The sequence below is a fragment of the Aeromonas sp. ASNIH4 genome (assembly GCF_002934425.1).
In the GTDB taxonomy this organism is placed as follows: domain Bacteria; phylum Pseudomonadota; class Gammaproteobacteria; order Enterobacterales; family Aeromonadaceae; genus Aeromonas; species Aeromonas hydrophila.
Genome location: NZ_CP026217.1, coordinates 4727501 through 4784390 on the forward strand (window position 1 = coordinate 4727501; position 56890 = coordinate 4784390).

Sequence of the window (56890 nt, forward strand, 5' to 3'; positions counted from 1 at the left end):
TGGCGATAGAACAGAAACGCCTTGGGCAGGTTGTCCAGCCCGGTGAGCACGGTCGCCCCCGTGGTGGTCAGGCCGGAAAACGACTCGAAGAAGGCCTCCGATACCGTCATGCCGGGCACCTCTCCCAGCAGGAACGGCAAGGCCCCCACGCTGCCCAGCACCACCCAGAACAGCACGACGATGAGGAAGCCTTCCTTGGATCTGAGATCTTTCTTCTGATGGCGGTTGGGAAACCAGAGCGCGGCACCGAGCAGCAGGGCGATGAAGAAGGAGTTGACGAACTCGGCACCACCGCCATCACGATAGCCAAAGGCGACCAGCGCGGGCAGCAACATGGTCGAACTGAACAGCGCGACCAGCAGGCCAACGATACGAATGATGCTCAGAATCTGCATTCCGGCTCCCTCTTCAGACTAAAAGAGCGATGGATTCTAGCCATCTAAGGGACGAAGGGATACCCGACCCTGGGTTCGGTCGGTCAATTCCTGTGCGATTCTGCTCCAAACAGCGGCTTCCCACGCCACCTGCAGGGTGACGCAGGCGCCGTAGTCGGCCGCCAGCAACTGACCCTGATGCGCCTGGATCAGCGCTTCCACCGCTCCCATGTCGGTATAGTCACACTGGATAAGGGAGGCTGTCTGCTGGCGCTTGATGCGGGTTTCGAGCTGCTTGAGGGCCGCGCCCACGCCACCGCCATAGGCCTTGACCAGGCCGCCGGTGCCCAGCAGTACCCCACCGTAATAGCGCACCACCACGGCGGCGATCTCCCCGAAACCGGCCCCCATCAGCTGGGCCAGCATGGGCTTGCCGGCGGTACCCGAGGGCTCGCCGTCATCGCTGAAACCGTACACCTGACTGTCCTGCGGGGCACCGGCAACAAAGGCCCAGCAGTGATGCCGGGCCCCGGGATGTTGCTGTTTTATCTCGCCGATCCAGGCTTTGGCGGCCTCTACGGTCGGCGTGTGGGCGATATAAGTGATGAAGCGGCTCTTCTTGATCTCCTCACTCACCTCCAGCGGTGCGGCCGGTATGGAATAGTCTTCCGCCATCAGAGCCCTGCTTGTCTGGTCAGGTTTTCCACCCCGTTGGCGTGCAGCACCACGTTGTCTTCGATGCGGATGCCGCCATAGGGACGCAGCGCCTCGACCTTGTTCCAGTTGACCCGCTTGCCCTGTTCACCGAGGCGCAGCGGCTCCAGCAGGCTGTCGATGAAGTAGAGACCCGGCTCGATGGTGAACACCTGGCCCACCTCCATCACCCGGGTGCAGCGCAGATATGGGAACTGTTCGGGGGCCGACAAGTGGGTGCCGCGCTCGTCCTGCATGAAGCCGCCGGCGTCGTGCACCTGCAGGCCGAGGAAGTGGCCGAGACCATGGGGGAAGAAGACGTTGGTCACCCCGGTATGGATCATCTCGTCCACCGACATATCCACCAGCTCGGTGGCTTGCAGCAGGCGCGCCAGTCGGTGGTGCATCTGCAGATGCAGCTCGCTGTAACGGCGGCCCGGCTTGATCTCCTCGATGATCTCCTGCTGCTGGGCATCCAGCGCCGCAATCAGATCGGCAAACTCACCGCGACGCCAGGCCCAGGTCCGGGTGATGTCGGAGGCATAACCGTGCACATCCACACCGGCATCGATGAGGAAGGAGTACCGCTCCGCATCGGGCACCCGCTGGGCGGAGAGGTGGGTGTAGTGCAGGATGGCCGCATTGCGGTTGATGGCGACGATATTGCCGTAGGGCGCCTCATTGGCCCCCTGCCCGACCGCCTTCATGTAGGCCAGGTTGATCTCGAACTCGCTCGCCCCCGCCATGAAGGAGTCCTTGGCCGCAATGTGGCCGCGCACCCCGATGCGGTTGGCATCGCGCAGGCATTCCAGCTCGTAGGCCGTCTTGTAGGCGCGATGATAATGCAGATAGTTGAGCACCGCCTCCGGATTGGGCTGGCCCAGCCCCAGCAGCTCGGCCACCTCCAGGTGGCCGCCCAGATAGGCCCACTCCTGCTTGTTGGCCGGCAGGTGATCGGCAATCTGCTCCGGACGGGTCAGGAAACGGATATCGAAGAAGTCGACCCAGAAGGCGTTGGGCAGCTCCGCCACCTTGTGCCAGAAATCCACCGGCCGGTAGAACAGCAGCACCGGCTTGTTCACGCCGTCCACCAGCAACCAGCAGTGGGGATTGTCCAGCACCGGCAACCAGGCCTTGAACTGGGGGTTCACCTTGAAGGGGTAATCCTGATCATCGAGGAAGATGCGGTGGGTCTGGCCGGAGTGGATGGCCAGACCGCTCAGTCCCTGCTGTTGCAGTATGTCGCGGGTGCGCTGCTGCAAGGTGTCGAGGTGCTGGGCAAAAAGTTGGCTGTAGCTGCTCATGGCGTCCTGCTCCGGGAGAAATGTGGTTTCAGCATAACATCAAGCGAATCAAGGCTCGAACCGTCAAGCAATCGCTTCGTGAGGTAACGCATACGTTACAAGGCTTTTGTTATGAAACAAAAACCAACCATTAACAAATAAAAAACAATTCAATACACTGCCGGTAGATACATGCAGTCAGGGACTACTCATGCACAACCTTTGCCTGTGGCAACCGGATCAGGAGCGGATTCAGCAATCCAACCTCCAGCACTTCATGGCCGAGGTCAACCGCTTCCACGGCATGCAGCTGCACAGCTACGCCCAGCTCTACCAGTGGTCGGTGGAGAAGACAACCCGTTTCTGGCCGCTGGTGTGGCAGCACTGCGGCGTCAAGGGCGAGCTCGGCAACATAGTGGCGGAGAACCGCCAGGAGATGCAGCGCACCCGCTGGTTCCCCGACAGCCGGCTCAACTTCGCCGAAAACCTGCTGCGCCGCCAGGATGACACGCCGGCCATCATCTCCCGCATCGAGGGTAGCCCCAGCCAGACCTTGAGCTGGCGCGAGCTGGCGGATCAGGTCGCCAGGCTGGCCCAGTGGCTGCGTGGCCAGGGCATCGGCCGGGGCGATGTGGTGGCGGCCTACCTGCCCAATATCCCGCAAACCGTGGTGGCCATGCTGGCGACCACCAGCCTGGGGGCGATCTGGACCTCCACCAGCCCCGATTTCGGCGAAGCCAGCGTGGTGGAGCGCTTCGGCCAGACCCGGCCGCGGGTGCTGTTTGCGGTGGATGGCTATCGCTACAACGGCAAGGCCATCGACATCCAGGACAAAGTGGCGGGGGTCGTCGGCCAGATCGACAGCATAGAGCAGACGGTCATGATCCCCTTGCTGGGCCATCCCCTGCAGCTGGGCCACGACTGGCGCCAGATCCTGGCCAGCCAGCCGGATGCCAGCCTGCAGTTCGAGCCAATGGCCTTCAATGACCCGCTCTACATCCTCTATTCGTCCGGCACCACAGGCAAACCCAAGTGCATCGTGCACGGCATAGGCGGCACCCTGCTGCAACATCTGAAAGAACACCAGCTGCACTGCGACATCAAGCCGGGGGAGCGCATCTTCTACTTCACCACCTGCGGCTGGATGATGTGGAACTGGCTGGTGAGCGCCCTCGCCTCCGGCGCCACCCTGGTGCTCTACGACGGCTCCCCCTTCTACCCGGACGGCAACGTGCTGTGGGATCTCGCCCGCGACGAAGAGGTCGCCCTGTTCGGCACCTCGGCCAAGTATCTCGATGCGCTGCACAAGCAGGGCTATGCCCCGATCAAGACCCACCAGCTGCCGCAGTTGCGGCTGATCTGCAGCACCGGCTCCGTGCTGTCGCCGGAGGGATTCGACTACGTCTATCAGCAGATCAAGCGGGATGTGCAGCTCAGCTCCATCTCGGGCGGCACCGACATCTGCTCCTGCTTCGTCATCGGCAACCCCATCAGCCCCGTCTACCGCGGCGAGAGCCAGGGACGCGGCCTCGGCCTCGCGGTACAGGTGTTCAACGAAGCGGGTCAGCCGGTGCAGGGGGAAAAGGGCGAGCTGGTCTGCACCAAACCCTTCCCGGCCCAACCCATCGGTTTCTGGGGGGACGACAGCGGCGACAAGTACCACGCCGCCTATTTCGAACGGTTCGACAACATCTGGTGCCATGGCGACTGGATCGAGCTGACCCCGACCGGCGGCATCCTGTTCTACGGTCGCTCCGACGCCACTCTCAACCCGGGCGGCGTGCGCATCGGCACCAGCGAGATTTACCGCTACGTCGAGCAGCTGGAGGAAGTAGAAGAGAGCATCGTCATCGGCCAGCAGTGGCAACAGGACGAGCGGGTGGTGCTGTTCGTCAAGCTCAAGCCAGGCCTCATGCTGGACGAAGCGCTGCGCGAGCGCATCCGCCAGCAGGTACGCCTGCACTGCACCGCCCGTCACGTGCCAGCTCGCATCCTGCAGGTGGACGCCATTCCGCGTACCAAGTCCGGCAAGATAGTGGAGCTGGCGGTGCGGGAAGTGGTGCACAACCGGCCCGTCAACAACACCCACGCCCTCGCCGATCCCGAGGTGCTGAGCCAGTATCGCGACCGGCCCGAGTTGGCCAGCTGAGGCCACACAAGGTTAATAAAGGCGTCATCAGACGCCTTTATTTTGGTTGTTAATCTGAGGCGAGCTTTTACTCGAGATCTGTTAAACGAATGTTTTAAATAGGTGTTGAAATTGTCTTATTTTGGATCAATAGTGAGCCTCGCCCCCTGCTGGGGATAAAGGAGCACCACCCCCCACCATGTGGGAACAAGGAGACACTCTCATGATCTACCAAGGCGAAACCCTGACGGTCAGCTACCTCGAAGACGGCATTGCCGAGCTGAGGTTCGATGCTCCGGGTTCAGTCAACAAGCTGGATCGCGCTACCCTGCTCTCCCTGAGCGAAGCGATCGCCGCATTACAACAAGAACGTGAACTAAAAGGTCTGATCCTCACCTCCGGCAAAGACGCCTTCATCGTCGGCGCCGACATTACCGAATTCCTGGAACTGTTCGATCTGCCGCAGGCTGATCTGCTCGGCTGGCTGAAAAAGGCCAACGACATCTTCAGCGCCATCGAAGATCTGCCGGTGCCCACCCTCTGTGCCATCAAGGGCCACGCCCTGGGCGGCGGCTGCGAGACCATTCTCTCCACCGACTTCCGGCTGGCTGACACCAGCGCCAAAATCGGCCTGCCCGAGACCAAACTCGGTATCATGCCCGGCTTTGGCGGCACCGTCCGTCTGCCGCGGGTGATCGGCGCCGACAACGCGCTGGAGTGGATCACCACCGGCAAGGATTACCGTGCCGATGACGCCCTCAAGGTGGGCGCCATCGACGCCGTGGTCGCGCCAGAGGCACTGCAGGGCGCTGCGCTGCAGATGATCAAGGACGCGATCAAAGGCAAGCTGGACTGGCAGGGCTGCCGCGCCGCCAAGAAGGCCCCGCTGCGCCTCTCCAAACTGGAAGCCATGATGAGTTTCACCACCGCCGCCGGCATGGTTGCCGCCGTGGCGGGCAAACATTACCCGGCGCCGATGACGGCGGTGAAAACCGTCGAAGCCGCTGCCGGTATGGGTCGTGACGAGGCGCTGGCCGTCGAGGCACAGGGTTTCATCAAGCTGGCCAAGACCGATGTCGCCAAGGCGCTGGTCGGTATCTTCCTCAACGATCAGCACATCAAGGCGCTGGCCAAGAAAGCGGCCAAGCAGGCAGCCAAGGCCACTAGCCACGCCGCCGTACTGGGTGCCGGCATCATGGGGGGCGGCATCGCCTATCAGTCTGCCAGCAAGGGCATTCCGGCGGTGATGAAAGACATCAACGAGAAGGCGCTGGCGCTTGGCATGAATGAGGCCACCAAGCTGCTCAACGGCCAGCTCGAAAAGGGCCGCATCGACGGCATCAAGATGGGCCAGGTGCTCTCTGCCATCACCCCGACCCTCAGCTATGACAACGTCAAAGGCGTGGACGTTGTGGTCGAAGCCGTGGTCGAAAACCCGAAAGTGAAAGCCGCCGTACTGGGCGAAGTGGAAGGGATCATCGGCGAAGACGCCGTGCTCGCCAGCAACACCTCCACCATTCCTATCTCCCTGTTGGCCAAGGGACTGAAGCGCCCGCAGAACTTCTGCGGCATGCACTTCTTCAACCCGGTGCACCGCATGCCACTGGTAGAGATTATCCGCGGCGAGCAGACCTCCGATGAAACCATCAACCGCGTGGTGGCCTACGCCGCCGCCATGGGCAAGTCCCCGGTGGTGGTCAACGACTGCCCTGGCTTCTTCGTCAACCGCGTGCTCTTCCCCTACTTCTTCGGCTTCAACAAGCTGGTCGCCGATGGCGCCGACTTCGCTGCCGTCGACAAGGTGATGGAGAAGGAATTTGGCTGGCCGATGGGCCCCGCCTACCTGCTGGACGTGGTCGGCATCGACACCGGCCACCACGCCGGTGACGTCATGGCGCAGGGCTTCCCGGCACGCATGAGCAAGGAAGGCCGTACCGCCATCGATGTGATGTACGAAGTGAATCGCTTCGGTCAGAAGAACGGCAAGGGCTTCTACGCCTACGAGCAGGACAAGAAGGGCAAGCCGAAAAAGGTGGCCGACGCCGCTGCTTACGAGCTGCTGGCCCCCATCGCCAAGCCGAAACAGGATTTCGACAAGGACGCCATCATCGCCCGCATGATGATCCCGATGATCAACGAGGTGGTGCTCTGTCTGGAAGAGGGCATAGTCGCCACGCCAGCCGAAGCCGACATCGCGCTGGTCTACGGTCTGGGCTTCCCTCCCTTCCGCGGCGGCGTGTTCCGCTATCTGGACACTATCGGTCTGGATCGCTACGTGGCCATGGCCGACCAGTATGCCGACTTGGGCCCGCTCTACCGCGTCAGCGACAAGCTGCGCGAGATGGCTGCCCAAGGCAAAACCTTCTACTGATTGCGGAAAGGAGATCCATTCATGAAAGACGTAGTCATTGTCGACTGTATCCGGACCCCGATGGGCCGGTCCAAGGGCGGCGCCTTCCGCAACGTGCGTGCAGAAGACTTGTCCGCGCACCTGATGAAATCCATCCTGCTGCGCAACCCCAACCTCGACCCGAACGAGATCGAGGATATCTACTGGGGCTGCGTGCAGCAGACCCTGGAGCAGGGCTTCAACATCGCCCGCAACGCCGCGCTGCTGGCCGGCATTCCCAAGCAGGTGGGGGCGGTCACCGTCAACCGCCTGTGCGGCTCCAGCATGCAGGCGCTGCACGACGCCTCCCGCGCCATCCAGGTGGGTGATGGGGATATCTTCATCATCGGCGGTGTCGAGCACATGGGCCACGTACCGATGAGCCACGGGGTGGACTTCCACCCCGGCATGGCCAAGTCGGTGGCGAAAGCCTCCGGCATGATGGGGTTGACCGCCGAGATGCTCGGCAAGCTGCACGGCATCAGTCGTCAGCAGCAGGACGAGTTTGCCGCCCGCTCCCACCGCCGCGCTCACGCCGCCACCGTGGAAGGCCGTTTCGCCAAGGAGATCGTCGGGCTGGAAGGCCATGACGCCAGCGGCGCCCGCTTCTTCTACGACTATGACGAGGTGATCCGCCCGGAGACCACGGTAGAAACCCTGAGCCAGCTGCGCCCGGTGTTCGACCCGGTCAACGGTACCGTCACCGCCGGCACCTCGTCGGCCCTGTCCGATGGCGCCGCCGCCATGCTGGTGATGAGTGCGGATCGCGCCAAGGCGCTCGGCCTCACCCCGCGCGCCCGGGTGCGCGCCATGGCCGTCGCCGGCTGCGATGCCGCCATCATGGGTTACGGCCCGGTGCCGGCCACCCAGAAGGCGCTCAAGCGGGCCGGCCTGACCATCGGCGACATCGACCTGTTCGAGCTGAACGAGGCGTTTGCCGCCCAGTCCCTGCCCTGTGTGAAGGATCTGGGTCTGCAAGACGTGGTGGATGAGAAGGTGAACCTGAACGGTGGTGCCATCGCCCTGGGTCACCCGCTCGGCTGCTCCGGCGCCCGCATCTCTACCACCCTGCTCAACCTGATGGAAGAGAAGGACGCCACCCTGGGGGTTGCCACCATGTGCATCGGCCTGGGTCAGGGCATCGCCACCGTGTTCGAACGAGTGTAAGTATCCCCCTGACCGGCTCGCCGGTCGGGGCTGTATTGATAGAGAGGAACCCGTTCCTGCTTCCCGGCGAAGCGGGCTCCTGTCACCTGTTTTGGGGTCGGTCTGCTCGGCCCGTCATCGAGTCTGTGGAGTGCGCCACACGGGGTGCACTTCTGCCGTCGGAATCTGCGTATTGGCCGGCCCGTTTGGGTCGGCCTTTTTTATTTGCACGGCAGGATATGGGAGGATATTGCCCATAACCTCACATTAGATGGGGGGCTTGCTTGCTTTTTGCGCCCCTGACAGGTTCAATCTGCACAAAAAAATGGGTGGATGCACATACATATGTCAACGAGCAAACAACTGCTGATCGTCGACGACGACCAAGAGATCCGCGAGCTGCTCAACGAATACCTGACCAGGGCCGGCTTCGAGGTATTGACCGCAGCGGAGGGCAACGAGATGCGCAAGCAGCTCGCCCAGCACAACCCGGACCTCATCATTCTCGATATCATGATGCCGGGCGACGACGGTTTTACCCTCTGCCAGCAGATCCGTCGCGACTCCCAGGTGCCCATCATCATGCTGACCGCCGCCTCCGACGAAGCGGACCGGGTGATCGGCCTCGAGCTCGGTGCCGATGACTACATCGCCAAGCCCTTCAGCCCGCGCGAGCTGCAGGCCCGCATCAAGGCGCTGCTGCGCCGCGCCGAATTCCGCCAGCCGGAAAAAGAGAAAGAACCGAGCCGCCGGCTGCGCTTCGCCGAGTGGACTCTGGATACCCTGAGCCACCAGCTGACCCACGAGGATGGCAGTCTGCTGGATCTCTCCGGCAGCGATGCCCTGCTGCTCGGCATGTTCCTGCAACAGCCCGGTGTGGTACTGGACCGGGATACCATCTCGGACGCCACCCGCGGTCGCGAGAGCCTGCCGATGGAGCGCGGCATCGACGTGCAGATCAGCCGCTTGCGCCAGAAGCTGGGTGACAACGGCAAGAGCCCGCGCATCATCAAGACCATTCGCGGCAGTGGCTACATGCTGATCGCCGAGGTGCACGAGATCCCATGAGAGCCAGCAAGGTAGCGACGGCATGCTGATCGACACAAGGCGAGAGATCCCATGAGTACCAGGTGGTTCTGGCGGGCGCTGGTGCCCCGTTCCCTGCTGTCGCGGATGCTGCTGCTGTTGCTGCTGGCGATCCTGCTCTCCCAGACCATCCTCACCGGCATCTGGATGCAGCAGATCCAGAAGCGGGAGCTGGAAGGCATGCTCAGCACCACCCGCAACCTGGCGCTGTCGGCCGCCTCCACCGTCAACTTCTTCAAATCCCTGCCGTTGCAGTACCGCCACATCGCGCTGGACCAGCTGCGCAACATGGGCGGCAGCCGCTTCTTCGTGTCACTGAACGAAGAGGAGATCCACATCAGCGCCATCCCCGACAGCGAGCGCAAGACGCTGGTGCTCAAAGAGGTGCAGGGGGTGCTGACCCGCAAACTCTCCGACGCCATGGCGATCAAGGTGGACTTCTCGCGCCCCGAAGAGCTGCACGTCTTCAACAACGACACCCTGCTGGCGGATCTGCCCTCCTCCTGGGCCCGCTACACCCTGTCGCTGGAGCCAATCAATCCACCTGTGCTGGTGACCCAGATCGAAATAGAGCCGGGTGAGTGGCTCTATCTGGCAGCCCTGCTGCCGGCCCCCTACATGACGCTCGACGATACCGTCATGCCCAGCAACCAGGTGCGCTTCATCGCCCTGATGACGGTGTTCCTCTGCTTCTTCACCTTCCTGCTGGTGCGCTGGCAGACCCGGCCGCTGCGCCGGCTGGCCAAGGCGGCGGTCAACCTCGGCAAGGACATCGACCAGCCCTCCCTGAAAGAGGAGGGGGCCTCCGAGATCGTGGCGGCGACCCGCGCCTTCAACATCATGCAGCACCGCATTCGCCGCTATATCGACGATAGAGAGCGGTTGTTCAGCTCGATTTCCCACGACCTCAAGACCCCCATCACCCGGCTGCGGCTGCGGGTCGAACTGCTCGACGACGAGCAGCAGATCGCCAAGTTCAACAAGGACCTGGACGAGCTGGAGCTGATGGTGAAGGGGGCGCTGCAGACGGTGAAAGACACCGACATCCACGAAAACATCGAGCAGCTCGACATCGACGCCATGCTGGAGCAGATGGCGGAAGCCATGAACCTGCACGACGAGCGGCTGACCATCGAAGGCCACTGCAAGCAGCCCTACCGTGGCAAGCCGCTGGCCCTCAAGCGTTGCATCGGCAACCTGGTGGACAACGGCATCAAGTACGGCCAACGGGTGCGCATCATCATCATGGACGACGAGGAGATGCTGATCCTGTTCATCATGGACGAGGGTCCCGGCCTGCCGGAGGATCAGTTCGAACGCATCTTCGAGCCCTACTACCGGCTCAGCACGGATCTGGCCGGCACCGGTCTGGGTCTGGGCATTGCCCGCAACATAGCACACGCCCACGGCGGCGATCTGGTGCTGGAAAATCGTCCGCAGGGCGGCCTGCAGGCCACCCTCTCCCTACCAAGGCAGTAACCTTATGAAGTGGTTGTCTTTTTCTGTCATCGCCCTGCTCTCCCTGCCTGTAAGCGCCTCCCAGGTGGAGGTACTGCACTGGTGGACCTCCGGCGGCGAGGCCAGGGCGGTGGAAGTGCTCAAGTCCGAGTGGACCGAGCAGGGCAACCAGTGGAACGACTTCGCGGTGCAGGGGGGCGGCGGCAAGAACGCCATGACGGTGCTGAAAAGCCGGGCACTGGCGGCCAATCCGCCGGAGGCGGCCCACCTCAAGGGGTTCGAGTTGCGGGAGTGGGCCGGACTCGGCTTCCTGCGCGATCTCACCCCCATGGCCGAACACCTCGGCTGGTATCTCCAGCTGCCGCCCATGGTGCGGGAGACCCTCAGCCAGAACGGTGCCCTGATGGCGGTGCCGACCGGCATCCATCGGGTCAACTGGCTGTGGCTCAACCGCAAGATCTTCGAGCGCAACAAGCTGACGCCGCCCACCAGCTGGGCCCAGTTCGTGACCGTGGCCGATCGGCTCAAGCAGCAAGGGATCACCCCGCTCGCCATCGGCAACGAGCCCTGGCAGCTGGCGGTGCTGTTCGAAACGGTGGCACTCGGCGAAGGGGGCAAGGCGTTCTACCGCAAAGCCTTCGTGGAACAGGACAGCGCCACCCTGACCGGCCCCGACATGGTGCGGGTGCTGACCCGCTTTCAGCAGCTGCGCGGCTATGTGCCGGAGAAATACGCCGGCCTGAAGTGGCACCAGGCCACCAACCTGCTGGAGAGCGGCGGCGCCGCCATGCAGATCATGGGGGACTGGGTGAAGGGGGAGCTGAGCGCCGGCAACTACCGGCCCGGCGAGGATATCGAGTGCCTGCCGAGCCCCGGCAGTGCCAACCTGTTCAGCTACAACCTCGACTCTATCGCCATGTTCAAGCAGAGGGATCCTGCCCAGCTGCAGGCCCAGGGCGAGCTGGCCCAGCTGCTGATGACGCCGCGCTTCCAGCAAGAGTTCAACCGGGTGAAAGGTTCGATACCGGCGCTGACCAAGCCGGACATGAGCAAGTTCGACCGCTGCGCCATCCGCTCCTATCAGGATTTTCTGCTGGCAGAGCGGGAGGGCAACCTGCTGCCCAGCATGGCGGAAGGGATGGCGACGCCGACTAACATGCGCCAGGCGATCATGGATGTGCTGAGCAACTTCTTCAACGACCCCAGAGCCAACCCGCAGCAGACGGCACTGCATCTGGAGCGGGCCATGCGCTCGACCCGCTGACGCTTTTCGCGGCGGCCAGAAACGACAAAGGCGGATGAGATATCCGCCTTTGTCGTTATGAAAGTATTGGGGTCAGGATTGATCGTTTTCGTCCTCATCCTCGTCGTAGTAATCGCTGAGCTCGATCCAGAGCCCCAGTCCGATCATCACCATGGAACCGAACCAGGTGCCGGTGTTACCGATCGGGCTGCCCATCACTATCATGGCGAAAGACAAGAACCCCATGCCTGCGTAGGCTTGTAATCTGCCGTAGGAGACCTGCATATTCACACCTCCTTGTTGAATATGGTTCAATTTTTATATTACTCATACGGCGGTGAGTGGGTAGGCCCAGATAACACTTTGGTTACATATGCTGCCAGTTGCCGGAGTGGTTTGATTATTTTTTCGCCGTGAGTATCATTGGCAGCTGATTTGGTTGAAGGTTGATTATTGATGAGTGCTTTATTCTGCGACGCAACTCACGAGTTGGACGCAATCGGGCTTCGTTGTCCCGAGCCAGTGATGATGGTTCGTAAAAAAGTGCGGTTGATGGCTGACGGGGAGACCCTGCTGGTCAGTGCCGACGACCCCTCAACCACCCGCGACATCCCCAGTTTCTGCCGCTTCATGGATCACACCCTGGTCGCCAGCGAGACAGAGCAGGCCCCTTACCGCTATCTGATCCGCAAGGGTCAGTGAGCCCCAACACCGGAGCAATCCATGCCAGCCATTACCCGAATCGGCACCACCCAGCGTTGGTCTGACGTGGTCATTCACAACGGCACCCTCTACGTGGTGGAAGTACCCGCCACCGAGACCGCCGATATTCACCAGCAGACCCGTGAAGTGCTGGAGAGCCTGCAGCGCCTGCTGGAAGCCAACGGTTCCGGCGTCGACAAGATCCTGATGGCCAACATCTATCTCAAGGACATTGCGGACATCGCGGCCTTCAACGAGCAGTGGGATGCCTGGATCCCGGCTGGCACAGCGCCGGTCCGCGCCTGCGTACAGGCCCGTCTGGCCCACGAAGGCTACAAGGTCGAAGTGCAGCTGACTGCCGCCGTCTAAAGCCCGCAACGCCGGATAACAAAAGGCCCCGCCATCGCTGGCGGGGCCTTTTTCATGGCTGCGAACCGGACCGCTTAGGCGGTCGGGGTCAGGGTGATGGTCACCCGACGGTTCTGAGCCTTGCCTTCGGCGGTGCTGTTGGTGGCAACCGGCTGATCCGGGCCCACGCCGCTGGTGGAGATACGGCTGCCGGTCACACCCTGGCCGATCAACTGGGCGGCGACGGCATCAGCGCGCTGGGCGGAGAGCTTCATGTTCAGCTCGCGGGAACCAGTGCTGTCGGTGTGACCGACCACGTTCAGGCGAGTCTTGTCGAACTCGGCCACCACCATGGCCACACCAGACAGAGTGTTGGCACCGGCCGCTTTCAGCTGGGCGCTGGAGCTGTCGAAGGTGACGTTGTTCGGCATGTTGAGGATCAGCTGATCACCGTTGCGGGTCACGCTGACACCGGTGCCCTGCAGCTTCTCGCGCAGCTTGGCTTCCTGCACGTCCATGTAGTAGCCGATACCACCACCCAGCGCGGCGCCGGCGGCCACGCCGGTCAGGATCCCCTTCTTGCGGTCACCCTTGCTGGAGGAGAGCGCGCCCACGGCGGCGCCAGTGGCCGCGCCAGCCAGCGCGCCCCAGGCGCCCTTGGAGGTCTGGGATTCCCCAGTGTAGGGGTTGGTGGTACAGCCGGTCAGGGCTACGAGCAGAGCAACGGCGGGAACAAGTGTCTTGAAATGCATGAAAAACCTCTAAAAAAACCGACTCAAATCCAAAGAGGGCGCATTCTACCCCAGAGGTGTGCCAAGATGTGACGTTATCAACATCACGCTCCTCTCCGCCCCCCCCCCCCAGTATCCGCAGGCCGGCTGGATGCCGCCTGAACCGGTAGCCGGATCAAGCTCACAACTGTGACCTATCTCCTTGTGCAACGGGCCAAAATGCGCCCCCTTTGGCTACTATTGAATGCACTATCAACAGGAGTTCGAGGTCTCTCATGTCCGCACTGCTTCGCAACGTCTCGATCCGGCACCTGCTGCTGAGTGCCAGCCTCATCATTCTGATCACCATGGCGCTGGGCGGGCTCTGGCGCAGCAGCCTGACCGCCCGCCTCGGTGAGCTGCCCAACCAGCTCATCGTCAGCGCCAACGAGCAGATCGCCCTGCAGGAGCTGCGTTATCACACCACCCAGGTCCAGCAGTTCCTGACCGATGCCGCCGTCTCCGGCGAGATGGACTCCATCGGCGAGGCCGAACAGCATGCCCAGGCGGCCCGCCAGTTGCTGGAGCGGCTGCCGCAGCTGAAAGCGCCACTCACCCCGCTGCTGGCCCGCCAGCTGGAGATCGGCAAGCGGATGGTGGACATCTATCTGAAGGAGGGGCGCGAGGCCGGCAACCAGCTGATGAAGCAGCCGACCGAAGGGTTTGACGCCCTTACCGACAACATCGCCAGCCAGGTCGAAGCGATGCTGGAACAGCAGCAACACCAGTTCCAGCAGCGGGAGCAGGATATCCGCGGCCAGAGCGAGGCCCTGCAGCATCAGGACATGCTGCAGTTGGCCGTCAGCCTGGCCATCATCCTGTTGATGCTGCTGCTCATCTACTTCAAGACCGTCGGCCCGCTGCAGCACCTGATGGGCCAGCTGGTCGAGCTGGCGAATCACAGCCACAACCTCACCTTCCGGCTGCACAGCCAGGGCAAGGACGAGTTCGCCTATCTGGCGGAGGTGTTCAACCGCTTCCTCGGCAATATCGACAGCCTGATCGGTACGGTGCAGCAGGTTTCGCGCAAGACCCATGACAAGATGGCCCTGCTGATGTCGCACTCCGGCAGCACCCTCAGCAGCATGCAACAGGCCCAGCAGAATACCGACATGCTGGCGACCGCCATCAACGAGATGACCGCCACCGTTCACAACATCGAGCACAACACCGAGCAGGCCAGCCAGGATACCCTGCTCACCCAGCAGCAGGCTCACGACGGCCAGCGGCAGGTGAGCCAGACCATCTCCCTGATCCGGCAGGTGGCCGATCACATCGAGCAATCCGCCGGGGAAGTGACCCAGCTGGATCAGGAGAGCACCCAGATCGGCAACATCCTGCAGGTGATCCGCACCATCTCGGAACAGACCAACCTGCTGGCGCTCAACGCCGCCATCGAGGCGGCCCGGGCCGGTGAGCAGGGCCGCGGCTTCGCGGTGGTGGCCGACGAGGTGCGCCAGCTGGCGACCCGCACTCAGGCCGCCACCATCGACATCCAGCAGCGTATCGAGGCGCTGCAGCACAACACCCGCCATGCGGTGACCACTATGCACACCACCCGCAACGTGAGCGAACAGGCGGTCAGTCAGGCGGCGGGCACCGGCGAGACCCTGACCGCCATCGTCGAAGCCATCACCCGGGTCAACGACATGAACGGCCACATCGCCACCGCCGCCGGCCAGCAGGCCCAGGTCACCGAAGAGACCAACCGCAATGTGATGGAGGTCGCCAGCATCGCCCGCGAATGTCTGGAGCTGGCGCGCCAGAGCCGCAGCCACACCCGGGACATGAACCAGGCCAACGAGGAGATCGGCCTCATCAGCGATCAGTTCGACGTCAGCAAGGCAGGCTCAGCCAGCCAGGATCAGGAGCTGCTGCACTGGAACGAGGCCTTCATGGTGCAGGTGCCCAGCATGGACAGCCAGCATCTGGGCTTGTTCGAGGCGATGAACCGGCTCTACCAGGCGGTGCTCGACAAGAGCCCGGCCCAGCTGCGCAAACAGCGGCTCGACGAGCTGCTCAAGCTCGCCACCCAGCACTTTGCCGACGAGGAGCGCGTGATGGAGCAGGCGGGCTACCCCGAGCTGCGCCGCCACAAGCAGGAACATGCCCGGCTGCTGGCGGAGCTCGACACCCTGATGCAGCGCAACGGCACGGACGACGAGGAGTTCAACATGGAGCTGCTGGTGTTTCTCAAGAACTGGCTGCTCAACCACATCTCCAAGGTCGACAAACAGTACTCAGGCACGCTGCGTCAGGCCGGGATCGCCTGACGGACACCATGGCTGACGCCATGCCGATATGCAAAAGGGAGGCATCAGCCTCCCTTCTCTTTTGCCTTGCGCCCGGTTTATTGGCACGCAGGCCCCTGTTGGCACTCGGCGTGGCAGGGGCAGGTCACCAGATGATCGTTCACCATCCCCACCGCCTGCATGAAGGCGTAGCAGATGGTGCTGCCGACGAAGGTGAAGCCACGCTTCTTGAGCGCCTTCGACATGGCATCCGACTCCGGCGAAGTCGCCGGAATGTCGCCATTGCCCTGGCGCTGGTTGACGATGGGGGCGCCACCCACGAAGCCCCACAGATAATCGACAAAGTCGATGCCTTCCGCCTCCAGCGCCAGATAGGCGCGGGCATTTTTGATGATCGACTGCACCTTGAGCCGGTTGCGGATGATGCCGGTGTCTTGCATCAGCCGCTCCACATCCTGCTCGTCGAACTGCACGATGCGCACCGGATCGAAGTCGGCATAGGCGCGATGGTAGCTCTCGGTGCGCTTCAAGATAGTGATCCACGACAGCCCCGCCTGCTGGCCGTCGAGGCAAAGCTTGGCAAACAGCTCGCGGGCGTCATGGACCGGCCTGCCCCACTGTTTGTCATGGTATTCGATGTATTCCGGGTCTTTGGTCACCCAGGCGCAACGCAACTCCATTCCCTCTCTCCTGTCATTTCATCCAATCCCCGGGGTCGATGCCAACCCGGGCGTGGGAGTGCCGACAACCCCTCCCGCCCAGGCCCGACGCAGCGCCATCACATTAATCCACTGTAATTTCGCCTATTATCCGACCATGCCAGACGGTATACTCCTTCGGTTCACATTCAGCAAATCTTGCTCTGATTTCATTTCGCGCGAAAAAAATTATGCAAAAATTCGATGTCAAAACCTTTCAGGGCCTGATCCTGCAGCTGCAGGACTATTGGTCCCGCCAGGGCTGTACCATCATTCAGCCGCTGGATATGGAAGTGGGTGCCGGTACTTCTCACCCCATGACCTGCCTGCGCGCCCTGGGCCCCGAGCCCATCGCCTGCGCCTACGTGCAACCGTCCCGCCGTCCGACTGACGGCCGCTACGGTGAAAACCCGAACCGCCTGCAGCACTACTACCAGTTCCAGGTGATCATCAAGCCTTCCCCCGACAACATTCAGGAACTCTATCTGGGCTCCCTGAAAGAGCTGGGCATGGATCCTGAAATCCACGACATCCGCTTCGTGGAAGACAACTGGGAAAACCCGACCCTGGGTGCCTGGGGTCTGGGTTGGGAAGTGTGGCTGAACGGCATGGAAGTGACCCAGTTCACCTACTTCCAGCAGGTTGGCGGCCTCGAGTGCAAGCCGGTCACCGGCGAGATCACCTACGGTCTCGAGCGTCTGGCCATGTACATTCAGGGCGTCGACAGCGTCTACGATCTGGTCTGGTCTGACGGCCCGCTGGGCAAGACCACCTACGGCGACGTGTTCCACCAGAACGAAGTGGAGCAATCCACCTACAACTTCGAACACGCCGATGTGGAGTTCCTGTTCCACTGCTTCGAGCAGTACGAGAAGGAAGCCCAGAATCTGCTGGCACTGGAAAAACCGCTGCCGCTGCCTGCCTACGAGCGCATCCTGAAAGCCGCTCACTCCTTCAACCTGCTGGATGCCCGCAAGGCCATCTCGGTCACCGAGCGTCAGCGCTACATCCTGCGCATTCGCACCCTGACCAAGGCCGTGGCAGAGGCATACTACGCCTCCCGCGAAGCGCTGGGCTTCCCGATGTGCCAACGCGGCAGCAACGAGAACAAGCAAGGTTAAGGAACGGACATGGCACAACATACATTTCTGGTAGAGATCGGTACTGCTGAGCTGCCGCCCAAAGCCCTGCGCTCCCTGGCCGAAGCCTTTGCCGACAACTTCAAAGCCGAACTGACCAAGGCCGATCTGGCCTTCGGCGACGTCGAGTGGTTTGCCTCCCCGCGCCGCCTGGCGCTGAAGGTAAGCGAGCTGGCCGGCGAACAGCCGAGCAAGAGCGTCGAGAAGCGCGGCCCGGCCGTGGCTCAGGCATTCGATGCCGAAGGCAAGCCGACCAAGGCTGCCGAAGGCTGGGCCCGTGGCAACGGCATCACCGTTGAGCAGGCCGAGCGTCTGGTCACCGACAAGGGTGAGTGGCTGGTTCACACCGCCAAGGTCGAAGGCCGTCCGGCCAAAGATCTGCTGGGCGAGCTGGTTAGCCAAGCACTGGCCAAACTGCCGATCCCGAAGATGATGCGCTGGGGCGACAAGACCATCCAGTTCGTGCGTCCGGTGTTCACCGTGACCCTGCTGCTGGATGGGGAGCTGGTGCCCGCTCACATTTTGGGTATCGACTCTGCCCGCACCATCCGCGGTCACCGCTTTATGGGCGAGAGCGAGTTCACCATCGACAACGCCAGCCAGTACCCGCAGATCCTGCAGGAACGCGGCATGGTGATTGCCGACTTCATGGCGCGCAAGGCCAAGATCAAGGCTGACGCCGAAGCGGCCGCTGCCGCCTTCGGTGGCGTGGCCGATCTGGACGACGCCCTGCTGGAAGAGGTCACCGCACTGGTCGAATGGCCGGTGGTGCTGACCGCCAACTTTGAAGAGAAGTTCTTGGCCGTGCCGGCTGAAGCGCTGGTGCACACCATGAAGGGTGACCAGAAGTACTTCCCGGTCTACGACAAGAACGGCAAGCTGCTGCCGAAGTTCATCTTCGTCACCAACATCGAGTCCAAAGACCCGAGCCAGATCATCAGCGGCAACGAGAAGGTGGTTCGCCCCCGTCTCTCTGACGCCGAGTTCTTCTTCAAGACCGACCTCAAGCAGACCCTGGCCTCCCGCCTGCCGCGCCTTGAAACCGTGCTGTTCCAGCAACAGCTGGGCACCGTCAAGGCCAAGGTCGAGCGCATCGAGACCGTCGCCGGCTTTATCGCCGAGCGTATCGGCGCCGATGTGGCTCAGGCCAAACGTGCCGGTCTGCTCTCCAAGTGTGATCTGATGACCAACATGGTCGGCGAGTTCACCGACACCCAGGGTGTCATGGGGATGCACTACGCCCGTCACGATGGCGAAGACGAAGCAGTGGCCGTGGCCCTCAACGAGCAGTACATGCCGCGCTTTGCCGGTGATGCCCTGCCGTCTGGTCTGGTTGCCTGCGCCGTCGCACTGGCCGACAAGTTCGACACCCTGGCCGGTATCTTCGGCATCGGCATGCTGCCGAAAGGTGACAAGGACCCGTTCGCCCTGCGTCGCGCCGCCATCGGTGCCCTGCGCATCATGACCGAGAAGCAGCTGGATCTGGATCTGGTTGAACTGGTTGAAGAAACAGTACGCGTCTACGGCGACAAGCTGACCAACAAAACCGTCGTTACCGACGTGGTCGACTTTATGCTGGGCCGCTTCCGTGCCGCCTATCAGGACGAAGGCATCGGTGCCGACGTGGTGCTGGCCGTGCTGGCCCGCCGCCCGACCCGCCCGCTCGACTTCGATCGTCGCGTCAAGGCCGTCAGCCACTTCCGCACCCTGGATGCCGCACTGGCACTGGCTGCCGCCAACAAGCGCGTGAGCAACATTCTGGCCAAGGTCGAAGGCGAACTGCCGACTGCCGTCAAACCGGAACTGCTGGTCGATGCCGCCGAGAAGGCGCTGGCCACCCAGGTTGCCGAACTGCAAGCCGAACTGGCCCCGCTGTTCGCTGCCGGTGACTATCAGGCCGCCCTCACCCGTCTGGCCGCCCTGCGCGAGCCGGTCGATACCTTCTTCAACGAAGTCATGGTGATGGCCGACGACGAAGCCCTCAAGGCCAACCGTCTGGCACTGCTGAACAACCTGCGCAACCTGTTCCTGCAAGTCGCGGATATCTCCCTGCTACAGTGATCTTGGTCGAGTAAGTGACATAAAAACGGCGCCGAAAGGCGCCGTTTTTTATTGGAAAACAGAATCAAGAGCACATATCACTCAGATAATAACTTAGTTATAGATATATACTAACGAGACCTAAATCACACATTAAATACCACCAAATCATATAATGGTTATCATTTCCCAATAATTTTTCTGTATGAAAAACATACTAATATTTCTTACCTGTATCTTTATGAGTGGATGTGCATCAATCATTTCATCTGTCGGAGATGATTTCTTTCCAGAAAAAACTGAAGGAAAAAGTGAGCAGAATGTTGTCACCATATATACCGAGGATGAAATCCAAGAGTACGATGTAAAACTGTACACTAAGAATAGTGCAATAATTGAAAAACTTAGGTCTGATTCTATTTTCTTTGTAGAAAGAACCTTTGTTGATGAACCAATAAAAATCTTCTCAGCTATAACCAGTGCAATCCCAGCCAATAAAAAAGAACAACAAAAAAACCTGAAATTAAGACATCCAAGAGTAATTCTCCCTGCTGGCGAATTTACTTTGTATGTGGGCTGTCAATACCAAAACTCCGGATACATGTACAGAAGCTATAAGTATATTGATATAAATGCTAGCAAGGGGAGCAAGTACATCGTTTCATGTTATAAACCTTCAGGCTCAATCTCTCCTATAGGGAAACTAACTGAGTTAAAAAGCATCTGATTCTTAATACGCCAAGTATTAATATATAAGGAAGGTGCGAACAAGTTGCTCGCGCCTTCATCATAAGCAATCTCCTCACGTTTGAAATTTTCATAAAGTCTGGAATACTAGGAAATTCTCATGTACAGCTCGTAGGTTCGATTAACCATCAGGCGTAATCAGACGTTCGCGTAAATGGGCTCTACCGCCATATCAGCCACCCGAATTTCTCCTCCGGCTGGCCGCAGCAGACTCGCGGCAATAACCGCAACCAGAGCCTCTCGTTCGTCCGATAACGCTGCGCGAATCGAACCTACGATTCCTGTGCCAACGCGGCGATGATCTGCTCCACGCTCTGGGTGACCGACAGGGTGGCACTATCCAATATCAGACGCTCACTGTCCCAGGGGGGATAGTCGCGTGTGATCACCGCCTGCCAATCCGGCAATGCCAGCCCCTCGATATCCACCGTCCGGTGCTCGACCCGCTCGCGGTGCAGCTTCGGATTGGAGCAGATCACCTCGATATCGAGACAGGGCACTCCGACCGAGAGGGCGATGTCGTGGTAAGCATCCCGGGTGAGCTGGATGGGGTTAACGGAATCTGTGATGACGGTCGAGCCAAGTGCCAGGTTCTCTCTGGCCAGCTCGTAGGTTCGATTAGCCGTCAGGCGTAATCGGACGTTCGCGTAAATAGACTCTCCCGCCATAACCGCCAGCCGAACTTCCCCTCCCGGCTGGCACGCTTTCTCAACGGAACACTGTAAATTAATTCTCAGCCCATCAAAGCATCACTAATCAAGATTTTTATTTTTAGAGCCGGTATATTTAATCAAGCGTACAGTATACTAAAAACAATTAAAGAAAACCCAATGGCAGACTGTATGATAATAATAGTCCAGAATAATTTAGGCTCAGCAGACCTGTAAACATTAATGCGCATCTTAAAGAGAAGCCTTGCTTGGGTTTCTCCATTGTAATACTCCCAAAACGTAAACCATAAATATATCACACCAACAGCCGTCAAAAAATTCATAAAAGCCAACCTTTATGTTACAACAGCAGCTATGCAGATTAGGCAACCTACATTTCATCTTTTATTCTTAAATGAACACCACTGTTTTCATTACTTTGCAAAACAGGCCGCAACATTTTCCAATGAGTAAGAAAAACATTCCCCTTCCGCTCTAATATAAATAACTTATCACCAGGATGGAAATCTCTGGATAAATTAACGCCGTTATATCTCAGAAAGAGAAAAGTGGCTTGATTCCCATCGATCGCAACCTTTCCATCCAAGGAAATCACCGTCATATGACCATTGACCTCCAGATGGGAGATTAAGTTATCACCACCACCTCTATTTACTGTCAGACTGTAATCCCATGCTTGGATATGTTCTGGATCTGCACTTTCATAAAATGAATAATTACCAATCCAATCTTGAGTGGCATGAACAGAGAACACAACCAAACTACTTAACAGCCATATGAAAAATTTCATACATCCCTCCAAAGAGCGGTCAAGTTACTATCTACCGCCCGCCATAACAAGAGCCATATGAACATTGGCGCAGCCTTGCAATAGCAATCTCGATTGATGCAACTTGTCGCCAGGCATAATCGGACATTCGCGTAAATGGGCTCTCCCGCCATAACCGCCAGCCGAATTTCTCCCTCCGGCTGGCCGCAGCAGACTCGCGGCAACAACAGCCTCTCGTCCGTCCGATTAGGCTTCGCTAATCTAACCTACGATTCCTGTGCCAACGCGGCGACAATCTTTTCCACGCTCTGGGTGACCGACAGGGTGGCGCTATTCAGTACCAGACGCTCACTGCCCCAAGGTTGATAGTCGCGATTGATCACCGCCTGCCAATCCGGCAATGCCAGCCCCTCGATATCCACCGTCCGATTTTCGACCCGCTCGCGGTGCAGCTTCGGATTGGATCAGACCACCTCGATATCGAGACAGGGCACCCCGACCGAGCGGGCGATGTCATGGTAAGCATCCCAGGTGAGTGGGATGGGGTTAACGGAATCCGTGATGACGATCGAGTCAAGTGCCAGGTTCTCTCTGGCCAGCCCATAGGCGACGAAATAACCGGCCGGCCCCATCTCGTTATCCACCTGTTCCGCAGCACGAATGGCCTGCTCTATGGCATCAATGCGCAGGTAGACGGCACCCAGCCGCTGGGCCAGGACTCGTGCGATGGTGCTTTTTCCGCTGCCCGGCAAACCACTGAAGATGATCAGCATGTTCCATTCCCGTGATAAAAGAAGACCCAAGCCATAGGGTATCGGATTGCCATCGCGCCCACAGCGTCTGATTCAAAGCTGCACGGGATATGCCCGCCAGCAGGTTCTCCTAATCGACAGCCATAATCGAATACGCGCGAATATTAGCCTGCCTCTCTACCGATCATCCAAATTTATATGCAGGCTGGCTGCTGCTGATGGATAGAAATAACAACAAAAGATATTTTTTACGCTCCGTTTCTTCTTGTTGCGACTCATCAATTAAGCTGTGATTTATGCCAAAACATACCTAAAAATAAATAATGCAGTATTAAGAAAGCATTGTTTTATATACCCAACCATCTTTCTTGCCACCGCAACGATGAAAAATAGTGATATCCAAGCTCCAAAACAAACCATTTAAAATCAACGCCTTATAACTTGATGAAAATTAAAAACCCAAATAATTCACTTGCAAAATAATATATAAAATCAATGTCGGATTTATCAGAATTAAATAGGCATGGTCTTTTTCACCTCTTCATTTTAATTTCCGTCATTCCCCCAAAACACACAAATGGAGATGTGTAGAATGATAATGAAACAGAAGTTCGTTATGTTGGCCGCCTTGTCCACCCTGATGTTATCTACCAGTGCCTTGGCCACTTACCGGGTCGACGTGCAGTGTCTTGATCGGGTCATGTTGACCGATGTGCATGCCGGCTATATCAAATCGGCCAGTGGCGGCCCCGACGCGGGCAATGCGGTGGTGATTTCATGGGAAAAGAATTATGAGCAGGGCAGCACGAGCTTCCATGTCTTCAAAAACCTGAATGATTACCCCGGCAGGGGCATGTTCGAGATGGCCCTGCTGGCGCTGGAGCGCGACCTGCCGGTCAGTGCCTGGGGCAATGACTCCCAATGCTCCGGTGGGATTCATCAGTTGAAGATTACCCGCAGCTTCAACCCCTAATCCTGCCCGCGCACTGATTCGTGCGATAAAGGGAGCGAACACCAAGCCGGGCCAGGCAGCTGTGCCCGGCTTTAACAACCCACGCGACCATCGCTTGCCTTGCGCTGCAACATGCGAGGCTGCGTCGCCACGTATCTCACCTGTTCATACCAACTCGGCCGGGACGATATCTCTGAGCCGGATAGGCAGCCCGCCGATTTGGGCATATCTTGTCGGGGCGGCTCTGCCAGGGTGACAGGGCCCCTTCACGAGGTGCAACGATGAAACGAGCAATCCAGGCCGCCCTGCTGGCCGTCACCATGGCCGCCGGTGCGCAGGCCGCCGACAAGGTCACCACGGTTCCGGTGCAGTTTGCCAAGGGGGCCCACAGCGCCCAGCTCAAGGGTAGCTTCACCGGCTATGACACCATCCATTACACCCTGGTGGCCAAGGCGGGCCAGACCATGACGGTCAAGATCGGCAGCAGCAGCAACGCCAACTTCAATGTCTTCGCCCCCGGCGCCCAACCCGGCCAGGCCGAGGCGATCGGTCGCAACAATGGCGATGGTCAGTGGCAAGGCGCCCTGCCCGCCTCCGGCAAATACCTGATCCAGGTCTATCAGATGCGTGCCTCCGCCCGTCGCGGCGAGCAGGTGCCCCACACCCTGGCAGTCAGCATCCAGTAACCCCCGCCCACGCGATGCCCGTGCCACCACCGTCATGCCCCATCCCGGGGTGGGCATGACGGCAGCCTGCTGGTAGGGTGGTGCCATCAATTAATCAACGACCGAGACAGCCATGCAACGCAACACCCTGGCCCTGCTGCTGGCCAGCCATCTGCTGGTGGGCGCCGCCGGCTTTGCGGCCGGCATCTATGCCCTGCCGATCCTGATCGCCCCACCCGCCCCTGCCAACGAACAGGTTGCCGCCCGGCAGGCTCAGGCCAGCTTTCACGGCACCTTTCGCCGGGATCTGCAAGACAGTGACCGGCTGCACTGGGGCGAAGGGCAGGTCAGCATCGGGCCCGATGCCATCAGCCTGATGGGCAAGCTGGCACCGGGCCCCGACTACCAGCTCTATCTGTCGCCCACCTTCGTCGAGACCGAGGCCGATTTTGCCCGCCTGAAGGAGAAGATGGTGAAAATCGGGCCGGTGAAGACCTTCGACAACTTTATCATCCCCCTCCCTGCCGATGTGAACCCGGCCGACTACGACAGCGTGATTATCTGGTGCGAGACCTTCGGCCAGTTCATCACCGCCGCCCGCTACCGGCAGTAACTCCACAACCGGGCTACTCACCATGTAATAACGGACACCCAGAGGTGTCCGTTATTACATGCAGTTTCCTTGTAGGGAGCCAATTACTCGAGATAACCGGCCTCGACGCCGATATGGGCCAGGGCTGCCAGCTCCAGCGGGGTCAGCTGGCTGACGGAGTCGATCATGGTCGACTCACCGCGTGCTGACTCTGGCAACTGGAGGCGCACCTTCAGCTCGTCGGTCAGGCTGCCCACCAGATTACCCATGCGGGTCAGGCGGGAGACCAGTACGGCTTCCGGGCTGCTCTCGCTGTCGGCAAAGGTCGAGACCTGCGCTACCGCGAAGTCGCAGACGGCCTTGGCTCGATCACCAAAATCCCCCTCCAGCTGTTGCAGCACCTGTCGCGCCGCACTGTCGTCAAGACGAGCCAGCTCCGCCTTCATGTGGCCGGTATCAAAGCGCAGCCTTGCCCCCGCATCGAGTCGATCCTCCGGCTTGCCAGCGGTCTGGTCTGCCCATGCCTGGTCGGTCTGACCGGCAAACTGCATCAGACCGCCCAGCACCAACCGCTGGTTGGGACGCGCCGAGGCGAGACTGTCGAGTGCATTGCCCAGGGAAGCACCATTGGCATCGCTGCCGCCCGCAAGAGAGAGCGCCAATGTACGCAGGATCTGCAGATCACCCCGGGTTTGCAGCTTGGCCATATGGGAGCCATTGATGGAGCCATCGGCAATGTGCTGGTGCAAGGCATTGAGGTCATCACTGCTCAGGGTAACCTCGGTCGAAGCCTGATCCCGCAGCAGGTAGCTGGCCTGGTAGCTGATGAGCTCCAGCGCCTGCTTGTAACCGGTGACCTCGGTCTGGCGTGCCATGGCGACGGTGTCACGGGCGGCAGGCTTGGCCTCCCCATGTGGAGCCGCCACAACCTCGGCATTGGTGGTGGCCGGCAGCAGTTCGCCGGCGACCTCGGCTTTGACCGCGCGCTGCAAGTCGGCCACTTCCGCCATCACGGCGTGTAGCTGGCTTATCGCCTCCTGCAACAGTTCAGGAGTGGCGCTGGCGAGCAACTCCGTTACCTTGCCGCCCACCGTGCCCCACTGCTGGAGCGGGATACCGGCGATGGGACGTTCAAGCAACCCGGCCGCCAAGGTTTGGTTCTCCTGCCGCATGGAGCCATCCTTGATCCCGTTCAGTGAGGTTGCCAGCGAGCGCAGGGCGCCATTGCCGGTCGCCAGCCGGGCATGTTCCTGCCCCAACTGCTGTGCATCTATGTTATTGAGCTCGCTCGCCTTATCGAGGCCACCCAGGGTAAAGGGCAGCGCCTTTTGCAGCTGCAGACGCTTTTGGTCGGCCAGGGAGAGATTGTCTACCGGCGGTGCGGAGCGGGCGGGCACTGCGGGGCGAGCCCCCAGCAGATTGCCGATCCACTCTTTCAGTGCCACAAACGGACGGGCCAACTGGGCTCCCAAACGGGACAGCAGCCCCTCTCCTTTTTGCGGTTCACTGCGGCTGCCCAGCTGAAGGGCATCCTGACTGGTGGCAACCTGACGAGCATCCAGCTGGCCGAACTTGCCAATCCCGGCCGCAGCATCACTGTGCTGGGCGACGGCCTGCAGGCCGCCAGTATGTGTTTGAATCTGCATAGTGTTTATCTTCTCGTGATGTTTCGCGCTCAGTCTAGGAGAGGCAATGGAGGCGGACTATCGCGATTGGTCGGGATTTTTGCACTGAATGCGACACACCATCCAACTGGCCGGAAAGCTAAAAAAACAGAGCCACCATTAACAGTGCCGTCAGCGGTGAGCTGCTCTAATTGCACCATCACCAATTTGGAGCCCTCGATGAACTCTCTTTATCACGCCGCCCTCCACCAGCTGTTTCTTTCCCTCTCTCTCCCCATACCAGCACAGGAAGAGAGCGTCACCAGCCTGCAGATCGGCGAGCAAACCTACCACCTGACCGAACACCCGGCCAACTACCTGCTGATGTTTACCCGCCTGGAAGCTGCCACCAGCGCACAAGCCGCAGCGCAGAACCTGTTCAGCCAGGACCCCTGCAAACCGGTTCTGGCATTCGATCCGGATAGCCTGACTCCAGTACTCTGGAGCCGTCAGCCACTGCAACAGCTCGATCGCGGCCAGATCCATCATCAGCTGGAACAGCTGGTACACGCCGCCAGCGAGATTGGCGCGATCTGACTCGCCCGCAGCAGAGCCGTATGACCGACTGCTGACCACGCCACCCGCAGCCCGCTCGGGATGCGGTTGCTAGCCAATAAAAAAGGCGCCATCAGGCTAATGCCGATCAGTTAAGGATCCATTGACCGATCCTCAGGCTGTGTAAGAATCCGAAACTCCTTGTTGGGTTTCGGATTTTTTTATGCGTATCGACCAAGCTCTCGACTTCATTCACGCCTGTCCTCCCGGAAAGTTTGAGTCCCTGTCTGACCTGCTGTCACCTGAACTGGTGCAGGCTTGCTTGGCCGAGACGGGCTCCGTCTCCTTGCGCCGACGGCGCATGCCCATGGAGCGGGTGCTATGGGCCATTATCGGGATGTCCTTGTTTCGTCATGTCCCTATGGCCCAGCTGGCCAACCAGCTCGATATCCTGTTACCCGGCGACCGGCCGTTTGTCGTCCCCAGCGCCTTCATCCAGGCGCGCCAAAAACTGGCTGACCAAGCCGTTCGACAGGTGTTCCAGCAGACCGCCACACTCTGGCATCAGCAGTGTCAGCACCCCACCTGGGCCGGCTTGCAGCTGCTGGCCGTGGACGGGGTGGTCTGGCGCACGCCCGATACTCCGGACAATGCCGGCGCCTTTGCCAAGTCGAAAACCGTCCAGGGGGAGACGCAATATCCCCAGGTCCGCATGTTGTGTCAGATGGAGCTGACCAGTCATCTGCTGACCCAGACAGTGATGGACTCCTGTGCGGTAAACGAGATGGTGTTGGCAGAGCAACTGATTGAAAAAACACCCGATAATAGCCTGACCCTGTTCGATAAGGGCTTCTACTCACTGGGGTTACTCCATGCCTGGCAACGCCAGGGCGTAGCGCGTCACTGGCTTATTCCGCTGAAAAAGGGGGCTCAATACGAGGTCATCCGCAAGCTGGGGCGGCAGGATGTGCTGGTACGCCTCAGAGCCAGTCCGCAGGCCAAGAAGAAGTGGAGCGAGTTGCCGGAGCAGTTCGAAGCCCGGCTGCTGACCCGGACGGTAAACGGCAAGGAGCGGCAGGTGCTGACCTCGCTCACCGACCCGCTGCGCTTCCCGGCCAGCGAGTTGATGGAGCTATACCAGAATCGCTGGGAAATCGAGCTGGGCTATCGGGAGATGAAACATAGCCTGCAACAGCACCGGCTGACGCTGCGCAGCAAGAAACCCGATGGAGTAAGGCAGGAGCTATGGGGCTTGGTATTGGCCTATAACCTACTGAGATATCAGATGGTTAGGATGGCGGCGAGCTTAAAGGGCTATACGGCCAGCCAGTTGAGCTTTCACATGGCATCGGTGTATCTGCTGCATGAACTCAGTTGCCTGCCGTTTGTGTCACCGGGCATGGTTCCAGGGCGTGTCGCTGAGTTGGACAAACAGGCAGAGCAGTTCAAGTTACCCGCCCGCCGAGAACGAAGTTACCCAAGGTGCATCAAAGCCAAACCACAGAAGTATGCGACGAGAAAACCTAGTAAAAACAATGCCAGTCAGGCTTAACTGACTGGCATTACGCCATCAGGCGCCTTTTTGTACTCAACCAGACCACTCAGCTCGGTGGGAAGTGGCCACCTATGCTGATCACCTTGACCTGCTGCAGGGTGCTGTTGATGGTAAAAGCGACCCTGTGCTCCTGGCTGAGGCGGATCGTGTAGATCCCTTTATTCTTGCCGCTCAACTGCTCGTAGTGCATGTCGCCTACTTTGTCGGCGGCGTTCTTGGGATCGGTACCGCGCACTATCTCCCGGCGCCACTCATGGTACTTGCTCATGGCCGACGCCGTCACGGCCACGTGCTTGTCCTTGTTGTAGAGGATGCGGGGTTGCGAATCATCGATAGTCCATGCCATAGCTAGCTCCTATTTTGGCTCCAAAGAGAACCAAACTATAGTGCACACCATCCCACTGGCGAGTCCGAACGGCACCAACCTGTCTGCCTGCGTCACAATTTTGAACGCAAAACGGCGCCATCAGGCGCCGTTTTTTGTCGCAGTCTGCCGGGGCAGGCCGGGGTTATCAGCCGGTGTAGACAGGCAGTAGACCAGCCATGTTGAGCAGGTGGAATGCCGCAGTCAGTACCCCGAACAGGAAGACGCCGGCGATCATCGGCATGCCGCCCGGTGCCCGGAAGCCCTCCTGTTTGTCACCTTGCTTGCCCTTGCCGGCGCGCACCTTCCAGGCCAGCAGGGCCGGGATGATGCAGGTCCACAGGGTGGCCACGGCGCCGGCGTAGCCGATGGCCATCAGGAAGCCGAACGGGAACAGCAGGGAGAGCAGCAGCGGCGGCAGGAAGGTGGCCGCCCACGACTTGGCGCGGCCGCCTCGGCCGTTGTCGAACTTGAACAGATCCGCCAGATAGTCGAACACCCCCAGCCCCACCCCGATGAAGGAGGAGAGGATGGCAGCCATGGAGAAGAGGTTGAGGGCGCTGGCGACCGCCTCGGATTCGATCACCGAGGCCAGCGCCTTGAGCAGCACGTCGACGTTGCCGCCCTGGGCCACCACGGGGCCGAACTCGCTGCGCGGCAGGTTGCCGAACACGCTCACCAGCCAGATGAGGTAGAACAGCAGCGCGATGGCGGTGCCGCCGAGGATGGCGTAACGGGCGCGGCGCTCCTCACCGTAGTAGGCGCGCATGGACGACACCGAGTGGTGATAACCAAACGAGGTGAGCGCCACCGGCAGCATGGCCAGCGCATAGGGGGCATAGCTGGCGTGCTCGCTCAGGGTATCGAACAGCAGGGTCGGCTTGATGTTGAGCGACAGGCCCGAGATGCCGAACACGAAGCTCAGCCCCATGGCGATGACCAGCACTACTGAGATGCGATCCACCGCTCGAGTGGAATGCCACACCAGGCCGGAGAAGCCCAGGGTAAACAGGACTGAGCCCAACTGGCTGCCGATGCCGGTCATGCCGTCGATGATGAGGCCGGCCGAGGTGATGTAGGCGTAGAGCAGGATGCCGCCGACGAAATAGACGGTGAGGTTGTTGAGGGCGTTGAGCTTCTCCCCCAGCAGTTCGCGGGTAACGGTATCGAACGACACGCGCAGCGGATAGCCCTGATAGGACTCCAGCAGCATCCAGCCGGAGACCGTCATCACGATCATGGTCAGGGTGATGGCCAGCACCGACCAGATGGTCCAGGCGCCCGCCCCCGCACTCGGCAAGCCCAGCATGCCGGCCCCTACACAGACGCCGGCAATGATGCATGCCCCGCCCACCAACGATGGTTTCTGTCCCATTTACTTCTCCAAAGACGATTGTGGATCTGATCGCGACCGCGGACCGTTGCATGTGCTACGCCGGTTGTCATGGTAGATCGCGCTCATCTAGGTGCCGGCGCCCGGCGCTGGCTGCTTCGCAAGGGAAGCAAGGTGCGCTCAAGGCGGGCTGCCGGCCCGACACGGCAGCAGGGCCGCCTGTCGGGGAAGGGACTTTACCCTGCTACCCCTCAGGTATCAAATGCGGGTGCATGTTCAGGAAGCCCAACGAGCCCTTCGCAGACAGCCTGCAACTGGCTCCTTGTGACTCAATGAGTGAGTTGCGGCAGCAGTTGCAGCAGGTGGGCGCGATCTGCCAGCGGCGTCTGGCTGACCCAGATACCCAGCAGGCCGTAAGCGAGCAGCGGCAGCACCAACAGCAACAGGCAGAGCAGCCCCAGCAGCTGGCGAGGCGCGAGCCGGTGCCCCTGCGTGCCCAAGTGCAGGGCATCGGCCCGCTTGGGGCAGGCGGCCACGCAGCTCAGGCAGCTGGTGCACTCGAGACTGCGCACCGCGATGAGCTGGTGCACCTGGATGCGCGACGGGCAGGCCCGGCTGCACTTGTCGCAGTCGTGGCCCGCGCTGCGCAGGCAACGGGCCGGGTCACGGCGAATGCGCAGTGGGGTCAGCAGGCCGAGCAGGGCCAGCCAAGCGCCATAGGGGCAGAGATAGCGGCAGAACCCTTGCCGGAAGGTGGCGGTGAGCAGCAGCACCCAGCCAAGGCACAGACCCGAGATCAGGGTCAGGTTGAAGAAAAAGGCCCCCATCTTCATGTCCGCCGCCTGATGGTAGGGGCTGGTGAAGTAGCCGGGCAGGGCGGCGCTTGGCACCGCGATCAGCACGATAAACAGCAGGAACGCGAGCACCAGAAACTTCTGGCCACGCAACACGACATCGAGCCAGCGCGGCGGCGTCCACTCCCCCGCCAGCCATCGGCTGCGCAGGCCGTGCAGCCACTCACCCACCAGCCCGAGCGGGCAGAACCAGGCGCAGAACGCCCGCCCCAGCAGCAGGGCCGACAGCGAGAGCACCAGCACCGTGATGGTGGCCGCCGGATGGTGCGGATCCACCAGCCCCTGTCCGAGCCAGGCCCGCAGCCCGAGCCCGCCGGCGATGGGCAGGAAGCCGTCCACCACGTCAGGGCGTACCAGCCAGGGGCTCATCCCCTGCCCCAGCTGCCAGACATGCAGGCCGTACTGCAGCGTCACCAACCCCCAGCAGAGCAACAGCAGCTGGCGTGTGCGTGCCCGCAGCCACTGGCTGTCGAGCGCCTCGAGGGCGGGCAGCGGCCGCCGCTGGTGCCAGAGGGCAAGCACGCCGGCCACCAGCCCGACGCCGAGCCAGAGCAGGCTGTCCGCCGCCAGCAGCCAGAGCATGAGCAGCAGGCCGAAGGCAAGACGCCACTGCCAGCCCGATCGCGCCTGCCACGCCAGCAGCACCAGATAGGCCAGGCCGGCGGCCATGGTCACGGCTTCGATCACGCTCATGTTTCCCTCACTGCCTCATCCACAACTAGCGGCAAGGATAACGGACATCTGAATTGATTATTTTGATCTGCATGGGCAGAGGGGGACATTTGCGCCCAATGTCCCTCCCCATGGTTGAACCTTATGCCTTGCGGCTGTTGAACAGCGGCTGGTCGGATTCGGCCTGCTCGGCCCAGAAGTGGATGTTGAAGCGGGCATCCTCCGACAGCTCGACTCTGTGCCAGTACTGGGGCGGGCTGGTGGCAAACTCCCCGGCCCGGATCACCAGGCTCACCTCCGGTTCCTCGGCCTGCTCGTCGGCAAAGCCGTGATAGGTGACGGTGCCCTCCATCACGCAGAGCTGGCCGAACACCCCGGCCGCGGTGTTGTGGTGGGTGAGCAGGGCCTGGGGCACATTCTGGCGGGTGAAGAAGGGGGTGGAGCGGCGCACCACCCAGTGAGACGGTATCAGTTGCATGGCCATATCAGTTCTCCTCGAGTGGCCGGGTCGACCCGGCCGGTGCAATGAAAGGGGTTAACGGGGCAGCTGACGCAGCAGCGGGAAGGCGGCGCTCATCTGGTCGCCCCCCACCACGAAGCCACACAGCTCGCCGGCTTGGTCGCGCGCCTCGGCCACCATGCCGTGGCTGTTCCAGCGGCACTGCCAGGCGAGATCCTCGCCCTGGGTGCGGCCGGCCAATTGCAGCGGGTAGCGCGGCGTCTTCACCTTCACCAGCATGGGCGGCAGGGCCAGCGGGGTCGGCGTGCCGAGCAGGGTACGCGCCAGCGCATTGGCCCCCAGCACTATGGGTTGCAGGAAGGGGAGCAACTGGCCCTGCCACTGCACGCAATCCCCCAGCGCGAAGATGTGGGGATCGCTGGTCTGCAGCCGATGGTCGACCAGGATGCCGCGCTCCACTGCCAGCCCGGCCCCGCTGGCCAGGGCCAGATTCGGCCGCAGGCCGATCGCGGCGATCACCAGATCCTGCTCGCTGACGCGCCCGTCACTCAGGGTGACGCGCCAGCCATCGCCCGGCTGGGCATCTATCCTGGCAAGACCTGTCCCGAACTGCAGGCTGACCCCCTGGCTGCGCAGCGCCTGTTGCAGCGGCTGGGTCAGGGTGGCGGGCAGCAGGGCGCTGAGCGGGCTGTCGGCCAGATCCAGCAGGGTGACCTCACGGCCATCGCTCGCCATGTCCATCGCCAGCTCGCAGCCGATGAGGCCGGCCCCCAGCACCAGGATGCGGCGAGCCTGCTGGATTGCCCCCTCGGCGGCGGCATACTCCTGCTGGCTGTTGAGGGTGACCAGGTGTTCGCTGCCCGGCAGCTCGGGGCGTACCGCACTGGCGCCGGTGGCCAGCACCAGCTGGCCATAGGGGAATTCCCCCTGCTCGGTCAGCACCAACCGCCGGGCTGGGTCGATGCCGAGCACCGGGCAGTGGGGCAACAGCGCAATGCGCTGCTGCTCGGCAAAGTCGCTGCCACTCTGGCGGGTCATGGCTGCGGCGGCGCAGCCCCGGCTCACCACGTGGCTCAAGTCGGGCTTGTTGTACTCGTTGCCGTTGTCGGCGGTGATGAGGCGGATGGGCTGCTCGGCGTCCAGCTTGCGCAGGCTCTTGACCAGCTGCTGGGCGGCGAAGCCGCTGCCGATCACCACTATCTCCCGGCTGATGCCGGCGTCACTCTGCGTTGTTGTGCTCATACACAGGCCTCCACGGCGCAGGGTTCGAATACCTCCTTGCCGATGCCGCAGCCGGGGCAGAGGAAGCTGTCAGGTATCTGGGCCCAGGGGGTACCCGGCGCCACCAGCTGATCCGGCTCGCCTTGGGCCGGGTCGTAGACCCACTGGCAGACGGTGCAGAGCATGGCCTGGTCGTCATCCCATTCGGCGGCAGCCGGAGTGGCTTGCCGAGCCTTGGCTGGCACAGATACTGGCGTCACGGTTGCCTGGGTTGTGGTGATCGGGCGGGGCGCCTCCAGCGGGTGCAGCGCCCATTGGCGGGCGAGTTGGCGACCGTGCTCGCGGCACTCGGCCAGCGCCAAGCCATCCGGCCGCCACTTGGCCTTGAGGGAGATGCTGATGTCAAAACCCGCATCCATCAGGCGAGTCTGGATCCGGTCCACCGCGCCGCCGGTCCAGCCGTAGCTGCCAAAGGCCGAGGCACGCTTGTTGCGAAAACGCAGGCCGGTGATCTCTTCGAGCATGCCCGCCACCTTGGGCATCATGACGTTGTTCATGGTGGAGGAGCCCACCAGTATCCCCTTGGAACGGAACACCTGGGTCAGGATCTCGTTCTTGTCGTGGCGGGCCACGTTGTAAATCTTCACCGCCACGCCGGGGTCCACCTCGTGGATGCCCTGGGCGATGGCGTCGGCCATCATGCGGGTGTTGTTAGACATGGAGTCGTAGAACAAGGTAATGCGGTCTTCCTGATAGTGGTCGGCCCACTCCAGGTATTTCAGGATGATCTGGGTGGGGTCCTCGCGCCAGACGATGCCGTGGGAGGTGGCCACCATGCTCACCGGCAGGTTGAAGCCGAGCACTTCCTTGATCTTGGCGGTCACCAGCGGGCTGAAGGGGGTGAGGATGTTGGCGTAGTAACGCTGGCACTGCTCCATCAGCTCGGTCTGATCCACCTCGTCGTTGAACAGGTGCTCGTCGCAGTAGTGCTGGCCGAAGGCGTCGTTGGAGAACAGCACCGCGTCCTCGGTCATATAGGTCATCATGCTGTCGGGCCAGTGCAGCATGGGGGTCTCGATGAACACCAGCTGCTTGCCGTTGCCGATGTCCAGGCTGTCACCGGTCTTGACCGGGTGGAAGTTCCACTCCGGGTGGTGATGATGGCCGGTGATGGAGTCGATGGCGTTGTGGGTGCAGTAGATGGGGATGCCGGGGATACGGGCCATCAACTCGGTCAGGGCGCCGGCGTGATCCTCTTCGGCGTGGTTGATCACCACAAAGTCGATGAGGCTGAGATCGATCTCGGCCGCCAGGTTCTGCACGAACTCGCGGCTGAACTTGTGATCGACGGTGTCGATCAGCACGTTCTTCCCTTCGCGGATGAGATAGCTGTTGTAGCTGGTGCCCTTGTGGGTTTTGTACTCGGTACCGTGGAAGTCGCGTACCTCCCAGTCCCGTTGGCCGACCCAGTGGATGTTGTTCTTGACGTGAATGCTCATCAGGCAGTTCCTCGGATGCAATAGTGTATGTTCGACTGAACCAGCTATTGCAGCAGACGTGCCAATATGTAACTTGTTGTTTTTAATAGGTACACATATCTATCATTGTCATTTAGACAGCCTCTCTTTATAGTCAAAATCACAAACACACTGTCATTTGGACAATCATCGTGATCTCGACCGACAGCCTGGCGCGCATCGCCCTCGACCTGCAACTCGGCATCTCCCATCAGGACCGCTTCCACCGCCTGATCCAGAGCGTACGCAGCCTGCTTAACTCGGATGCCTCTGCCCTGCTGCGCTACGAGGGGGGCCAGTTCATCCCGCTCGCCATCGACGGCCTGATGCAGGACGTGCTGGGGCGCCGCTTCGCCCTCAAGGATCACCCGCGCATGGAGGCCATCGCCCGCGCCGGCGACGTGGTGCGCTTCCCCGCCGACAGCAGCCTGCCCGACCCCTATGACGGCCTGCTGCCGGATCACGACGACTTCAAGGTACACGCCTGTGTCGGCCTGCCGCTGTTCTCGGATCAGGCGCTGATCGGCGCGCTGACCATAGACGGCATGAACCCGACCCAGTTCGACGCCATCAGCGACGAGGAGCTGCGGCTGGTGGGCGCCCTGGCCGCCGCCGCCCTCAACAACGCACTGCTGCTGGAGCGGCTTGCCCGCCAGAGTAGCGAGCCGCTGGTCCCCGGCACCCGGCCCGGCCCTGAGCAACCGGAGATGATCGGCCAGTCCCCCGCCATGGCCCGGCTGCGCCACGAGATCGAGGTGGTGGCCAGCTCGGAGCTGAACGTGCTGATCCTGGGGGAGACCGGAGTCGGCAAGGAGCTGATCGCCAAGGCGGTGCATCGCGGTTCCCAGCGTGCCAAGGCCCCGCTGGTCTACCTCAACTGCGCCGCCCTGCCCGAATCGGTGGCCGAAAGCGAGCTGTTCGGCCACGTGAAGGGGGCCTTCACCGGCGCCATCCACAACCGGGCGGGCAAGTTCGAGCTGGCGGATCAGGGCACCCTGTTCCTCGACGAGATCGGCGAGCTCTCCCTGCCGCTGCAGGCCAAGCTGCTGCGGGTGTTGCAATACGGCGATCTGCAGCGGATCGGTGACGACACCCCGCTCAAGGTGAACGTGCGCATCCTGGCGGCCACCAACCGGGATCTGAAACAGGCAGTGGTCGAGGGGCAGTTCCGGGCCGACCTCTACCACCGGCTGAGCGTATTCCCGATCCACGCCCCGGCGCTGCGCGAGCGCCCCGGCGACATTCCCCTACTGGCCGGTTATTTTTGCGAACGCTGCCGGCTCAGCCTGGGGCTGGAGCGGCTGCGCATCCAGCCACAGGCGCTGCAACTGCTCGAGCGTCACGACTGGCCCGGCAACGTGCGGGAACTCGAGCACGCCATCCACCGCGCCGCCGTGCTGGCGCGGGCCGAACAGGGCAGCCAGGCCCCCACCCTCGCCAGCCATCACTTCAACCTGGCGGCCGGCCCCCTGCCCCCCTCCAGCAGCCCCGCCATAACGCCGGTTGCCCCCTTGCCCGGCGGCCTTGGCCTGCGGGCCGCCACCGATGCCTTCCAGCTTGCGCTGATCGAGCAGACCCTGGCCGCCCATGACGGCAACTGGGCCGCCACCGCCCGCGCACTGGAGCTGGACGGCGGCAACCTGCACCGCCTCGCCAAGCGGCTCGGCCTCAAGGCCTGAGGCGTCCATCCAGGGCCCATCAAACAAAAACCCCCTCGCTGGCGAGGGGGTTGGCATACGCAACAAGATGGGGGGCAGGCTAGCCGCGGGCACGGCGCAGGTGGTAGTCGACGTGATAGTCGTTGGCATTGCGGAACATAATGGAGTAGTTGAGAAACTCGCCGTTCTCACCGTATGAGAGCGAGGTAAGCCGCAAGATGGGCGCCCCCTGCTCGATATGCAACAGCTCGGCCATGCGCCGGCCGGCCAGCACGGCGCTGAAACTCTCGTAGTTGCCGGCGATGGGGAGCTGGCACTCGTTCTCGATGTAGGCGAACTTGGATCCCTCCAGGTGTGCCACCGAGAGGGTGCGAAACAGCCGCACCGGCATGTAGCTCTCCTCCACCAGCAGGGCCCGGCCGTCCACCGAGCGCACCCGGTTGGAGAAGTAGACCGGCTCGTTCACCTTGATCCTGAGCTGGCTGGCGATGGCGGGCGGGGCCGGCATGGTGCGAAACTCCAGCACCTCGCTGGTCAGGCGGCGGCCCTGTTCACGCATCAGCTCGGTAAAACCGCTCAGCCCCTTGGTCTCGTGCTGCACGTCCTTCTTGGTCACGTAGGTGCCGCTGCCGTGGCGCCGCTCCACCAGCCCCCACTCGATCAGCATGTCCACCGCCTTGCGCACCGTCATCCGCGATACCCCGAACTGACTCGCCAGGGTTTTCTCGCTCGGCAGGACATCCCCCACCCGGCAATCCGCCCCGTTGACCCGGATACGCAACCGATCCGCCACCGATTTGTAGATCACAGCTAGACCTCTCCTCACCCCGCCTGGGTGGCGACCCATTTGCTCGCCTTTATTTCAACCATCTGAAAATAAACAATTTTAAATTCAAATAACCCGATAAAAACGTCACAAAAACAAGACGTACAACAATATCGCAAAATTTAGATCTCTTTGTCTAAATAAGTGCATGCGCCGGATCACATAACCACCACATATTTCATGATGGCCTGATCGCTTGTTGTTAGGTTCAATTCAGCAATACGACAACAGCAGTCAGACAATTCTCTAATAAAAAGGGACGCTATATGCTCAGTCAAATTCAACGTTTTGGCGGAGCAATGTTTACGCCTGTATTACTGTTTCCATTCGCAGGTATGGTAGTAGGCATTGCAATCATGCTGAAAAATCCCATGTTCGTGGGAGAGACACTGGCCGATCCTCAGGGACTATTTTTTCAAATAGTTCATATTATTGAAGAGGGTGGCTGGACGGTATTTCGAAATATGCCGCTGATATTTGCCATCGGCCTGCCGATCGGTCTGGCAAATAAGGCTCAGGCCCGCGCCTGCCTCTCCGTACTGGTCAGCTTCATGACCTGGAACTACTTCATCAATGCCATGGGGATGACCTGGGGCGACTATTTCGGGGTCGACTTCAACCAGGCGGTGGGTGGCGAGAGCGGGCTGGCCATGGTGGCTGGCATCAAGACCCTGGACACCAGCATCATAGGTGCCATCGCCATCTCCGGCATCGTCACCGCCCTGCACAACCGGTTGTTCGACCGACAGCTACCGGTCTTTCTCGGCATCTTCCAGGGCAGCTCGTTCGTCACCATCGTCGCCTTCTTCGTGATGATCCCCTGCGCCTGGCTGACCCTGCTGGGCTGGCCCAAGGTACAGATGGGCATCGCCTCCCTGCAGGAGTTCATGCTGGTCTCCGGCCCGCTCGGCGTCTGGGTTTACACCTTCCTCGAGCGAATTCTGATCCCGACCGGCCTGCACCACTTCATCTACGGCCCCTTCATCTTCGGCCCGGCCGCGGTGGAAGGCGGCATCCAGCTCTACTGGGCCCAGCACATGCTGGAGTTCAGCCAGAGCACCCGGCCGCTGATCGAGCTGTTCCCCCAGGGCGGCTTCGCCCTGCACGGCAACTCCAAGATCTTCGGGGCCATGGGGATTGCGCTCGCCATCTACGCCACCGCCGCCAAAGAGAACAAGGCCAAGGTGGCCGGCCTGCTGATCCCGGCGACCCTGACCGCCATGCTGGTGGGGATCACCGAGCCGCTCGAGTTCACCTTCCTCTTCATCTCGCCCCTGCTGTTCGCCATCCATGCCCTGCTGGCGGCCACCATGGCGACCGTGATGTACCTGTTCGGGGTCGTCGGCAACATGGGTGGTGGTCTGCTCGACCAGTTCCTGCCGCAGAACTGGATCCCCATGTTCCACAATCACGCCGGCATGATGTTTACCCAGATTGCCATCGGCCTGACCTTTACCGGGATCTGGTTCCTGATATTCCGCACGCTCATTCTGAAATTCAATTTGAAAACCCCGGGGCGGGATGAGAGCGAAATAAAACTGTATTCCAAGGCTGATTATCAGGCCGCCAAAAAACAGCGTGGCCATGATATTGCCGGCCATATTCTGGCGGCGCTCGGTGGTGCGGAAAATATCAACAGTCTGAACAACTGCGCCACCCGGCTGCGCATATCGCTACGCGATGCGGGCCTGGCGGCACCAGATGATGCTTTCAAACAATTGGGTGCCCACGGCGTGGTCCGCCACGGTGACAGCATCCAGATCATTATCGGTCTGCATGTCCCCCAGCTAAGGGAAAACATGGAGAGCCTGATGAACAACCCCTCCTCCTCTTCTTTCGTAACGGAGTCATGATCATGAAAAAATTCTCTGTCGTCATTGCCGGCGGTGGCAGCACCTTTACCCCGGGCATCGTTCTCATGCTGCTGGAGAACCAGCACCGCTTCCCGCTGCGGGAGATCAAGTTCTACGACAACGATGGCGCCCGCCAGGAGGTGATCGCCGAAGCCTGCCGCATCCTGCTGCGGGAGCAGGCCCCTGACATCGCCTTCAGCTATGGCACCGACCCCAAGGCAGCCTTCAGCGGGGTGGACTTCGTGATGGCCCATATCCGGGTCGGCAAGTACCCCATGCGCGAGCTGGACGAGAAGATCCCGCTGCGCCATGGCGTGGTCGGCCAGGAGACCTGCGGCCCTGGCGGCATCGCCTACGGCATGCGCTCCATCGGCGGCGTGCTGGAGCTGGTCGACTACATGGAGCAGTACTCGCCCGATGCCTGGATGCTGAACTACTCCAACCCGGCCGCCATCGTGGCCGAGGCGACCCGTCGCCTGCGCCCCCACGCCAGGATCCTCAACATCTGCGACATGCCCATCGGCATTGAGGGACGGATGGCCCAGATCGCCGGCCTGCCGTCACGCAAGGAGATGCGGGTACGCTACTACGGTCTCAACCACTTCGGCTGGTGGACCCGCATCGAGGATCTGGCGGGCAACGACCTGATGCCGGCCATCAAGGCCCACGTGGCCAAGCACGGCTATGTGCCCAAGCAGGCCGGCCACGCCGAGGCCAGCTGGAACGACACCTTCGCCAAGGCCAGGGACGTGTGGGCCCTTGATCCGGACACCCTGCCCAACACCTATCTGAAGTACTACCTCTACCCGGACTATGTGGTTGCCCACTCCAATCCGGAGCACACCCGCGCCAACGAGGTGATGGAGCACCGCGAGAAACATGTGTTCAGCGCCTGCCGCGCCATCGTGGCGGCCGGCAACGCCGCGGCCGGCGAGCTGGAGATCGACGAGCACGCCTCCTACATAGTGGATCTGGCCACCGCCATCGCCTTCAACACCCAGGAGCGGATGCTGCTGATCGTGCCGAACCGGGGTGCCATCCCCAACTTCGACCCGGAGGCCATGGTCGAGATCCCCTGCCTGGTGGGCAGCAGCGGCCCCGAGCCGCTGCAGGTGGGCAACATCCCGCTGTTCCAGCAAGGCATGATGGGTCAGCAGGTGGCCGTCGAGAAGCTGGTGGTGGAGGCATGGATCGAGCGTTCCTATCAGAAGCTGTGGCAGGCGATCACCCTCTCCAAGACGGTGCCGAGCGCCTCGGTGGCCAAAGCCATCCTGGACGACCTGATCGCCGCCAACAAGGAGTACTGGCCGCCGCTGCAATAAACTCGGGCCAAACAAAAACCCCCTCGCTGGCGAGGGGGTTTTCTTGTTGATGGCGCTGCCGTGGCGCGATCAGCGCAGTGACTTGACCGAGCGGCGGACGATCAGCTCCGGCTGGACCGTCATCGACTCGACTTCCAGCTCCTTGTTGCGGATCCGGCTCACCAGCTGCTGCACCGCCAGCAGGCCGAGCTCGGCCTTGGGGTGGCGGATGGTGGTGAGCGGCGGGCTGGAGAAGCGTGCCATCTCCACGTCGTCATAACCGATCATGGAGATGTCGTCCGGCACCTTGACCCCGGCTTCCCAGGCAGCGCAGATGGCGCCGATCGCCATGGGATCGTCGAAGGCAAACACCGCGGTCGGCCGCGGCTTGAGGGCCAGGATCCGCTGCATGGCATCGAATCCGCTCTGGCTCTCGTAATCCCCTTCGAAGATCTGCTCGTCTTTCAGGGTCAGACCCTGCTCGCCCAGGGCATCGCGCACCCCGTCCAGCCGCTGCTGGGTGGTCGGCTTGGCCAATTGACCCGTGATGCAGACGATGTCGCGGTGACCCTGCTCCAGCAGGTGGCGCACGGCCAGGCGCGCACCGATGCGGGCGTTGTCGTTGATGACGTTGGCAAAGTCACACTCGGTACCCCAGTCCAGCACCACTTGCGGCACGCTCTTGTGGATGCGCAGCATGTCGCGCAGCGGGGTATCGATGTCGGTTCCCAACACCAGCAGACCGTCGACCCGCTTCTCCATCAGCATGCGCAGGTAGTGCTGCTGACGGGGCGGCTGGTTCTCGGTGTTGCAGAGGATCAGGCTGTAGCCCTGCTCGAAGCAGTACGCCTCCACCCCTTGCACCACTTCCGCAAAGAAGGGGTTGGCACTGGTGGTGACCAGCATGCCGATGGTCTTGGTCGAGTTTATCTTGAGGCTGCGCGCTACCGAGTTGGGCGCGTAGTTGAGTTCTGCCACCGCCTCAAGCACTTTTTGGGTTGCGTCTTCGCTGACCCGACGGGTGTGATTGAGTACATGTGAGACGGTGGAGATGGATACGCCTGCGCGGGAGGCGACATCCTTGATAGTGGCCATCTCTGTCTCCTGAAGATCAAAGGCGGAACATTAGCAGATTTCCCGAATAAAGGCTTGGTTTTAACGAGCACTGCCAATGAATTGTCAATGCTGGCTAATCTAGGCGCTCCTTTCTATTTGCGCAAACGGATTTTGGTCAAAATGGGAGCAGTGTCAGGGTAAAATATCGTCAGTTTTTTCATCTATCATTTATCGAAAGCACACCTTGTTGAGAAGATGTTAATCAACACCTTCAGCATCAATATCTAAATCAGATTTCAATATTGGTTATTTGTTTCAAAAAAGCACTATTCCACCCTCTCTGGTTAGTATCTTTAACAGCTTGTTATTGCCCAGCGAGGAATGATAGAACCATACCTATTGCCGGACTGGCGGGATCACGGTTCGGAATGGCACACGGAAAATGAAACAATCCACTGATTAAGGGACGAATCGATGAATAAGTTGAGCAAAATGGCAGTCAGGACAGCGGTTTCTATGGCCCTGTTCGGATCGGTATCACTGGTCCACGCGGCGGACACCATCAAGATCGGCATCGCCGGTCCGGTCACCGGCCCGGTCGCCCAGTACGGCGACATGCAGTTCACCGGCGGCAAGATGGCAGTCGAGCAGATCAACAAGGCCGGTGGCATCAAGGGCAAGCAGATCGAAGCCGTCATCTATGACGACGCCTGCGATCCCAAGCAGGCCGTGGCGGTCGCCAACAAGGTGATCAACGACGGCGTCAAGTTCGTGGTCGGCCACCTTTGCTCCGACAACACCCTGCCCGCTTCCGACATCTATGAAGATGAAGGCGTGCTGATGGTCACCCCGGCCTCCACCAACCCCAAGATCACCGAGCGCGGCTATCAGCTGGTGCTGCGTACCATCGGCCTGGATAGCGACCAGGGCCCGACCGCCGCCAAGTACATCATCGAGCAGGTCAAGCCCAAGCGCGTGGCCGTCATCCACGACAAGAAACAGTACGGCGAAGGCATCGCCTCCAGCGTGAAAGCGGCGCTGGACAAGGCCGGCGTCAAGGTGGTGGCGTTTGAAGGCATCACCGCCGGCGACAAGGACTTCTCCGCCCTGATCGCCAAGCTGCAGAAAGAGAACGTCGACTTCGTCTACTACGGCGGCTATCACCCCGAGCTGGGTCTGATCCTGCGTCAGGCTGGCGAGAAGGGCCTCAAGGCCAAGTTCATGGGTCCGGAAGGGGTCGGCAACAAGGACATCTCCGCCATCGGCGGTCCGGCCTCCGAAGGCCTGCTGGTAACCCTGCCGAACAAATATGACCTGGTGCCGGCCAACGCCCCGCTGGTGGCCGCGTTCAAGGCCAAGGGCCAGGACTCCTCCGGTCCGTTCGTGTGGACCACCTATGCCGCGGTGCAAACCCTGGCTGCCGGTATCGCCAAGGCGGGTGAGGATGACCCGGCTGCCGTTGCCGCCGCCATCAAGGCTGCACCGATCGATACCGTCATGGGCACCCTGAGCTGGGCTCCGAGTGGCGACCTGAAAGGCTTTGAATTCGGTGTGTTCCAGTGGCACGCCGACGGTACCTCCACTCAAGTCAAATAATCTGCCGGTCGGGGTGACATGAGTCACCCCTCCTTTCTTTGCGGGCAAGTACAGGGAACGCAGTATGTCCGAACACTTCCTTTACCTGGTTCAGCAATTGCTGAACGGGTTAACCATAGGCAGCACCTATGCGTTGATCGCCATCGGCTACACCATGGTCTATGGCATCATCGGCATGATCAACTTCGCCCACGGCGAGGTCTACATGATCGGCTCCTATGTCGCTTTCATGGTGATGGCGGGGCTCATGATGATGGGCATCGACAGCACCTTCCTGCTGCTGGGGGGCGCCTTCCTGGTCAGCATCGTCATCACCGGCACCTATGGCTGGACCATAGAGCGGGTCGCCTACCGCCCGCTGCGGGGCGGCAACCGGCTGATCCCCCTCATCTCCGCCATCGGCATGTCGATCTTCCTGCAGAACATGATGCGGATGGCCCAGGGCTCACGCGACATCGCCATGCCCACCCTGATCTCCGGCGGCTGGACCCTGGGTGAAGCCGACGGCTTCCAGGCCAGCCTCTCCTGGATGCAGCTCATCATCTTCGTGGTGACCTTCATCACCATGCTGGCACTGACCCAGTTCATCGGTCGCTCCCGCATGGGCCGCGCCTGCCGCGCCTGTTCGGAAGACATCAAGATGGCCAACCTGCTGGGGATAGACACCCATGTGGTCATCTCCATCACCTTCGTGCTGGGGGCTACCCTGGCCGCCGTCGCCGGCGTACTGCTCGGCATGTATTACGGCGTCATCAACCCCTACCTCGGCTTCATGGCCGGGCTGAAAGCCTTCACTGCGGCGGTGCTGGGCGGTATCGGCAGCATTCCCGGCGCCGTGCTGGGCGGCCTGCTACTCGGCGTGGTCGAGGCGCTCACCGCCGGCTACCTCAGCACCGAGTACAAGGATGTGATGGCCTTTGCCCTGCTGATCGGCGTGCTGCTGTTCATGCCCACCGGCATTCTGGGTCGCCCGGAGGTCGAGAAGGTATGATGAAACGTCAATTGGTTCATGCCTGCATCGCCAGCCTGGTGCTGCTGGTGCTCTCCTTCTGGTTGCTCGGCTTCAAGCTCGAAACCGACGGCACCCGCCTGCTGGTGACCAGCCGGCTCGACGTGTCGCTGGCCTGGCTGCTGGGCGGCGCCACCCTGGTGTTCTGGTTCCAGCTGCTGCGCGGCCAGATAAGCCGGCTGTTCCAGGCCTCCATCAGCGGCTTCTCGGTCGGCTTCACCAAGCTGGTGCTGCCGAGTCAGGAGGAGGCGCCACGCCTCTACAACATCACCGCCGTGCTGGTGCTGCTGTTCGCAGTGAGCTGGCCCTTCATGGCCTCGCGCGGTGCCATCGATCTGGCCACCCTGGCCCTCATCTACATCATGCTGGGTCTCGGCCTGAACGTGGTGGTCGGCCTCGCCGGCCTGCTGGATCTCGGCTATGTCGGCTTCTACGCGGTCGGCGCTTACAGCTATGCCCTGCTCAACACCTACTTCGGGCTCAGCTTCTGGGAGTGCCTGCCCATCGCCGGGCTGACGGCCGCCACCTTCGGCTTTTTGCTCGGCTTCCCGGTGCTGCGGCTGCGGGGGGATTATCTGGCCATCGTCACCCTGGGCTTTGGCGAGATCATCCGCATCCTGCTCAACAACATGACCAGCCTGACCGGCGGCCCGAACGGCATCTCCGGCATTCCCAAGCCGACCCTGGGCGGTCTGGAGTTCAACCGCACCGTCAAGGATGGCGGCTTCGAGACCTTCCACGAGTTCTTCGGCATCGCCTACAACGCCAACCACAAGGTGATCTTCCTCTACCTGATGGCGCTGGTGCTGGTGATCGCCACCCTGTTCGTCATCAACCGCCTGCTGCGCATGCCGCTCGGCCGCGCCTGGGAAGCATTGCGGGAAGACGAGATCGCCTGCAAGTCGCTGGGGCTCAACCCCACCATCATCAAGCTGACCGCCTTCACCATTGGCGCCTGCTTCGCGGGCTTCGCCGGCAGCTTCTTCGCCTCGCGCCAGGGCTTCATCAGTCCGGAGTCCTTCGTCTTCATCGAGTCGGCCATCGTGCTCGCCATCGTGGTGCTGGGCGGCATGGGCTCCCAGATCGGGGTGGTGCTGGCTGCCATCGTGATGACGGTGCTGCCTGAGCTGGCGCGCGAGTTCAACGAGTACCGCATGCTGATGTTCGGCCTCTTGATGGTGTTCATGATGATCTGGCGGCCACAGGGATTGCTGCCGATGACCCGTCCGCATCTGGAGTTAAAGAAATGAGTGCCAATCAGAAGTTAATGGAAGTCTCTGATCTGTCGATGCGCTTCGGAGGGTTGCTGGCGGTCAACGGGGTCAAGCTGGACGTGGACAAGGGGGAGGTGATCTCTATCATAGGTCCCAACGGAGCGGGCAAGACCACCGTCTTCAACTGCCTGACCGGTTTCTACCGTCCGAGCGGCGGCATCATCCGCTACAAGGGCGAGGAGATCCAGGGGCTGCCTGGCCACCTCATCGCTCGCAAGGGCATAGTGCGCACCTTTCAGCACGTGCGACTGTTCAAGGACATGACGGCAGTGGAAAACCTGCTGGTAGCCCAGCACAGGCACCTCAACACCGGCTTTCTGGCAGGGCTGTTCAAGACCCCGGCCTTTCGCCGCGCCGAGCGGGAGGGGCTGGAGCAGTCCGCCTTCTGGCTGGAGAAGGTGGGGCTCAAGGATCTCGCCAACCGCGCCGCCGGCAACCTGGCCTATGGCCAGCAGCGCCGGCTCGAGATTGCCCGCTGCATGGCGACCCGGCCCGAGCTGCTGATGCTGGACGAGCCGGCCGCCGGCCTCAACCCGCACGAGACCGACGAGCTGAACGAGCTCATCTCCAACCTGCGGGACGAGTTCGGGGTCTCGGTGCTGCTGATCGAGCACGACATGAAGCTGGTGATGGAGATCTCCAACCGCATCTTCGTGGTCAACCAGGGCACCCCGCTGGCCCACGGCAAGCCGGACGAAATCCGCAGCAATCCGGCAGTGATCAAGGCCTATCTGGGCGAGTCGTAAGGACAAAAAGATGTTAGAACTTCGCAACGTATCGACCCACTACGGCAAAATTCAGGCGCTGCACGACGTCAGCGTCCAGGTCAAAGAGGGGGAAATCGTCACCCTGATCGGCGCCAACGGCGCCGGCAAGACTACCTTGCTGATGACCCTGTGCGGCGAACCCAAGCCCAGCAGCGGCTCCATCTGGTTCGAGGGAGAGCAGATAGACTCGCTCTCCACCGCCCGCATCATGCGCAAGGACATCGCCGTGGTGCCGGAGGGGCGCCGCATCTTCGCGCGCCTGACGGTGGAGGAGAACCTGCTGATGGGGGCCTTCTTCGTCGACAAGGCCGAGCAGCGCGGCCTGCTGGATCAGATTTTCACCCTGTTCCCCCGCCTGCATGAGCGTCTGGAGCAGCGCGCCGGCACCATGTCCGGCGGCGAGCAGCAGATGCTGGCCATCGGCCGCGCCCTGATGAGCAAGCCGCGCCTGTTGCTGCTGGATGAACCCTCGCTGGGGCTGGCCCCCATCGTCATCCAGCAGATCTTCGACACCATAGAGCAGCTGCGCCGCGACGGCATGACCATCTTCCTGGTGGAGCAGAACGCCAACCAGGCGCTCAAGCTGGCCGATCGCGGCTATGTGCTGGAGAACGGCCACGTGGTACTGCAGGACACGGGGGCGGCCCTGTTGGCCAACCCGGCCGTCCGCCAGGCCTATCTCGGCGGCTGACCCATGAGCAGGGCCGACACGGCGCCGGATCACCACAGTTTCTGGCACGATCCGGCCCTGCCTTTCATCGAGGCGCGGGCGGTGCAGGATGGCCGCCGCGTCTGCTACGACAAGCACAGCCACCCCCATTTCTCCATCGGCGCCATCACCGGCGGCCACAGCCACTACCTCAACCAGCGCAGCCGGCAGGAGGTCGGCCACGGCCACTTGGTGCTGATGAACCCGGAAGAGGTGCACGCCTGCAACCCGATTGCGGATGAGCCTTGGTCCTATCTGATGTTCTACCTCGATACCGGCTGGCTGCAACGCCAGCAGGAAGAGGCGGGGCTGGGCGACGCGTTTCGTCCCTTCGACATGACCGCAAGCCGGGATCCCCTGCTCTACCAGGGGCTGTGCCGGCTCCACCGGCAGCTGTGGCAGGAGTCGGAGCCGCTCGCGCGCGAGGTGGCCTGCCACCAGTTCAGTCGCCAGCTGCTGGCCAGGCTCACCCCGGCCAGCTGGGACGATCGGCCGCCGCAGCACCTGCAGCGGGCCGCCGAACTGATGCAGGACGACTGCAGCAGCCCCCTCACCCTCGCACAATTGAGTGCGGTGGCCGGGCTCACCCCCTCTCACTTCGTGCGCAGCTTCAGCCGCCATTACGGCATGACGCCCCACGCCTACCTGCTCGATCAGCGCATCCGCCATGCCCGCACCCTGCTCAGGCGGGGAGAACCGCTAGCAGAGGTGGCGCTGGCCAGCGGTTTTGCCGATCAGGCCCACTTCCAGCGCCAGTTCAAGCGGCGGGTGGCTGCCACCCCGGGTCACTACCGCAATCAGCTGATCCGGCAGAGCTAGCGCACCAGATAGGCGGCGCAGAGCAGCAGCAACAGCGCCATCACCCGGTTGAACCAGCGCAGCCGCTGCGGCGCAAGCAGCAACCCCTGCAGGCGACTGCCGGCATACGCCCAGCAAGCGATGGAGCACAGACAGATGACCAGGTAGAGTCCGCTGAACAGGGCCACCTGCCCCACCCCGCCCGCACTGCCATAGGCGCCCATCCCCATGCTGGCGGCGAGCCAGGCCTTGGGATTGAGCCACTGCATCAGTGCCCCGTACCAGAAGGAGGGCGCCACCCCGTCGACCCCCTCCACCCGGCCGCTGTCCACCAGCAGCTGCCAGGCCATCCAGCCGAGAAAGATCACCCCGGCCCAACGCAGTACCTCCGCCGCCAGCGGCCATTGCAGCAGGGTGGCGCCCAGCCAAAGTCCCATCAACAGCAGCAACAGAATGAACCCCAGGGTGGCCCCGACCACGTGGCGCAGGCTGGCCGCAAAGCCGTGCTTGGCGCCGCTGCCGAGGGCGACCAAGTTGACCGGCCCCGGGGTGATGGACATGGCCAGGGCAAACCCGGCCATGGATAACAGCAGACTCGTCTCCATGAATAACGCTCATATCGGCAAAAGGAGCCCCCAGCCTAGTCGGCACCCCGCCCCCGGTATTGAAGGAAATTGCGATCGGTCACGGCAATAACCGGACACATTGCGGGCTTAGCGCCGGCCTCCGCTTGCGGTAAACTGACCCTCAATCACCTATTCGCAGGACATGTTAATGGACCAGTTTGCCCATATCAGTGCCCATGATGCCCACCAGAAGCTTGCCGCCGGTGCAGCCCGCCTCGTGGATATTCGCGACCCCCAGTCGTTCGAGACGGCCCACGCGGTCGGCGCCTTCCACCTCACCAACGGCACCCTGGTGCGTTTCATGAACGAGGTGGACTTCGATACCCCGGTGATCGTGATGTGCTATCACGGCAACAGCAGCCAGGGCGCCGCCCAGTACCTGCTGCAACAGGGGTACGATGAGGTCTACAGCCTGGATGGCGGCTTCGAGGCGTGGCGCAGGGAGTTCCCGATCCAGGCGGGCGACGCATGATCCAGTTGCTGGTGCTCGACAATGCCCGCATGGCCCAGGCGCTGGTGGACTATCTCTCCACCCTCGGCATCTCGTGCGAACTGACCCAGTCCGAGCTTGGCGTCTCGGTCTGGCTGGCAGACGAACAGCGCCTCGCCCAGGCCCAGCTGGAGGTGAAACGCTTCCTGGCCGAGCCGACCCACCCCCGCTATATGGAAGCCTCCTGGCAATCCGGCCGGGCCGATGCCCGCATCGACTACAGCAAGGGGATGACCGACCCGGTCACCGACTTCCTGCATCAGGCCGGGCCGCTGACCCTGGTGGTGATCATCGCCTGTCTGGCCATCTACGGGCTCGATGCCATCGGCCTGCCGATTTTCGATGAGCTGGCCTTCCACCCGACCCTGGCCCAGTTCACCGACTGGCAGGCGTGGCGCTACTTCACCCCGGCCTTCATCCACTTCTCGGTGCTGCACCTGGTGTTCAACCTGCTGTGGTGGTGGTATCTGGGGGGCCAGATCGAACAACGGCTCGGTAGCGGCAAGCTGCTGATCCTGCTGCTGGTAGGCGCCGCCCTGCCCAACCTGGCCGAGTTCTTCGCCAGCGGCCCGCTGTTTGGCGGCCTCTCCGGGGTGGTCTATGCCCTGCTCGGCTACTGCTGGTTGCGCAGCAAGTTGCAGCCGGCCTGCGGCCTCACTCTGCCACCGGCGCTGATGGGCTTCATGCTGTTCTGGCTGGCACTCGGCTTCTTCGATCTGCTCGGCACACGCACCGCCAACATGGCCCACCTGGCCGGTCTGCTGGTCGGGCTGCTGCAGGGCTGGCTGGACAGACACCACCAGCCCGCCTGAGTGGTAGTCATCAAGGTGCAGCAAGCTGCTCGGCAACCAGAGCGGTCACCAACCAGGCCAATCTGAACCAGCGACAAGCGCGATGCTGGAAAACAAAACGCCGCCCCGAGGGGCGGCGTTTTTATTGGCCGACTGGCTTACTGCTTGAGCAGGCTGCCGTCGGTCACCTTGACCGCAGTGCCGCCGCTCATGAAGAAGCTGGCGAACTGGGACTGCATCTCGGTGGTCACATCGCCGCTCGGGTCGAAGTTCTCGTCCGGCGCCAGCAGCGAGCTGTGGCCACCGGCCACGAAGCGGGCCGCGTTGTGGCTGGCCGCACCGGTGGCGGTCAGCGGCTGCAGTGCCAGCACCTTGAACAGCGGCTCGGTACCACCCAGCGGGGCGGAGGCGATGCTGTTCGGGATCACCTGGTCAGACAGGCTCAGCGCGCCATCGCCGACGATCTCGGTGGCGAACAGCGGGAAGCTGCTCTGGATGCCGCGGCCGAGGTTGATCGGGTCAGCCGAATCCAGCACCGACTGGGCCGCGAAGCTGTAGCTCTGCAACGTGCTGGCCGCTGCCGCCTGCTGGGTGCTGCTCAGGCTCGGCAGGAACTCGTTGACGAAGCAGGTCGGCACCGCGGTCTTGCAGTTGGGCGCGTAGGCGGTGAAGCCCGCTTTCAGCTCGGCACTGCCGCTGGTCAGCACGCCCATCTTGATGGTCGGGCCGAAGGTCGGCGAGTTCAGCAGCAGCGGCGCGATGCCGCCACCCGGCATGGCCAGGCCGCCGGTATCGAACTTGAACAGGGCATCCGCCTGCGCATTGCCGATGGGCTGGTTGGCAACCGCCAGCAGGTTGGTACCGGAGATGGCACCCAGCGAGTGGCCCAGGAAATGCACCTTGAGGCTGCCGGCGGTGCCGATGGCACCCTTGGCATTGGCCAGACCGACCGCCAGACGCAGGCCCAGCAGATCCGCCACGCTCTGTTTCAGGTTGTCGCGGGCCACGGTCAGGTAGCTCAGGTTCAGATACGGGGTCGGGTTGTCGGAGGTGGTCACGGTCGCCATGCTGCCGCTCAGGGCGAAGCCGCGCTCACCGTGCAGCGGGTGATCGATCACCACCAGCGCCACCTTCTTGCCTGCCTGCATGCCGGCATAGATCTGGCCCAGCGCCAGCGCATAGGCGTTCTCTTTCACCGAAGTCACGCCGTGCTGGTAGATGATCACGTCAGTGATGGTGTTGAGGGCATCCTTGGCGAAGACCCGCATCGGCACCGACTGCACCTCTTCCAGCATGGGCAGCGGGTTGAAACGACCGATGTTCTGCTCGGCATCCAGCGGCTTGCCGCCGGAGGTGAGGGTCACCCCGATCAGCTTGCTCGCCTCGGCCAGCAGCTCGGCCTGACGGGTCGGATCGGCAATCAGCGTCGCCAGCAGGGCCGGGTCCACACCCGCGCCCACCAGCCCGGCGATCACTTCGCTGTCGGACGCTTTCAGGGCATTGGCGATGGCGTACAGGCTGGGGATGGCGCCGTGCCAGGACTGGGTCTTGGCCTTGTCCCAGGAACCGGCGGTGGCCGGCGAGGCAAGGAAGTAAGGCAGCTTGACGGTGCCTGTATAGACCTTGGTCGCTTGAGCGATCGGGTTGAGCGGAGCACCGGGACCGAAGGCGGTGGCGATCGCATCTTTCTGCTCTTGCGGCAGGAACTGCTCTGCGTCCAGCTGGGTCAGGAAGGCATTGCTGCCGGTCACGCTCAGGGTATAGGTGCCTGGCAGACTGGTGTTGCCCTTGGCATCCTGCTTCCAGAGTTTAGCGGCATCCAGGGTAACGGGGTCGGCCTTGAGCACGGACGCCGCTGCCCCTTTCACCGCCACCAACACGTCAGCACCGGACTGGGTACCGAACCAGTCGGAGAAGATGACGTGATCGGTGGAGACGCCGGTGGCGGCCTTGAACAGCCCTTCCTGCAGGGCGATCAGGCCGTTGATGGTCTGCTCTTGGGCATTGCTGCCGACGTTGTTCTTGTAGTTGCCGTAGTCGCTGCCGGCCTTGACCGCGTTGCCGTTGCTGTCCTTGAGGGAGTCGGTGGCCACGATCATGTAGTAGGAGGAGGGGTTCAGCGGTTTCATCGGCACCAGGTTCAGCTTGCCAGCCGCAGCGGCCACCACGAAGTCCACCCCGTAGGTCAGCACCTTCTTCACGCCATTCGGGCGCAGGGCTGCGCTGTCAAAGCTCAGTTCCAGCAGGTAGAGCGGCGCAACCGAGGCGGCAAACTCCGCCGGGGCCGGGGCCTGCACCTGGATGCCGGATGACGTCACGGGCACGATCTGGATAGCCTGGGTCGTGGACCAGCCATCCAGGGTCGACATGGCCGAGACCGGGTTGGAGAGATCTGCCGTTTCGGTGGAGAATTTCAGGGTGCCATCGCTGGCCCGGGCTGCCAGAGCACTGGGGCGCACGGCGTTGGAACCGGTCAACAGATAGTCGAGATAGCTGGAGGTGTCGCCTTTGTTATCGTCACTGCCACCACAGCCAGCCAGCCAGCATAGCACTGACAACCGCGGCGTAAATTAGCTTCTTTTTCATATCCTTATCTCTTTTTAGTTGTTATCCATGAAATGCTGACTGAGTTGGGTGAGAACCCGACCGGTACATCTTAACAGCAACGCAACAATTATTAAGCCTCTGGTCGGTCATCTGATCTGCTTTTTTTGTGTACAGCATCAAGGAATTGGAATAGAAACGGGACTCGATAGGTTAACAGCTTCATCCCGAATACCAGACCCGACCAGCGACGGCCCGTATGGCAGCTGGCAAAAAGCGACCCTCGATCTCGGCAAAGCGGATCAATTGCCGGTAGAATGGCGCATTGCTTAAGGAGAACCACATGATCGACCCGAAGAAACTGGAAGAGATCGCCAAACAGGTGCACAACTCCCTGCCGCCCGGCATTCGCAGCATGGGTGAAGAAGTGGAGAAAAAGATCCGTCAGGTGCTGCAGTCCCAGCTGGGCAAGCTGGATCTGGTCAGTCGCGAAGAGTTTGACGTGCAGACCAAGGTGCTGCTGCGCACCCGCGAGAAGCTGACCGCGCTCGAGGCCAAGCTGGCCCAGCTCGAGCAGCAGCTCGGCGCCAAGGGCGAATAACGCAGGTCGCCCATAAAGCAAACCCCAGCCAGGCTGGGGTTTGTTGTTTGTGGCCTGCCGCAAGGCAAGCAGCAGGCTGATTCAGCGAGGCCGCCTCGGTCACGCTATGTGGCCGGCCTCATGCCGAACTCAGATGAATTCGTAGGCGTCACCGAAGATGCGCTCTGGCTCGGCGCCCAGGATCTTGAACTCTTCCCGCGCCGCGCCTGCCATCTCGAAACGGCCGGCGACATAGATGTCGTAGTCATGCAGGCTGACGAAATCATCCATGATGGCCTTGTGCACCAGCCCGGTCTTGCCGGTCCAGTCCGCTTCCGGCTCCTGCACCACCGGGATGAAGGTAAGCGGGGCGTAGTCGTGCTCCCACTGCTGCATCTGCTCCTGCTCGTAGAGCCAGTGCGCCTGGCGCACGCCCCAGTAGAAGAACACCGGGCGCTTGCTGCCGGTATCGATCAGGTATTCCAGAATGGAGCGAGCATAGGAAAAACCGGTGCCACCCGCCATCAGGATCAGCGGCCGGGGTGACTCTTCCCGCAGGAAGGCCTTGCCCGCCGCCAGTTCAATCTCGATCTCCCCCTGCTCGCGCATGCGGGCCAACACCTGGCCGGCATAGGCGTTTTCCGGGGTGGCGCCGATCTGCAGCTCCAGCATGCCCGGACGGGTCGGCGAGTTGGCGATGGAGAAGGGACGCTTGTCCGAATCGCTCATCACCACCAGCAGATACTGGCCCGGCTTGAAGCTGACCTCTTGCAGCGGCGTCAGGGCCACGTGCCAGATGGTGTCGACATATTCGCGCAGTTCCTCTACGCGGCACTTGATACGTTGCATTCTTATCCTTGTGACGGGCTCGCTCGGCCCGCTTTCGCTCTTGATTCACTGTGGACTGGCGACCAGCAAAGTGGTCAGGTCAGTCGAGCATACCCAATTCAGCTCAAATGGCATCAATCTTTTGCATCCCGACCAGGCGGCACGGCCCGTCGGGCCTGCTGCCGCTCATCAGCCGAGAATGTTCAGCTCGTCCCAGAGGGCATCGATCTTCAGCTTGACCGCCTCGTCCTGGACGATGGGCTGGCCCCACTCGCGATTGGTCTCCCCCGGCCACTTGTTGGTGGCATCCAGCCCCATCTTGGAGCCGAGCCCGGAGACCGGCGAGGCGAAGTCCAGATAGTCGATCGGGGTGTGCTCGATCAGGGTGGTGTCGCGGGCCGGGTCCATCCGGGTGGTGATGGCCCAGATCACGTCCTTCCAGTCGCGGGCATTGATGTCGTCGTCACAGACGATCACGAACTTGGTGTACATGAACTGGCGCAGGAAGGACCAGACCCCCAGCATCACCCGCTTGGCGTGGCCAGGGTAGCGCTTCTTGATGGTCACCACCGCCATCCGGTAGGAGCACCCCTCCGGCGGCAGGTAGAAGTCCACGATCTCGGGGAACTGCTTCTGCAGCAGCGGCACGAACACCTCGTTGAGCGCCACCCCGAGCACCGCCGGCTCATCGGGCGGACGGCCGGTGTAGGTGCTGTGGTAGATGGCATCCTTGCGCATCGTCATGTGGGTGATGGTAAAGACCGGGAACTCGTCCACCTCGTTGTAGTAACCGGTGTGATCGCCATAAGGCCCTTCGGGAGCCATCTCGCCCGGCTCCAGATAGCCTTCCAGCACGATCTCGGCGCTGGCGGGCACCTCCAGATCACAGCTGATGGCTTTTACCACCTCGGTACGGCTGCCGCGCAGCAGACCGGCAAAGGCGTATTCGGAGAGGGTATCCGGCACCGGCGTCACGGCGCCGAGAATGGTCGCCGGATCGGCACCGAGCGCCACCACCACCGGGAAGCGCTCGCCCGGATGGGCCTCCTGCCACTCGCGAAAATCGATGGCTCCGCCGCGGTGATCCAGCCAGCGCATGATCAGCTTGTTCTTGCCGATCTTCTGCTGGCGGTAGATACCGAGGTTCTGCCGCTTCTTGTAGGGGCCGCGGGTGATGGTCAGACCCCAGGTCACCAGCGGGGCCACGTCGCCGGGCCAGCAGTGCTGGATCGGGATCTGGTCCAGATCGACCGCCTCTCCCTCCAGCACCCGCTGCTGACAGGGGGCAGAGGAGAGCCGCTTGGTCGGCATGTTGAGCACCTGCTTGAAGATCGGCAGCTTCTCCATCAGCTCCTTGAAGCCGCGGGGCGGCTCCGGCTCCTTCAGGTAGGAGAGCCAGATCCCCACCTGGCGCAGGGCGGCCACGTTGGGCTGGCCCATGCCCATGGCGACCCGATCCGGGGTACCGAACAGGTTGGTCAGCACCGGCATGGCGTAACCCTTGGGATTTTCAAACAGCAGGGCAGGGCCGCCCGCCCGCAGGGTGCGGTCGCTGATCTCGGTCATCTCCAGATAGGGGTCTATCTCGCGGCTGATGCGCTTGAGTTGTTCGCTTTGTTCCAGCTGCGCGATGAAATCACGCAAATCCTTGTATTTCATGCAGGTACCCTGTGTTCAGGCGATGCCGCATTATAACCCTGGGCGGGCGGCGGGTGTACCCGAATCGGGCAGCATCACCGGACTTGCATGGCGCTTTTCCTGCCGGGTCAGTCGATCGGCAAGCTGGGCCAGCAGCCTGGGTTCGTCCATCTGCAGCAGCAGGCTGGCCACCTGACCGCTGTATTGGCGATTGCCCAGCTCCGCCAGCAGGAACTGCTGGGCCGTGTCTGGCAGCGGCGAAAGTTGACTGAGTTGCTGCAGCGCGGGCAGCTTGAGACGGGCATTGCGACTGGCGGCAATCAGCAGATCGCTGGCCGCCTGGCCCTGATGAAAACGGCCCACGCTGGCGAGCGCGGCCACGCTGTCGTGATCCACCGGTTGATGCCACAGCTTCTGATAGAGGGCGCTGTCACCGGTGCGCTCGGTCAGCAGCCGCAGCAGCCGGTTGTCGGGCAGGAAGATGCTCATGGCGGCCAGCGTGTGCGCCTCCCGTTGCAGAAGCGGAAGCGGCTGCCGATCGAGTACGGTCAGCAGCGCCTGCTGCTGCTGGGCCAGATCAGGATTGCGGCTGTTGTAGATCTGCTTGAACTCGAACGTGCCCTCTTCCAACTGCTGGCGATAGTTGTCCTGCCAAGCCTGCTGCTGCCAGCGGCTCAGCACCTGCCGCGCGGCGGCGGCAAAATCGTAGGCGGGTTGCTGCACCAGAAAGCCGTCCACCTCTTTTTCCACCAGCCAGCTGGGGGCCTTGAACGACTGGGCGCGCACCCAGGCCAGCAGTTGTGGGCTGGTGGGCCTGGGCTGGCTATTGAGGGTGGTCAGCAGCTGGCACAACAGATACTCCCGCTGCCCCACGGCCAGGGAGTCCAGCAGGGTGTCGATGGCGGCAAACTGCCCCAGCTGCAGCCGGCCGGTCAGATAGTCGAGGTGACCCTGCAGCCCCTCGTCGGCCACCAGTGTCGTCCGGGGCGGCTGCGTCTCGGCGGCCCCGACCGGCAGCACCAGCAGCCAGCTCAGCAATATCAGGAGTACATGCTTCATGACGTCCCTATCCTTGTGACATCGAGGTTTCATACTACTCAGGCGACCGTAAAATAGATAAACAAAAACCGCGACCTGGGCCGCGGTTTGATGATTTTCGAGTCGGTTACTTCTGCTGGCGCCGCATGGCGTCGAAGAACTCGTCGTTGGTCTTGGTCATGGCCAACTTGTCGATCAGGAACTCGATGCCGTCGATCTCGCCCATCGGGTGCACAATCTTGCGCAGGATCCACATCTTCTGCAGCTCGTCGCCGGTGGTCAGCAGCTCTTCCTTGCGGGTGCCGGAGCGAGTGATGTCGATGGCCGGGTAGACACGCTTCTCGGCAATCTTGCGCGAGAGGTGCAGTTCCATGTTGCCGGTACCCTTGAACTCTTCGTAGATGACTTCATCCATCTTGGAGCCGGTATCGATCAGCGCGGTGGCGATGATGGTCAGGCTGCCGCCCTCTTCAACA

Annotated in this window: 50 protein-coding genes and 3 pseudogenes (2 of these 53 cut by a window edge); 29 read left to right on the top strand and 24 right to left on the bottom strand. The window is 61.6% G+C overall.

Annotation, left to right across the window (positions count from 1 at the left end):
* The 3 genes in view from C2U40_RS22195 to pepQ are tightly spaced (at most 36 nt apart) and all read right to left on the bottom strand, a layout consistent with a single transcriptional unit that may run on beyond the window.
* On the bottom strand, positions 1–395 hold the 5' portion of the coding sequence (locus C2U40_RS22195; RefSeq protein WP_011704169.1) for a TrkH family potassium uptake protein. It extends 1063 nt beyond the left edge of the window; 395 of the gene's 1458 nt are visible here — the first part of the coding sequence; its start codon is at positions 393–395; the stop codon falls past the left edge of the window.
* Between the two features lie 36 nt (positions 396–431).
* On the bottom strand, positions 432–1049 hold the full coding sequence (locus tag C2U40_RS22200; RefSeq protein ID WP_103828988.1) for a YigZ family protein: 618 nt from the start codon (positions 1047–1049) through the stop codon (positions 432–434).
* Positions 1049–2371, bottom strand: a complete 1323-nt coding sequence (gene pepQ, locus C2U40_RS22205; RefSeq protein WP_041218417.1) for a Xaa-Pro dipeptidase — start codon at positions 2369–2371, stop codon at positions 1049–1051. Before pepQ ends, C2U40_RS22200 begins: the two co-directional genes overlap by 1 nt.
* 190 nt (positions 2372–2561) lie before the next feature.
* Here pepQ and C2U40_RS22210 point away from each other — a divergent pair, with 190 nt between their 5' ends.
* The 6 genes from C2U40_RS22210 (at position 2562) to C2U40_RS22235 (ending at position 11821) form a co-directional block, all read left to right on the top strand.
* Positions 2562–4499 carry an acetoacetate--CoA ligase gene (locus C2U40_RS22210; protein WP_103828987.1) on the top strand — a complete coding sequence of 646 codons (1938 nt, stop codon included), beginning with the start codon at positions 2562–2564 and terminating at the stop codon, positions 4497–4499.
* Positions 4500–4701: 202 nt separating this feature from the next.
* Positions 4702–6849, top strand: a complete 2148-nt coding sequence (gene fadB, locus C2U40_RS22215; protein ID WP_103828986.1) for a fatty acid oxidation complex subunit alpha FadB — start codon at positions 4702–4704, stop codon at positions 6847–6849.
* Between the two features lie 21 nt (positions 6850–6870).
* A complete protein-coding gene (gene fadA, locus C2U40_RS22220) occupies positions 6871–8034 on the top strand; it encodes an acetyl-CoA C-acyltransferase FadA (protein ID WP_016348993.1) in 1164 nt (387 codons plus the stop codon).
* Positions 8035–8358: 324 nt separating this feature from the next.
* Positions 8359–9081: a response regulator gene (locus C2U40_RS22225; RefSeq protein ID WP_016348992.1), complete on the top strand. Its 723-nt coding sequence runs from the start codon at positions 8359–8361 to the stop codon at positions 9079–9081.
* A 51-nt stretch (positions 9082–9132) separates the two neighbouring features.
* Positions 9133–10578 carry an ATP-binding protein gene (locus tag C2U40_RS22230; RefSeq protein ID WP_042064458.1) on the top strand — a complete coding sequence of 482 codons (1446 nt, stop codon included), beginning with the start codon at positions 9133–9135 and terminating at the stop codon, positions 10576–10578.
* A 4-nt stretch (positions 10579–10582) separates the two neighbouring features.
* Positions 10583–11821, top strand: a complete 1239-nt coding sequence (locus C2U40_RS22235; RefSeq protein WP_103828985.1) for an ABC transporter substrate-binding protein — start codon at positions 10583–10585, stop codon at positions 11819–11821.
* A gap of 72 nt (positions 11822–11893) precedes the next feature.
* On the opposite strand, the gene C2U40_RS22240 is transcribed toward C2U40_RS22235, so the two are convergent.
* On the bottom strand, positions 11894–12085 hold the full coding sequence (locus tag C2U40_RS22240; protein ID WP_005307420.1) for a hypothetical protein: 192 nt from the start codon (positions 12083–12085) through the stop codon (positions 11894–11896).
* Positions 12086–12256: 171 nt separating this feature from the next.
* Here C2U40_RS22240 and tusA point away from each other — a divergent pair, with 171 nt between their 5' ends.
* On the top strand, positions 12257–12502 hold the full coding sequence (gene tusA / locus C2U40_RS22245; protein ID WP_005307416.1) for a sulfurtransferase TusA: 246 nt from the start codon (positions 12257–12259) through the stop codon (positions 12500–12502).
* Between the two features lie 21 nt (positions 12503–12523).
* Positions 12524–12871 carry a RidA family protein gene (locus C2U40_RS22250; RefSeq protein ID WP_045528576.1) on the top strand — a complete coding sequence of 116 codons (348 nt, stop codon included), beginning with the start codon at positions 12524–12526 and terminating at the stop codon, positions 12869–12871.
* 74 nt (positions 12872–12945) lie between these two features.
* On the opposite strand, the gene C2U40_RS22255 is transcribed toward C2U40_RS22250, so the two are convergent.
* Positions 12946–13602, bottom strand: coding sequence for an OmpA family lipoprotein (locus C2U40_RS22255; RefSeq protein WP_016348987.1), 657 nt, complete (start codon positions 13600–13602; stop codon positions 12946–12948).
* 254 nt (positions 13603–13856) lie between these two features.
* On the opposite strand from C2U40_RS22255, the gene C2U40_RS22260 reads away from it, so the two are divergent.
* Complete coding sequence (locus C2U40_RS22260; RefSeq protein ID WP_103828984.1) at positions 13857–15893, top strand: bacteriohemerythrin; 2037 nt, start codon at positions 13857–13859, stop codon at positions 15891–15893.
* A gap of 77 nt (positions 15894–15970) precedes the next feature.
* Here the strand turns inward: C2U40_RS22260 and C2U40_RS22265 are convergent, their stop codons facing one another.
* On the bottom strand, positions 15971–16552 hold the full coding sequence (locus tag C2U40_RS22265) for a DNA-3-methyladenine glycosylase I (RefSeq protein WP_103828983.1): 582 nt from the start codon (positions 16550–16552) through the stop codon (positions 15971–15973).
* Positions 16553–16761: 209 nt separating this feature from the next.
* On the opposite strand from C2U40_RS22265, the gene glyQ reads away from it, so the two are divergent.
* The 3 genes from glyQ to C2U40_RS26300 all read left to right on the top strand — a co-directional run bounded on the left by glyQ (position 16762) and on the right by C2U40_RS26300 (position 20476).
* Positions 16762–17691, top strand: coding sequence for a glycine--tRNA ligase subunit alpha (gene glyQ / locus C2U40_RS22270; RefSeq protein WP_010672400.1), 930 nt, complete (start codon positions 16762–16764; stop codon positions 17689–17691).
* A gap of 9 nt (positions 17692–17700) precedes the next feature.
* Complete coding sequence (gene glyS / locus C2U40_RS22275; RefSeq protein WP_103828982.1) at positions 17701–19770, top strand: glycine--tRNA ligase subunit beta; 2070 nt, start codon at positions 17701–17703, stop codon at positions 19768–19770.
* 184 nt (positions 19771–19954) lie between these two features.
* The gene (locus C2U40_RS26300) at positions 19955–20476 is read left to right on the top strand and encodes a hypothetical protein (protein ID WP_146054402.1); all 522 of its coding nucleotides are present in this window, start codon (positions 19955–19957) and stop codon (positions 20474–20476) included.
* A 292-nt stretch (positions 20477–20768) separates the two neighbouring features.
* On the opposite strand, the pseudogene C2U40_RS22280 reads toward C2U40_RS26300, so the two are convergent.
* From C2U40_RS22280 to C2U40_RS22290, 3 genes and pseudogenes are all read right to left on the bottom strand, one after another.
* Positions 20769–21107: pseudogene (locus C2U40_RS22280) on the bottom strand (AAA family ATPase); the annotation flags it as partial.
* Between the two features lie 430 nt (positions 21108–21537).
* A complete protein-coding gene (locus C2U40_RS26305; protein ID WP_146054401.1) occupies positions 21538–21957 on the bottom strand; it encodes a DUF5991 domain-containing protein in 420 nt (139 codons plus the stop codon).
* 245 nt (positions 21958–22202) lie between these two features.
* Positions 22203–22709 (bottom strand): annotated as a pseudogene (locus C2U40_RS22290) (AAA family ATPase).
* A 571-nt stretch (positions 22710–23280) separates the two neighbouring features.
* On the opposite strand from C2U40_RS22290, the gene C2U40_RS22295 reads away from it, so the two are divergent.
* From C2U40_RS22295 to C2U40_RS22305, 3 genes are all read left to right on the top strand, one after another.
* Complete coding sequence (locus C2U40_RS22295; RefSeq protein ID WP_103828980.1) at positions 23281–23661, top strand: hypothetical protein; 381 nt, start codon at positions 23281–23283, stop codon at positions 23659–23661.
* Positions 23662–23921: 260 nt separating this feature from the next.
* Positions 23922–24326 (top strand): g-type lysozyme inhibitor, encoded by a 405-nt coding sequence (locus tag C2U40_RS22300; protein ID WP_103828979.1) that lies wholly within the window; start codon positions 23922–23924, stop codon positions 24324–24326.
* Between the two features lie 112 nt (positions 24327–24438).
* Complete coding sequence (locus C2U40_RS22305; protein WP_103828978.1) at positions 24439–24918, top strand: DM13 domain-containing protein; 480 nt, start codon at positions 24439–24441, stop codon at positions 24916–24918.
* Positions 24919–25001: 83 nt separating this feature from the next.
* On the opposite strand, the gene C2U40_RS22310 is transcribed toward C2U40_RS22305, so the two are convergent.
* Positions 25002–26543: an ADP-ribosyltransferase gene (locus C2U40_RS22310; protein ID WP_103828977.1), complete on the bottom strand. Its 1542-nt coding sequence runs from the start codon at positions 26541–26543 to the stop codon at positions 25002–25004.
* Between the two features lie 198 nt (positions 26544–26741).
* Between C2U40_RS22310 and C2U40_RS22315 the strand changes: the two genes are divergently transcribed.
* Together C2U40_RS22315 and C2U40_RS22320 are read left to right on the top strand one after the other, a co-directional pair.
* Positions 26742–27098 carry a CesT family type III secretion system chaperone gene (locus C2U40_RS22315; protein ID WP_103828976.1) on the top strand — a complete coding sequence of 119 codons (357 nt, stop codon included), beginning with the start codon at positions 26742–26744 and terminating at the stop codon, positions 27096–27098.
* Positions 27099–27279: 181 nt separating this feature from the next.
* On the top strand, positions 27280–28608 hold the full coding sequence (locus C2U40_RS22320; RefSeq protein ID WP_052816382.1) for an IS4 family transposase: 1329 nt from the start codon (positions 27280–27282) through the stop codon (positions 28606–28608).
* Positions 28609–28657: 49 nt separating this feature from the next.
* Here the strand turns inward: C2U40_RS22320 and C2U40_RS22325 are convergent, their stop codons facing one another.
* The 6 genes from C2U40_RS22325 to norV all read right to left on the bottom strand — a co-directional run bounded on the left by C2U40_RS22325 (position 28658) and on the right by norV (position 35014).
* Positions 28658–28957, bottom strand: coding sequence for a hypothetical protein (locus C2U40_RS22325; RefSeq protein WP_029302610.1), 300 nt, complete (start codon positions 28955–28957; stop codon positions 28658–28660).
* 166 nt (positions 28958–29123) lie between these two features.
* A complete protein-coding gene (locus C2U40_RS22330) occupies positions 29124–30350 on the bottom strand; it encodes an aromatic amino acid transporter (RefSeq protein ID WP_103829284.1) in 1227 nt (408 codons plus the stop codon).
* Between the two features lie 287 nt (positions 30351–30637).
* Positions 30638–31855, bottom strand: coding sequence for a 4Fe-4S binding protein (locus C2U40_RS22335; protein ID WP_103829285.1), 1218 nt, complete (start codon positions 31853–31855; stop codon positions 30638–30640).
* A 121-nt stretch (positions 31856–31976) separates the two neighbouring features.
* Positions 31977–32318 carry a DUF1971 domain-containing protein gene (locus C2U40_RS22340; protein ID WP_019840749.1) on the bottom strand — a complete coding sequence of 114 codons (342 nt, stop codon included), beginning with the start codon at positions 32316–32318 and terminating at the stop codon, positions 31977–31979.
* Positions 32319–32369: 51 nt separating this feature from the next.
* Positions 32370–33536, bottom strand: a complete 1167-nt coding sequence (norW, locus tag C2U40_RS22345) for an NADH:flavorubredoxin reductase NorW (protein ID WP_103829286.1) — start codon at positions 33534–33536, stop codon at positions 32370–32372.
* On the bottom strand, positions 33533–35014 hold the full coding sequence (gene norV, locus C2U40_RS22350) for an anaerobic nitric oxide reductase flavorubredoxin (RefSeq protein ID WP_103829287.1): 1482 nt from the start codon (positions 35012–35014) through the stop codon (positions 33533–33535). The genes norW and norV overlap by 4 nt, the downstream gene beginning before the upstream one ends.
* A 170-nt stretch (positions 35015–35184) precedes the next feature.
* Between norV and norR the strand changes: the two genes are divergently transcribed.
* Positions 35185–36711 carry a nitric oxide reductase transcriptional regulator NorR gene (norR, locus tag C2U40_RS22355; RefSeq protein ID WP_104467499.1) on the top strand — a complete coding sequence of 509 codons (1527 nt, stop codon included), beginning with the start codon at positions 35185–35187 and terminating at the stop codon, positions 36709–36711.
* A gap of 79 nt (positions 36712–36790) precedes the next feature.
* On the opposite strand, the gene C2U40_RS22360 is transcribed toward norR, so the two are convergent.
* Entirely contained in the window at positions 36791–37498 is a 708-nt protein-coding gene (locus tag C2U40_RS22360; RefSeq protein WP_103828807.1) for a GntR family transcriptional regulator, read from the bottom strand.
* A 284-nt stretch (positions 37499–37782) separates the two neighbouring features.
* On the opposite strand from C2U40_RS22360, the gene C2U40_RS22365 reads away from it, so the two are divergent.
* Positions 37783–39369 carry an alpha-glucoside-specific PTS transporter subunit IIBC gene (locus tag C2U40_RS22365; RefSeq protein ID WP_103828806.1) on the top strand — a complete coding sequence of 529 codons (1587 nt, stop codon included), beginning with the start codon at positions 37783–37785 and terminating at the stop codon, positions 39367–39369.
* Between the two features lie 2 nt (positions 39370–39371).
* The gene (locus tag C2U40_RS22370) at positions 39372–40691 is read left to right on the top strand and encodes a 6-phospho-alpha-glucosidase (protein ID WP_024945483.1); all 1320 of its coding nucleotides are present in this window, start codon (positions 39372–39374) and stop codon (positions 40689–40691) included.
* Positions 40692–40760: 69 nt separating this feature from the next.
* On the opposite strand, the gene C2U40_RS22375 is transcribed toward C2U40_RS22370, so the two are convergent.
* Complete coding sequence (locus C2U40_RS22375; RefSeq protein ID WP_103828805.1) at positions 40761–41765, bottom strand: substrate-binding domain-containing protein; 1005 nt, start codon at positions 41763–41765, stop codon at positions 40761–40763.
* Between the two features lie 435 nt (positions 41766–42200).
* On the opposite strand from C2U40_RS22375, the gene C2U40_RS22380 reads away from it, so the two are divergent.
* From C2U40_RS22380 to C2U40_RS22405, 6 genes are all read left to right on the top strand, one after another.
* Positions 42201–43322: a branched-chain amino acid ABC transporter substrate-binding protein gene (locus C2U40_RS22380; RefSeq protein ID WP_016348967.1), complete on the top strand. Its 1122-nt coding sequence runs from the start codon at positions 42201–42203 to the stop codon at positions 43320–43322.
* A 64-nt stretch (positions 43323–43386) separates the two neighbouring features.
* Positions 43387–44313, top strand: a complete 927-nt coding sequence (livH, locus tag C2U40_RS22385) for a high-affinity branched-chain amino acid ABC transporter permease LivH (protein ID WP_011704141.1) — start codon at positions 43387–43389, stop codon at positions 44311–44313.
* Positions 44313–45581 carry a high-affinity branched-chain amino acid ABC transporter permease LivM gene (locus tag C2U40_RS22390; protein ID WP_044798805.1) on the top strand — a complete coding sequence of 423 codons (1269 nt, stop codon included), beginning with the start codon at positions 44313–44315 and terminating at the stop codon, positions 45579–45581. Before livH ends, C2U40_RS22390 begins: the two co-directional genes overlap by 1 nt.
* On the top strand, positions 45578–46351 hold the full coding sequence (gene livG, locus C2U40_RS22395; RefSeq protein WP_011704139.1) for a high-affinity branched-chain amino acid ABC transporter ATP-binding protein LivG: 774 nt from the start codon (positions 45578–45580) through the stop codon (positions 46349–46351). Before C2U40_RS22390 ends, livG begins: the two co-directional genes overlap by 4 nt.
* Before the next feature lie 10 nt (positions 46352–46361).
* Positions 46362–47063, top strand: coding sequence for an ABC transporter ATP-binding protein (locus tag C2U40_RS22400; protein ID WP_011704138.1), 702 nt, complete (start codon positions 46362–46364; stop codon positions 47061–47063).
* A 3-nt stretch (positions 47064–47066) separates the two neighbouring features.
* The gene (locus C2U40_RS22405) at positions 47067–47900 is read left to right on the top strand and encodes an AraC family transcriptional regulator (protein WP_103828804.1); all 834 of its coding nucleotides are present in this window, start codon (positions 47067–47069) and stop codon (positions 47898–47900) included.
* Here C2U40_RS22405 and C2U40_RS22410 read toward each other — a convergent pair.
* Positions 47897–48484: a LysE family translocator gene (locus tag C2U40_RS22410; RefSeq protein WP_233768796.1), complete on the bottom strand. Its 588-nt coding sequence runs from the start codon at positions 48482–48484 to the stop codon at positions 47897–47899. The genes C2U40_RS22405 and C2U40_RS22410 overlap by 4 nt on opposite strands.
* Before the next feature lie 169 nt (positions 48485–48653).
* Between C2U40_RS22410 and glpE the strand changes: the two genes are divergently transcribed.
* Positions 48654–48977: a thiosulfate sulfurtransferase GlpE gene (glpE, locus tag C2U40_RS22415; RefSeq protein ID WP_011704135.1), complete on the top strand. Its 324-nt coding sequence runs from the start codon at positions 48654–48656 to the stop codon at positions 48975–48977.
* Complete coding sequence (gene glpG, locus C2U40_RS22420) at positions 48974–49807, top strand: rhomboid family intramembrane serine protease GlpG (protein ID WP_011704134.1); 834 nt, start codon at positions 48974–48976, stop codon at positions 49805–49807. Before glpE ends, glpG begins: the two co-directional genes overlap by 4 nt.
* Before the next feature lie 137 nt (positions 49808–49944).
* On the opposite strand, the pseudogene C2U40_RS22425 reads toward glpG, so the two are convergent.
* A pseudogene (locus tag C2U40_RS22425) lies at positions 49945–52372 on the bottom strand (VolA/Pla-1 family phospholipase).
* Positions 52373–52673: 301 nt separating this feature from the next.
* Here C2U40_RS22425 and ubiK point away from each other — a divergent pair.
* Positions 52674–52931 (top strand): ubiquinone biosynthesis accessory factor UbiK, encoded by a 258-nt coding sequence (ubiK, locus tag C2U40_RS22430; RefSeq protein WP_005307315.1) that lies wholly within the window; start codon positions 52674–52676, stop codon positions 52929–52931.
* 129 nt (positions 52932–53060) lie between these two features.
* On the opposite strand, the gene fre is transcribed toward ubiK, so the two are convergent.
* The 4 genes from fre to rho form a co-directional block, all read right to left on the bottom strand.
* Complete coding sequence (gene fre / locus C2U40_RS22435; RefSeq protein WP_103828802.1) at positions 53061–53759, bottom strand: NAD(P)H-flavin reductase; 699 nt, start codon at positions 53757–53759, stop codon at positions 53061–53063.
* Between the two features lie 168 nt (positions 53760–53927).
* Complete coding sequence (ubiD, locus tag C2U40_RS22440) at positions 53928–55397, bottom strand: 4-hydroxy-3-polyprenylbenzoate decarboxylase (RefSeq protein WP_103828801.1); 1470 nt, start codon at positions 55395–55397, stop codon at positions 53928–53930.
* Positions 55398–55427: 30 nt separating this feature from the next.
* Positions 55428–56435, bottom strand: a complete 1008-nt coding sequence (locus tag C2U40_RS22445; protein ID WP_103828800.1) for a hypothetical protein — start codon at positions 56433–56435, stop codon at positions 55428–55430.
* A 106-nt stretch (positions 56436–56541) separates the two neighbouring features.
* Positions 56542–56890, bottom strand: partial view of a transcription termination factor Rho gene (gene rho, locus C2U40_RS22450; RefSeq protein ID WP_005307308.1) — the end only. It continues 917 nt past the right edge of the window; only the last 349 of its 1266 coding nucleotides appear in the window; the start codon falls outside the window, past its right edge — the gene reads right to left on this strand; its stop codon occupies positions 56542–56544.

Excerpts from the sequence above, each read along its gene's own strand:
- livH (WP_011704141.1), top strand. The coding sequence starts at position 43,387 with ATGTCCGAACACTTCCTTTACCTGGTTCAGCAATTGCTGAACGGGTTA.
- glyS (WP_103828982.1), top strand. The coding sequence starts at position 17,701 with ATGGCACAACATACATTTCTGGTAGAGATCGGTACTGCTGAGCTGCCG.
- C2U40_RS22225 (WP_016348992.1), top strand. The coding sequence starts at position 8,359 with ATGTCAACGAGCAAACAACTGCTGATCGTCGACGACGACCAAGAGATC.
- glpE (WP_011704135.1), top strand. The coding sequence starts at position 48,654 with ATGGACCAGTTTGCCCATATCAGTGCCCATGATGCCCACCAGAAGCTT.
- C2U40_RS22340 (WP_019840749.1), bottom strand. The coding sequence starts at position 32,318 with ATGGCCATGCAACTGATACCGTCTCACTGGGTGGTGCGCCGCTCCACC.
- C2U40_RS22315 (WP_103828976.1), top strand. The coding sequence starts at position 26,742 with ATGAACTCTCTTTATCACGCCGCCCTCCACCAGCTGTTTCTTTCCCTC.
- C2U40_RS22210 (WP_103828987.1), top strand. The coding sequence starts at position 2,562 with ATGCACAACCTTTGCCTGTGGCAACCGGATCAGGAGCGGATTCAGCAA.
- C2U40_RS26300 (WP_146054402.1), top strand. The coding sequence starts at position 19,955 with ATGAAAAACATACTAATATTTCTTACCTGTATCTTTATGAGTGGATGT.
- C2U40_RS22325 (WP_029302610.1), bottom strand. The coding sequence starts at position 28,957 with ATGGCATGGACTATCGATGATTCGCAACCCCGCATCCTCTACAACAAG.
- C2U40_RS22310 (WP_103828977.1), bottom strand. The coding sequence starts at position 26,543 with ATGCAGATTCAAACACATACTGGCGGCCTGCAGGCCGTCGCCCAGCAC.
- C2U40_RS22260 (WP_103828984.1), top strand. The coding sequence starts at position 13,857 with ATGTCCGCACTGCTTCGCAACGTCTCGATCCGGCACCTGCTGCTGAGT.
- tusA (WP_005307416.1), top strand. The coding sequence starts at position 12,257 with ATGAGTGCTTTATTCTGCGACGCAACTCACGAGTTGGACGCAATCGGG.
- C2U40_RS22235 (WP_103828985.1), top strand. The coding sequence starts at position 10,583 with ATGAAGTGGTTGTCTTTTTCTGTCATCGCCCTGCTCTCCCTGCCTGTA.
- livG (WP_011704139.1), top strand. The coding sequence starts at position 45,578 with ATGAGTGCCAATCAGAAGTTAATGGAAGTCTCTGATCTGTCGATGCGC.
- fre (WP_103828802.1), bottom strand. The coding sequence starts at position 53,759 with ATGCAACGTATCAAGTGCCGCGTAGAGGAACTGCGCGAATATGTCGAC.
- pepQ (WP_041218417.1), bottom strand. The coding sequence starts at position 2,371 with ATGAGCAGCTACAGCCAACTTTTTGCCCAGCACCTCGACACCTTGCAG.
- C2U40_RS22300 (WP_103828979.1), top strand. The coding sequence starts at position 23,922 with ATGAAACGAGCAATCCAGGCCGCCCTGCTGGCCGTCACCATGGCCGCC.
- ubiK (WP_005307315.1), top strand. The coding sequence starts at position 52,674 with ATGATCGACCCGAAGAAACTGGAAGAGATCGCCAAACAGGTGCACAAC.
- ubiD (WP_103828801.1), bottom strand. The coding sequence starts at position 55,397 with ATGAAATACAAGGATTTGCGTGATTTCATCGCGCAGCTGGAACAAAGC.
- C2U40_RS22320 (WP_052816382.1), top strand. The coding sequence starts at position 27,280 with ATGCGTATCGACCAAGCTCTCGACTTCATTCACGCCTGTCCTCCCGGA.
- C2U40_RS22375 (WP_103828805.1), bottom strand. The coding sequence starts at position 41,765 with ATGGCCACTATCAAGGATGTCGCCTCCCGCGCAGGCGTATCCATCTCC.
- C2U40_RS22380 (WP_016348967.1), top strand. The coding sequence starts at position 42,201 with ATGAATAAGTTGAGCAAAATGGCAGTCAGGACAGCGGTTTCTATGGCC.
- glyQ (WP_010672400.1), top strand. The coding sequence starts at position 16,762 with ATGCAAAAATTCGATGTCAAAACCTTTCAGGGCCTGATCCTGCAGCTG.
- C2U40_RS22250 (WP_045528576.1), top strand. The coding sequence starts at position 12,524 with ATGCCAGCCATTACCCGAATCGGCACCACCCAGCGTTGGTCTGACGTG.
- C2U40_RS22405 (WP_103828804.1), top strand. The coding sequence starts at position 47,067 with ATGAGCAGGGCCGACACGGCGCCGGATCACCACAGTTTCTGGCACGAT.
- C2U40_RS26305 (WP_146054401.1), bottom strand. The coding sequence starts at position 21,957 with ATGAAATTTTTCATATGGCTGTTAAGTAGTTTGGTTGTGTTCTCTGTT.
- C2U40_RS22330 (WP_103829284.1), bottom strand. The coding sequence starts at position 30,350 with ATGGGACAGAAACCATCGTTGGTGGGCGGGGCATGCATCATTGCCGGC.
- fadB (WP_103828986.1), top strand. The coding sequence starts at position 4,702 with ATGATCTACCAAGGCGAAACCCTGACGGTCAGCTACCTCGAAGACGGC.
- C2U40_RS22390 (WP_044798805.1), top strand. The coding sequence starts at position 44,313 with ATGAAACGTCAATTGGTTCATGCCTGCATCGCCAGCCTGGTGCTGCTG.
- C2U40_RS22240 (WP_005307420.1), bottom strand. The coding sequence starts at position 12,085 with ATGCAGGTCTCCTACGGCAGATTACAAGCCTACGCAGGCATGGGGTTC.
- C2U40_RS22200 (WP_103828988.1), bottom strand. The coding sequence starts at position 1,049 with ATGGCGGAAGACTATTCCATACCGGCCGCACCGCTGGAGGTGAGTGAG.
- C2U40_RS22400 (WP_011704138.1), top strand. The coding sequence starts at position 46,362 with ATGTTAGAACTTCGCAACGTATCGACCCACTACGGCAAAATTCAGGCG.
- C2U40_RS22365 (WP_103828806.1), top strand. The coding sequence starts at position 37,783 with ATGCTCAGTCAAATTCAACGTTTTGGCGGAGCAATGTTTACGCCTGTA.
- C2U40_RS22335 (WP_103829285.1), bottom strand. The coding sequence starts at position 31,855 with ATGAGCGTGATCGAAGCCGTGACCATGGCCGCCGGCCTGGCCTATCTG.
- C2U40_RS22265 (WP_103828983.1), bottom strand. The coding sequence starts at position 16,552 with ATGGAGTTGCGTTGCGCCTGGGTGACCAAAGACCCGGAATACATCGAA.
- norV (WP_103829287.1), bottom strand. The coding sequence starts at position 35,014 with ATGAGCATTCACGTCAAGAACAACATCCACTGGGTCGGCCAACGGGAC.
- C2U40_RS22230 (WP_042064458.1), top strand. The coding sequence starts at position 9,133 with ATGAGTACCAGGTGGTTCTGGCGGGCGCTGGTGCCCCGTTCCCTGCTG.
- fadA (WP_016348993.1), top strand. The coding sequence starts at position 6,871 with ATGAAAGACGTAGTCATTGTCGACTGTATCCGGACCCCGATGGGCCGG.
- C2U40_RS22370 (WP_024945483.1), top strand. The coding sequence starts at position 39,372 with ATGAAAAAATTCTCTGTCGTCATTGCCGGCGGTGGCAGCACCTTTACC.
- glpG (WP_011704134.1), top strand. The coding sequence starts at position 48,974 with ATGATCCAGTTGCTGGTGCTCGACAATGCCCGCATGGCCCAGGCGCTG.
- C2U40_RS22410 (WP_233768796.1), bottom strand. The coding sequence starts at position 48,484 with ATGGAGACGAGTCTGCTGTTATCCATGGCCGGGTTTGCCCTGGCCATG.
- C2U40_RS22295 (WP_103828980.1), top strand. The coding sequence starts at position 23,281 with ATGATAATGAAACAGAAGTTCGTTATGTTGGCCGCCTTGTCCACCCTG.
- C2U40_RS22255 (WP_016348987.1), bottom strand. The coding sequence starts at position 13,602 with ATGCATTTCAAGACACTTGTTCCCGCCGTTGCTCTGCTCGTAGCCCTG.
- norW (WP_103829286.1), bottom strand. The coding sequence starts at position 33,536 with ATGAGCACAACAACGCAGAGTGACGCCGGCATCAGCCGGGAGATAGTG.
- C2U40_RS22445 (WP_103828800.1), bottom strand. The coding sequence starts at position 56,435 with ATGAAGCATGTACTCCTGATATTGCTGAGCTGGCTGCTGGTGCTGCCG.
- C2U40_RS22305 (WP_103828978.1), top strand. The coding sequence starts at position 24,439 with ATGCAACGCAACACCCTGGCCCTGCTGCTGGCCAGCCATCTGCTGGTG.